This is a genomic window from Pseudomonas floridensis (genome assembly GCF_002087235.1).
GTDB classification, from domain to species: domain Bacteria; phylum Pseudomonadota; class Gammaproteobacteria; order Pseudomonadales; family Pseudomonadaceae; genus Aquipseudomonas; species Aquipseudomonas floridensis.
Map to the genome: position 1 here is coordinate 1 of NZ_MUIO01000110.1, position 51,757 is coordinate 51,757.

General features: G+C 60.1%; 47 protein-coding genes, 1 pseudogene and 2 riboswitches. Of the genes and pseudogenes, 22 read left to right on the forward strand and 26 right to left on the reverse strand.

The features are described 5' to 3' along the window. Positions 1–89: 89 nt before the first annotated feature. Positions 90–290: a glycoside hydrolase family 15 protein gene (locus BZK31_RS24020; RefSeq protein WP_425273303.1), complete on the forward strand. Its 201-nt coding sequence runs from the start codon at positions 90–92 to the stop codon at positions 288–290. Here the strand turns inward: BZK31_RS24020 and BZK31_RS24025 are convergent. The 4 genes and pseudogenes from BZK31_RS24025 to gnd form a co-directional block, all read right to left on the reverse strand. Continuing rightward, positions 206–1,876 (reverse strand): annotated as a pseudogene (locus BZK31_RS24025) (glycoside hydrolase family 15 protein); the annotation flags it as partial. The gene BZK31_RS24020 and the pseudogene BZK31_RS24025 sit on opposite strands and share 85 nt — an antisense overlap. A 108-nt stretch (positions 1,877–1,984) precedes the next feature. Continuing rightward, on the reverse strand, positions 1,985–2,818 hold the full coding sequence (locus BZK31_RS24030; RefSeq protein WP_083185775.1) for a Cof-type HAD-IIB family hydrolase: 834 nt from the start codon (positions 2,816–2,818) through the stop codon (positions 1,985–1,987). Then, positions 2,811–4,343, reverse strand: coding sequence for a glucose-6-phosphate dehydrogenase (zwf, locus tag BZK31_RS24035; RefSeq protein WP_083185776.1), 1,533 nt, complete (start codon positions 4,341–4,343; stop codon positions 2,811–2,813). The genes BZK31_RS24030 and zwf overlap by 8 nt, the downstream gene beginning before the upstream one ends. Further along, positions 4,343–5,317, reverse strand: coding sequence for a phosphogluconate dehydrogenase (NAD(+)-dependent, decarboxylating) (gnd, locus tag BZK31_RS24040; protein WP_083185777.1), 975 nt, complete (start codon positions 5,315–5,317; stop codon positions 4,343–4,345). Before gnd ends, zwf begins: the two co-directional genes overlap by 1 nt. 313 nt (positions 5,318–5,630) lie before the next feature. Between gnd and BZK31_RS24045 the strand changes: the two genes are divergently transcribed. After that, positions 5,631–5,804: a DUF6026 family protein gene (locus tag BZK31_RS24045; RefSeq protein ID WP_083185778.1), complete on the forward strand. Its 174-nt coding sequence runs from the start codon at positions 5,631–5,633 to the stop codon at positions 5,802–5,804. Positions 5,805–5,988: 184 nt separating this feature from the next. On the opposite strand, the gene BZK31_RS24050 is transcribed toward BZK31_RS24045, so the two are convergent. Beyond that, positions 5,989–6,480, reverse strand: coding sequence for a GNAT family N-acetyltransferase (locus BZK31_RS24050; protein WP_083185779.1), 492 nt, complete (start codon positions 6,478–6,480; stop codon positions 5,989–5,991). Between the two features lie 600 nt (positions 6,481–7,080). Here BZK31_RS24050 and glgA point away from each other — a divergent pair. The 10 genes from glgA to BZK31_RS24100 all read left to right on the forward strand — a co-directional run bounded on the left by glgA (position 7,081) and on the right by BZK31_RS24100 (position 21,124). Next, entirely contained in the window at positions 7,081–8,673 is a 1,593-nt protein-coding gene (glgA, locus tag BZK31_RS24055) for a glycogen synthase GlgA (protein WP_083185780.1), read from the forward strand. Between the two features lie 18 nt (positions 8,674–8,691). Further along, complete coding sequence (gene treZ / locus BZK31_RS24060; RefSeq protein ID WP_083185781.1) at positions 8,692–10,506, forward strand: malto-oligosyltrehalose trehalohydrolase; 1,815 nt, start codon at positions 8,692–8,694, stop codon at positions 10,504–10,506. After that, positions 10,496–12,574 (forward strand): 4-alpha-glucanotransferase, encoded by a 2,079-nt coding sequence (malQ, locus tag BZK31_RS24065; protein WP_083185782.1) that lies wholly within the window; start codon positions 10,496–10,498, stop codon positions 12,572–12,574. Before treZ ends, malQ begins: the two co-directional genes overlap by 11 nt. After that, on the forward strand, positions 12,571–15,354 hold the full coding sequence (locus tag BZK31_RS24070; RefSeq protein ID WP_083185783.1) for a malto-oligosyltrehalose synthase: 2,784 nt from the start codon (positions 12,571–12,573) through the stop codon (positions 15,352–15,354). Before malQ ends, BZK31_RS24070 begins: the two co-directional genes overlap by 4 nt. Positions 15,355–15,371: 17 nt before the next feature. Beyond that, the gene (locus tag BZK31_RS24075; RefSeq protein ID WP_083185784.1) at positions 15,372–15,761 is read left to right on the forward strand and encodes a DUF2934 domain-containing protein; all 390 of its coding nucleotides are present in this window, start codon (positions 15,372–15,374) and stop codon (positions 15,759–15,761) included. A 157-nt stretch (positions 15,762–15,918) separates the two neighbouring features. Next, positions 15,919–18,102, forward strand: coding sequence for a glycogen debranching protein GlgX (gene glgX / locus BZK31_RS24080; protein WP_083185785.1), 2,184 nt, complete (start codon positions 15,919–15,921; stop codon positions 18,100–18,102). Further along, a complete protein-coding gene (locus BZK31_RS24085) occupies positions 18,099–19,109 on the forward strand; it encodes an acyl-CoA dehydrogenase family protein (protein WP_083185786.1) in 1,011 nt (336 codons plus the stop codon). Before glgX ends, BZK31_RS24085 begins: the two co-directional genes overlap by 4 nt. Next, a complete protein-coding gene (locus BZK31_RS24090) occupies positions 19,106–19,879 on the forward strand; it encodes a PIG-L deacetylase family protein (RefSeq protein WP_083185787.1) in 774 nt (257 codons plus the stop codon). Before BZK31_RS24085 ends, BZK31_RS24090 begins: the two co-directional genes overlap by 4 nt. After that, on the forward strand, positions 19,876–20,499 hold the full coding sequence (locus tag BZK31_RS24095; RefSeq protein WP_083185788.1) for an SAM-dependent methyltransferase: 624 nt from the start codon (positions 19,876–19,878) through the stop codon (positions 20,497–20,499). The genes BZK31_RS24090 and BZK31_RS24095 overlap by 4 nt, the downstream gene beginning before the upstream one ends. Continuing rightward, positions 20,471–21,124, forward strand: coding sequence for a glycosyltransferase family 2 protein (locus BZK31_RS24100; protein WP_083185789.1), 654 nt, complete (start codon positions 20,471–20,473; stop codon positions 21,122–21,124). The genes BZK31_RS24095 and BZK31_RS24100 overlap by 29 nt, the downstream gene beginning before the upstream one ends. A 52-nt stretch (positions 21,125–21,176) precedes the next feature. On the opposite strand, the gene BZK31_RS24105 is transcribed toward BZK31_RS24100, so the two are convergent. From BZK31_RS24105 to pcaD, 4 genes are all read right to left on the reverse strand, one after another. After that, a complete protein-coding gene (locus BZK31_RS24105; protein WP_083185790.1) occupies positions 21,177–22,247 on the reverse strand; it encodes an alpha/beta hydrolase family protein in 1,071 nt (356 codons plus the stop codon). Positions 22,248–22,594: 347 nt separating this feature from the next. Continuing rightward, entirely contained in the window at positions 22,595–23,203 is a 609-nt protein-coding gene (locus tag BZK31_RS24110) for an FMN-dependent NADH-azoreductase (protein WP_083185791.1), read from the reverse strand. A 73-nt stretch (positions 23,204–23,276) separates the two neighbouring features. Further along, positions 23,277–24,236 carry a LysR substrate-binding domain-containing protein gene (locus tag BZK31_RS24115; protein WP_083185792.1) on the reverse strand — a complete coding sequence of 320 codons (960 nt, stop codon included), beginning with the start codon at positions 24,234–24,236 and terminating at the stop codon, positions 23,277–23,279. A gap of 142 nt (positions 24,237–24,378) precedes the next feature. Then, positions 24,379–25,173, reverse strand: a complete 795-nt coding sequence (gene pcaD, locus BZK31_RS24120) for a 3-oxoadipate enol-lactonase (protein ID WP_083185793.1) — start codon at positions 25,171–25,173, stop codon at positions 24,379–24,381. 128 nt (positions 25,174–25,301) lie between these two features. On the opposite strand from pcaD, the gene BZK31_RS24125 reads away from it, so the two are divergent. Further along, positions 25,302–25,646, forward strand: a complete 345-nt coding sequence (locus BZK31_RS24125; protein WP_083185794.1) for an MmcQ/YjbR family DNA-binding protein — start codon at positions 25,302–25,304, stop codon at positions 25,644–25,646. Here the strand turns inward: BZK31_RS24125 and BZK31_RS24130 are convergent. Both BZK31_RS24130 and BZK31_RS24135 read right to left on the reverse strand, forming a co-directional pair. Continuing rightward, positions 25,641–26,081: a DUF1294 domain-containing protein gene (locus tag BZK31_RS24130; protein WP_083185795.1), complete on the reverse strand. Its 441-nt coding sequence runs from the start codon at positions 26,079–26,081 to the stop codon at positions 25,641–25,643. The genes BZK31_RS24125 and BZK31_RS24130 overlap by 6 nt on opposite strands. Beyond that, complete coding sequence (locus BZK31_RS24135; RefSeq protein WP_083185816.1) at positions 26,078–26,908, reverse strand: undecaprenyl-diphosphate phosphatase; 831 nt, start codon at positions 26,906–26,908, stop codon at positions 26,078–26,080. The genes BZK31_RS24130 and BZK31_RS24135 overlap by 4 nt, the downstream gene beginning before the upstream one ends. A gap of 242 nt (positions 26,909–27,150) precedes the next feature. Here BZK31_RS24135 and pnuC point away from each other — a divergent pair, with 242 nt between their 5' ends. Next, positions 27,151–27,714 carry a nicotinamide riboside transporter PnuC gene (gene pnuC / locus BZK31_RS24140; protein WP_083185796.1) on the forward strand — a complete coding sequence of 188 codons (564 nt, stop codon included), beginning with the start codon at positions 27,151–27,153 and terminating at the stop codon, positions 27,712–27,714. After that, positions 27,711–28,289: an AAA family ATPase gene (locus BZK31_RS24145; RefSeq protein ID WP_083185797.1), complete on the forward strand. Its 579-nt coding sequence runs from the start codon at positions 27,711–27,713 to the stop codon at positions 28,287–28,289. Before pnuC ends, BZK31_RS24145 begins: the two co-directional genes overlap by 4 nt. Here BZK31_RS24145 and BZK31_RS24150 read toward each other — a convergent pair. Then, positions 28,233–29,558, reverse strand: a complete 1,326-nt coding sequence (locus BZK31_RS24150; protein WP_083185798.1) for a sigma-54 dependent transcriptional regulator — start codon at positions 29,556–29,558, stop codon at positions 28,233–28,235. The genes BZK31_RS24145 and BZK31_RS24150 overlap by 57 nt on opposite strands. 309 nt (positions 29,559–29,867) lie before the next feature. Between BZK31_RS24150 and BZK31_RS24155 the strand changes: the two genes are divergently transcribed. Beyond that, on the forward strand, positions 29,868–30,134 hold the full coding sequence (locus tag BZK31_RS24155) for a hypothetical protein (protein WP_004879734.1): 267 nt from the start codon (positions 29,868–29,870) through the stop codon (positions 30,132–30,134). A gap of 90 nt (positions 30,135–30,224) precedes the next feature. Here BZK31_RS24155 and BZK31_RS24160 read toward each other — a convergent pair whose 3' ends face one another. Genes BZK31_RS24160 through cobW form a run of 4 tightly spaced genes read right to left on the reverse strand, consistent with a single transcriptional unit; the run spans position 30,225 to position 36,756 of the window. Beyond that, on the reverse strand, positions 30,225–30,845 hold the full coding sequence (locus BZK31_RS24160; protein WP_083185799.1) for a vWA domain-containing protein: 621 nt from the start codon (positions 30,843–30,845) through the stop codon (positions 30,225–30,227). A gap of 53 nt (positions 30,846–30,898) precedes the next feature. After that, positions 30,899–31,927, reverse strand: a complete 1,029-nt coding sequence (locus tag BZK31_RS24165; protein WP_083185800.1) for a magnesium chelatase ATPase subunit I — start codon at positions 31,925–31,927, stop codon at positions 30,899–30,901. Continuing rightward, positions 31,927–35,691 carry a cobaltochelatase subunit CobN gene (gene cobN / locus BZK31_RS24170; protein ID WP_083185801.1) on the reverse strand — a complete coding sequence of 1,255 codons (3,765 nt, stop codon included), beginning with the start codon at positions 35,689–35,691 and terminating at the stop codon, positions 31,927–31,929. Before cobN ends, BZK31_RS24165 begins: the two co-directional genes overlap by 1 nt. A gap of 3 nt (positions 35,692–35,694) precedes the next feature. Further along, on the reverse strand, positions 35,695–36,756 hold the full coding sequence (gene cobW, locus BZK31_RS24175) for a cobalamin biosynthesis protein CobW (protein ID WP_083185817.1): 1,062 nt from the start codon (positions 36,754–36,756) through the stop codon (positions 35,695–35,697). A gap of 109 nt (positions 36,757–36,865) precedes the next feature. Then, positions 36,866–37,090, reverse strand: a riboswitch (cobalamin riboswitch). 58 nt (positions 37,091–37,148) lie between these two features. Next, positions 37,149–37,360: riboswitch (cobalamin riboswitch) on the forward strand. Between the two features lie 101 nt (positions 37,361–37,461). Here cobW and BZK31_RS24180 point away from each other — a divergent pair. From BZK31_RS24180 to cobM, 4 genes are read left to right on the forward strand one after another with little or no spacing between them, the layout of a single operon-like run. Further along, entirely contained in the window at positions 37,462–37,647 is a 186-nt protein-coding gene (locus tag BZK31_RS24180) for a CbtB domain-containing protein (protein ID WP_083185802.1), read from the forward strand. 10 nt (positions 37,648–37,657) lie between these two features. Then, entirely contained in the window at positions 37,658–38,380 is a 723-nt protein-coding gene (locus tag BZK31_RS24185; RefSeq protein WP_083185803.1) for a CbtA family protein, read from the forward strand. Then, a complete protein-coding gene (locus BZK31_RS24190; RefSeq protein ID WP_083185804.1) occupies positions 38,358–38,804 on the forward strand; it encodes a cobalamin biosynthesis protein in 447 nt (148 codons plus the stop codon). Before BZK31_RS24185 ends, BZK31_RS24190 begins: the two co-directional genes overlap by 23 nt. 30 nt (positions 38,805–38,834) lie before the next feature. Further along, positions 38,835–39,581, forward strand: coding sequence for a precorrin-4 C(11)-methyltransferase (gene cobM, locus BZK31_RS24195; RefSeq protein ID WP_083185805.1), 747 nt, complete (start codon positions 38,835–38,837; stop codon positions 39,579–39,581). Here the strand turns inward: cobM and BZK31_RS24200 are convergent. Both BZK31_RS24200 and BZK31_RS24205 read right to left on the reverse strand, forming a co-directional pair. Then, positions 39,571–39,828: a hypothetical protein gene (locus BZK31_RS24200; RefSeq protein WP_083185806.1), complete on the reverse strand. Its 258-nt coding sequence runs from the start codon at positions 39,826–39,828 to the stop codon at positions 39,571–39,573. The genes cobM and BZK31_RS24200 overlap by 11 nt on opposite strands. A gap of 129 nt (positions 39,829–39,957) precedes the next feature. Then, positions 39,958–40,797, reverse strand: coding sequence for a TauD/TfdA dioxygenase family protein (locus BZK31_RS24205; protein WP_083185818.1), 840 nt, complete (start codon positions 40,795–40,797; stop codon positions 39,958–39,960). Between the two features lie 356 nt (positions 40,798–41,153). On the opposite strand from BZK31_RS24205, the gene BZK31_RS24210 reads away from it, so the two are divergent. After that, positions 41,154–41,705 (forward strand): ATP phosphoribosyltransferase regulatory subunit, encoded by a 552-nt coding sequence (locus BZK31_RS24210; RefSeq protein ID WP_244182726.1) that lies wholly within the window; start codon positions 41,154–41,156, stop codon positions 41,703–41,705. Between the two features lie 103 nt (positions 41,706–41,808). Beyond that, positions 41,809–42,267: a metallophosphoesterase family protein gene (locus BZK31_RS24215; protein WP_083185808.1), complete on the forward strand. Its 459-nt coding sequence runs from the start codon at positions 41,809–41,811 to the stop codon at positions 42,265–42,267. Positions 42,268–42,303: 36 nt separating this feature from the next. Here the strand turns inward: BZK31_RS24215 and BZK31_RS24220 are convergent, their stop codons facing one another. The 8 genes from BZK31_RS24220 to BZK31_RS24255 form a co-directional block, all read right to left on the reverse strand. After that, on the reverse strand, positions 42,304–42,762 hold the full coding sequence (locus BZK31_RS24220; protein ID WP_083185809.1) for a GNAT family N-acetyltransferase: 459 nt from the start codon (positions 42,760–42,762) through the stop codon (positions 42,304–42,306). A 78-nt stretch (positions 42,763–42,840) separates the two neighbouring features. Beyond that, positions 42,841–43,701 (reverse strand): serine/threonine-protein kinase, encoded by an 861-nt coding sequence (locus BZK31_RS24225; protein ID WP_244182725.1) that lies wholly within the window; start codon positions 43,699–43,701, stop codon positions 42,841–42,843. Positions 43,702–43,742: 41 nt separating this feature from the next. Continuing rightward, entirely contained in the window at positions 43,743–47,258 is a 3,516-nt protein-coding gene (gene tssM / locus BZK31_RS24230) for a type VI secretion system membrane subunit TssM (protein WP_083185811.1), read from the reverse strand. Continuing rightward, positions 47,255–48,130, reverse strand: a complete 876-nt coding sequence (gene icmH, locus BZK31_RS24235) for a type IVB secretion system protein IcmH/DotU (RefSeq protein ID WP_083185812.1) — start codon at positions 48,128–48,130, stop codon at positions 47,255–47,257. Before icmH ends, tssM begins: the two co-directional genes overlap by 4 nt. A gap of 17 nt (positions 48,131–48,147) precedes the next feature. Beyond that, a complete protein-coding gene (gene tssK / locus BZK31_RS24240; protein ID WP_083185813.1) occupies positions 48,148–49,479 on the reverse strand; it encodes a type VI secretion system baseplate subunit TssK in 1,332 nt (443 codons plus the stop codon). Positions 49,480–49,481: 2 nt separating this feature from the next. Further along, a complete protein-coding gene (gene tssJ / locus BZK31_RS24245) occupies positions 49,482–49,970 on the reverse strand; it encodes a type VI secretion system lipoprotein TssJ (RefSeq protein ID WP_083185814.1) in 489 nt (162 codons plus the stop codon). A gap of 25 nt (positions 49,971–49,995) precedes the next feature. Beyond that, a complete protein-coding gene (tagH, locus tag BZK31_RS24250) occupies positions 49,996–51,147 on the reverse strand; it encodes a type VI secretion system-associated FHA domain protein TagH (protein WP_157900785.1) in 1,152 nt (383 codons plus the stop codon). Between the two features lie 210 nt (positions 51,148–51,357). Continuing rightward, a partial coding sequence (locus BZK31_RS24255) for an AAA-type ATPase lid domain-containing protein (RefSeq protein ID WP_279628818.1) occupies positions 51,358–51,757 on the reverse strand: 400 nt, incomplete at its 5' end.

The following is a 51,757-nucleotide window of genomic DNA, read 5'->3' on the forward strand; positions in this document are numbered from 1 at the left end:
GGCTGGCCGATGCCGACGTCCTGCTGGGCAGGGCGGATGAAGCGGCGGCGTTGTTCGGCCGATTGTGCGATCTGTGCAATGACGTCGGCTTGCTGGCCGAGCAGTACGACCCGCAGGCTGGCCGCATGCTGGGCAATTTTCCGCAGGCGTTCAGCCACATCGGCATTATCAATACCGCGCTGAATCTTCATCGCACCGTATGCCCGGCCAGCAAGCCGACGTCATTGCACAGATCGCACAATCGGCCGAACAACGCCGCCGCTTCATCCGCCCTGCCCAGCAGGACGTAGGCATCGGCCAGCCAGAAGGAACAGACCAGAAAGGTGCCTTCACTGCCTGAAACACCATCGATACTTCGCTCGCCGTCATAGCGCAACAACAGACCGTCCTGCATGAGCGTGCGCTCGATCTGCGCAACCGTACCGATCACCCGAGGATCATCGGGCGGAAGAAAACCGGTCAAAACGATCTGCAGCAGGCTGGCATCGACTTCCTTCGCGCCGTAGGTCTGCACGAAGCTGTTCAGTTGCGCGTCAAAACCGTTCTGACAGACATCAGCATGGATCTCATCCGCCACCTGCCGGTAATGCCTGGCCAGCGCACGATCATCGTCACCCTCCGCCGCCTGGGCGATTTGCGTGGCATTGCGGTCGAAGGCGACCCATGCCATGACTTTGGAGTGCGTGAAGTGACGTGGCTCGGAACGTATCTCCCAAATTCCAGCGTCCGGCAGATGCCAGACTTTTTCCAGAAACGGCATAACCACTTTCGAGATCGCCACACTGCGTGGATGTCGGGGCATGCCGCCTTTGAGCGCCTGAATCATCGCATCGGCCACTTCGCCGTACACGTCCAGCTGCACCTGTGTCGCCGCGCCATTGCCGACCCGTACGGGCAGCGAACCTTCATAGCCGCTCAACCACGGCAACTCGAACTCCGCCAGCCGACGTTCGCCGCCTACGCCGTACATGATCTGGATCTGTTCCGGATTTCCCGCGACGGAACGCAGCAGCCAGTCACGCCACGCCGTTGCTTCTTCGAAATAGCCCAGGTTCATGAACGCCAGCAGCGTCATGGTCGCATCGCGCAGCCAGCAATAGCGATAATCCCAGTTGCGCTCGCCACCCAACTGCTCGGGCAACGAGGTGGTCACCGCCGCGACGATGCCGCCGGTGGGCGCATAGGTCATGGCCTTGAGCGTGATCAACGAACGTTTTACCTGGTCGGTCCAAGGACCTACATCAGGGCAGCGATCCGAAAACTCGCGCCAGTAGCGCTCGGTCTGTTCGAGCGCCTGATCGGCATCGATATCCGCCTGCAATGGCTGATAGGACGCTTGGTAGGCGAGCGTAAACACGTTGCGCTCGCCTTCACTGACACTGAAATGGCTGGCCGTGTGGTGATCCTGAGGCAGCAGTGGAACAGGACTGCGCAGCACCAGCATTTCCGGGCCTGCGACGGCGGTCAGGGTGTGAGGATTCTTCTTTTCAACCCAGGGCACTGTGCTTCCGTAGTCGAAACGTATGGCCAGATCCATGTCGAAGGCGACCTCGCCAGACAGCCCGACCACCATCCGCACCACATGCCCGGCGGTGTTCATCGGCATGAAGTCGATCAGCATTGCGCGCCCGCTGGCGGTCTCGAACAGGGTTTCCAGAATCAGCGTGCCCGAACGATAGCGCCTCTGCACGGCGACAATGTCGGCCTGCGGCGCGATTTTCCAGCAGCCATGGTCTCTGTCACCCAACAACGCTGAAAAGCAGGAGGGCGAATCGAACCGCGGGAAACACAGCCAGTCCAGAGACCCATCACGTGCAACCAATGCAGCGGTCTGGCAGTTGCCCAGCAACGCGTAGTCTTCAATCAATGCGGCCATTCGTAATGCTCAGGTGGGTGAACAATTGCCTTCATGAATACCTGCGTTCAGACCCCCGTGCCGGCAAGTGGCGGTGGGGCCGCCCTTTCAAAACAGCCCCGCTCGTTCTCAGCCAGGCAGGATGTAACGCCTGATCGCTGTCGCGACCCCATCCTCGAGGTTGCTGCCAGTGACATGATCAGCCTGACTCAACACGCTGGCCTCGCCCTGCCCCATGGCGATCGAAAGACCAGCCTTGTGAAACATCGCGACGTCGTTGCCGCCATCACCGATGGCCGCAGTCTGTGCAAGATCGACGCGCAGATATTCCGCCAACGCGACGAGTGCCGAGCCCTTGTTGGCCTCCAGCGCGGTGACGTCCAGATAATAGCGCTGCGAACGGGCGGCGAACGCGAGCCCCTCGATGAGCGGATTGACCTGCGCCTCCAGCGTCTTGAGCAGCTCGAAATCCTTGCTCGCAGCGACAATCTTGTCGACCCGATCCAGATACGGCTCAAAGCTGTCGACTTGAACCGGCTCATAGCCCAAGGCGTGATGCTCGTGGTCGACATAGTCGCCATTCGGATCGATCAGCAGCCAGTCATCGTCGGCAAACACCCAGATCGCAACCTTTTGCGTGGCGAACAACTCAAGGCACGTACGTACGGCCTTAGGGTCGATGCGATGCGCGACCAGAAGACGGCCATCGGCATGCGTGATAGTGCCGCCGTTGAATGCAACGGTGGGCAACTCGATATTCAGTGCTTCGATGACCTGACGCATCGCACGCGGCGGCCGGCTACTGGCCAGGGTGAAATGAACCCCGGCGTGTTGCAGATCGCGAATCGCGTCAATATTAGCCTGGCTCAGGCTATGATCAGGACGCAGCAACGTACCATCGATATCGGAAAGCAGAAAACGCACAGATTGCTCGGACGCAGACACTCCGGATTGCTCAGACATTGAGTTCCCGCCATTCACGACCATCACGACTCAACAGGTCATCAGCAACCCCTGGACCATCCTTGCCCGCCTCGTACATCGTCACCTCGGGTTGCCTGGCCCAGGCATCGAGAAACGGCTGCACGGCACGCCAGCCATTTTCGATGTTGTCAGCACGCTGAAACAGCGTCTGGTCACCGGTCAGGCAGTCATAAATCAAGGTCTCGTAGCCAGTGGACGGCTGCATTTCGAAGAAATCCTTGTAGGCAAAGCCCAGCTCGATGTCTTCCATCTCCAGCGTCGGGCCAGGGCGCTTGGCGAACAGATCGAACCACATGCCTTCGTTTGGTTGAATCTGGATTCTCAGGTAGTTTGGCTTGAGCCGGTCAACTTCTGTGTCGCGAAACTGAGCATAGGGCGCAGGCTTGAAGCAGATGGCGATCTCGGTGCTGCGCGCGCTCATGCGCTTGCCGGTACGCAGATAGAACGGCACACCCACCCAGCGCCAGTTGTCGACCATGACTTTGAGCGCCACATAGGTTTCCGTGGTGCTGTCCGCTGCCACACGCTCTTCCTGACGGTAACCGGCCAGCTTGCGACCGGATACCTCGCCCTCCGAGTACTGGCCACGCACGGAGTTGGCCAAGGCCTCTTCCTCGCTCCATGGCCGAATCGCCCCAACTACCTTGGCTTTTTCGCCGCGCACCGCATCAGCACCGAACGCCGCCGGCGGCTCCATCGCGACCATCGCCAGCAACTGGAACAAGTGATTGGGCACCATGTCGCGCAACGCCCCGGTGTTCTCGTAGAAACTGCCGCGAGTCTCGACACCGACCGTCTCGGCGGCAGTGATCTGCACGTGGTCGATGTAATGATTGTTCCAGAACGATTCGAACAGGCCGTTGGAGAAACGGCTGACCAGAATGTTCTGTACTGTCTCTTTGCCCAGATAATGGTCGATGCGGTAAATCTGCTTTTCGCTCATCGCTTTGAGCAGGCATTCGTTCAACTCGACCGCACTGGCCAGATCCGAGCCGAAAGGCTTTTCGATCACAACCCTGCGAAACGCACCATCCGCTTCGTTCAACAACCCCGAAGCGCCCAGTCGGGTCGCGACTTCCTTGAAGAAACGCGGCGCGGTGGCGAGGTAGAACACTGCATTGGCCGAGCCGGTGCTCTTGATCTTGCGTTCGATGTCCTGATAAGTGGAATCGTCGAGAAAATCGCCCTGTACGTAGCTGATGCGTTCGGCCAGCTTCCCCCAGAGCGCAGGATCCAGCGGCTCCTTTCCCGACTCCGCGACTTTCGAGGCGGACTCTTCGCGAATAAAGTTTTCAAGCTTGCTGGCAAAGTCGGCGTCACTGATCGCATTGTGATCGACGCCAACGATGTGCAGCCCTTCATCCACCAGACCGTCACGCGCCAGATTGTAGAGCGCCGGCATCAGCAGGCGTTTGACAAGATCCCCGTGTGCACCAAACAGAAACAGCGTCGTGGGTGGTGCAACCTCGGCTTTTTGCTCGGAAGTGCCGCGTGACAGGCCCATTACTTGGGTTCCTTGTGACCACCGAAGCCAAAGCGCATGGCAGACAGCATCTTGTCAGCGTACGAGCTGGTCTGGCGTGAGCGGAAGCGTGCAAACAGCGCACTGGACAAGACCGGAACAGGAACCGCCTGTTCGATAGCCGCCTCGATCGTCCAGCGCCCTTCCCCACTGTCCGCCACCGAGCCGGAGAAGGCATCCAGTTGCGGGTCGCTGGCCAGTGCGTCGGCAGTCAGGTCCAGCAACCAGGAGGACACCACGCTGCCGCGACGCCACACTTCGGCAATGTCAGCCATGTTCAGGTCGAAACGCTGTTCGGCTGGCAGATGCTCGGCATTCTTTTGCTTGAGCAGATCGAAGCCCTCGGCAAACGCCTGCATCATGCCGTACTCGATGCCGTTGTGAATCATCTTCACGAAGTGGCCCGAGCCAGCCGGACCTGCATGGATATAGCCTTGCTCTGCACGGGCGTCGTCAGACTTGCGGTCTCTGGTGCGCGGAATGTCGCCCATGCCCGGTGCCAGCGTGGCGAACAGCGGGTCCAGACGTTCGACGATGGCGCTCTCGCCACCGATCATCATGCAATAGCCACGCTCCAGTCCCCAGACGCCACCGGAGGTACCGACGTCCACATAATGCAAACCCTTGACGGTCAGCTCCTGTGCACGACGGATATCGTCTTTATAGAAAGTGTTGCCGCCGTCGATGATCACGTCATCGGGCTCAAGCAACTCACTCAGGATCTGAATGGTGTCTTCAGTCGGCGCGCCCGCGGGCAGCATCACCCAGATGGCACGCGGTGCCTGCAGGGCACTCACCAGCCCGGCCAGATCGGCGGCCGGTGTCGAGCCTTCATTGGCCAGGGCGCTGCGTGATGCTTCGTCGCGGTCATACACCACCGTTGTGTGACCGTCGAGCATCAAACGCCGTGCGATATTGCCGCCCATTCGGCCCAGTCCAATAATCCCAAGTTGCATGAAGTTGCTCCTAAACTCGTAAAAGGGGCCTCACCTGTCATCCAGCGCTTCAACAGTGCGTGAGCATGCTGGTTAGTCAAGCGAGGCAGAACGTCGGTTCCCCAGAGGGTAGATGACCGCAGCCATGCCACCCGATGGTGCATTTTGTCGCGATCAAGAAACGTTCGCGACAATTAAAAATAAAAAAGTTCCAATTTGAGGCAAAAGAAATCAGAATCTGTGCCGATAGAGAGGTTAGCAGCGGCCACTCAGGGATTGATAGTCATTGCCACGGGCCTTTCTGAGGTTGAATCCGCCATTTGCGAGGTGAGCAATGGGCACTGTACTACCAGCACTTGCACCACAAACCCTGTATGTCACGATCCGCCGCGACGAACTGCGTGCGTTGAAAGAAGAACGTGAGCAGCTGCAAAAACGAGTCGCTCATCTGAGCCTCATGCTTCAGCAAAGCCAGTTGTCGTCTTCCGGCACAGCCTTACAGCTCTGAAGCTTTAACCCTGCGTCCTGTCATGACCGCCCCGTGGCAAGCCCGATCCGCTGGCTTGCCCACCTGATGCCCCCTTCCCCGCCATCCTTTTGAACAGTTCGGCCCCAGACACTCTGCGCGCATTTTGCGCCAGATATGTTTTGCGGACCAGACACAATTCGCAATGCCCGGCCACGACGCTACGTCATAGAGCCTTCTGCCAGAACATCGCACGCCCCATTTCGGGATTCAATTGATAATTGTCGAAGCCGATTTTGCGATACGCCCCCTGCGCCACTTCATTGCCTTCGAGCACTTCCAGCGTCAGCTTGCAACACCCGCGCTGACGGGCAATCTCTTCGACCTTGGCGAGCATCTTCTGACTGATGCCCTTGCCTCGGTGCGCAGCGATGACCGCCACGTCATGAATGTTGACTAACGGACGGCAGGCAAACGTCGAAAACCCCTCGAAGCAATTGACCAGGCCAACGGGTTCACCAGCGATGAAAGCCAGGACGCTGAATGCATGCGGTCGTTTAGCCAGTTCGATTGCCACCTGCTCGCGGGTGTCGCTCGACAGCGGCTTGCCGGTCCCCATTACATCCAGAGCGTATTCGTTCAAGACGAACCCAATCGCGCTCGCATGAACCGGATTGGTGTAACTCGCTTGCAGTACCAACACCTCTGGGCCTTCCATTTCCGTCCTCGTCAACCAATAAGTCGTCATAAGCGTGCTTTACGATGGGGCCTGCCCGGTTAAAGGCAGGCCAAAGGAGCGCGATTCTATCCCGTCACGCGCCAAAATGTTTCGGTATAGAAGTGGGAAATTTCAACAGGTGCCCGTAAATAGACATACCACGCACCCGGAAAAGGCAGCGCACTTGAATACGCACACTAAAACCGCGAAACCGGCAGCCGTCTTTTCATCCAGCCGGGGCTAAAACCGATAATTGTCCAACAATCCGACGGCCGGTCAGGCGATCTGAAAGTCGTTAACGCATTGCCCTGAAAAAGCGCAGACACTGCACGCCCATTTGCCCGTAATCAGGCCATCAACGCCTGCGCCAGACGACCGCCGGTAAAAAAGTCGAAACTTCTCCAGACCGGTCGGGTCATGTGAATAGAGCGCCTATGCTGATGGCTGACTGCAGGGAATGGCTGCATCGCGCTGCATCGCTGCTATGTATAGTGAAAGTAGGTACTGTTCTTGCGTAGTGCATGTGCAGATACCCCGGCCATAGGAAATGGCCAATAAAAATCAAGTGATGCACCAACACTGTTTGAACGGGAGAAAACGATGATTAGCGCCGCTGTCAAAACCCAGAAGGGAGAGAGTTTTAACCAGCCGGCCAGCGAGCTGACTCATCTGCCGGTTTTCGCTACGACGAGCGTTCCACTGCTGCAACTGCCGACTTCGACTTCACAGCCCACACTTTCCCAGATCAACAGACGCAAAGTTCTGTTCGTCACATCGGAACTGGCTGACCTGGTGAAAACCGGGGGTTTGGGCGATGTGTCTGCTGCCTTGCCGCGAGCCATGCGTCACCTGCACGATGTCCGCGTGCTGATACCCGGCTACCCGCAAGTGATCAATAGCGGCAACCCTATCCATATCATCAGCCAGTTGGGTGGTTATGCAGGCCTGCCCGCCTGCAAGATCGGCCGGATGGACATGAAGGACGGGCTGGTGATTTATGTTCTGATCTGCCCTGAATTATACGAACGCGAAGGCACACCCTACGCTGACCGCCATGGCCGCGACTGGTCGGATAACCACATCCGTTTTGCTCGCCTTGGCCTTGCCGCAGCGGATTTCGCCGCAGGTGCAGTGAAGACCCAGTGGTGCCCGGAACTGGTTCACGCCCATGACTGGCCTGCAGGTCTGGCACCTGCCTATATGAAGTGGCGCGGTCAATCGACACCGAGCATTTTCACCATTCACAACCTGGCGTATCAAGGCACTGTGAGCACCGGTTCCAGCCGTGAACTCGGTATCCCCGACGAAGCACTGCACGCTGAAGGCATGGAATTCTACGGCAAATTGTCGTTTATCAAGGCAGGCATGGCGTATGCCAGCCACATCACTACTGTCAGCGCAACCTATGCCCGGGAAATCACCACACCGGAATTTGGCTGCGGCCTGGAAGGCTTCCTGCAGAGCAAGGCTGAAAAAGGCCAGCTCAGTGGCATTCCAAACGGCATTGACGCCAGCTGGGACGCTTCCACCGACGAACACCTGATCTGCCACTTTGCGCCCAACGAATGGCTGCGCAAGGAAATCAACGCCGACTACGTTCGTGAACTGTTCAATCTCGACGAGTCGACAGGTCCGCTGTTTGCCGTGGTGTCGCGTCTGGTCTATCAGAAAGGTCTTGACCTGACCATTGGCGTGGCCGAGCACATCGTCAATAACGGTGGCCAGATCGCGATCATCGGTCGTGGCGAACCCGAGGAAGAAGACGCCATGCGCGCCCTCGCCGCGCGCTTCCCGGGCCGTATCGGCGTGCGTATCGGCTTCAATGAAACCGACGCCCGACGCATGTTCGCCGGAAGTGACTTCCTGCTGATGCCTTCGCGCTACGAACCCTGTGGCCTGAGCCAGATGTATGCGCAGCGCTTCGGCTCTTTGCCGGTTGCCCGTAACACAGGCGGTCTGGCCGACACGATCGAAGACGGTGTCACCGGTTTTCTGTTCGATGAATCGACTGTGGAGAGCTACGCCGAAGCCCTTAATCGTGCTTTCCAGGTGTTTGCCCACCCAGAGCTGCTCAATGCCATGCGCTGCCGCGCCATGGCCGCCCCGTTCAACTGGCATCAAGCGGTAGAGCCCTACGCAGAACTGTATCGCGACCTGTTGAAGAAAAATGCGGGTGTTTCAATTCACTACTGAGGAAAAAGGGGTCAATGGATGCCTCTGCGCACAGAAGATAGCTGGCGCCACGGCGCCGTTTTGATAGATCCCGAACACACCCGGTTTGCCCTCTGGGCACCGGACGCCTACACCGTCAACGTTGAACTGGAGGATGGCCAGTCACTGGCCATGCTCCCGCAGCCAGATGGCTGGTTCGTGCTGGAGGCCCGCTGCAAGGCGGGTGCTCGGTATCAGTTCAACATCAATGGGGAAATCAAGGTTCCCGACCCCGCTTCCCGATTCCAGGCTGGCGATGTTCACTCACCCAGCATCGTGGTTGACCCTCTCGCGTATCAATGGCAAAACACTGGCTGGAAAGGTCGTCCCTGGCACGAAGCCGTGATCTACGAGCTGCATGTCGGGACACTTGGTGGCTATGCAGGGGTTGAGAAACACCTTAAGCACCTGGCTGATCTGGGCGTGACCGCTATCGAACTGATGCCGCTGGCGCAGTTCCCCGGTGATCGCAACTGGGGCTATGACGGCGTACTGCCTTACGCCCCGCAGTCTTCGTACGGCACTCCCGAACAACTCAAGCACCTGATCGACACGGCGCATGGTCACGGTCTGGCAGTGATTCTCGACGTGGTCTACAACCACTTCGGTCCGGACGGCAACTACCTGGGCAGCTACGCCAAGGAGTTCTTTCGCAGCGATCTGCACACGCCATGGGGCGATGCCATCGATTTCCGTCGTCCGCAAGTGCGTGACTACTTTGTAGACAACGCCCTGATGTGGCTGCTCGAGTACCGTTTCGACGGTCTGCGCATGGACGCCGTGCATGCGATCCGCGACGAAACCTTTCTGCCTGAATTCGCCGAGCGCGTGCGTGATCGCCTCGATCCCGAGCGGCATGTGTGGCTGAATCTGGAGAATGAATTCAATCAGGCCAGTCTGCTCGATAAAGGCTTCGACGCGCAGTGGGACGATGATGGGCACAACACACTGCATGTGCTGCTGACCGGCGAAACGGATGCCTATTACTCGGACTTTGCGCAGCAGCCGACTCATAAGCTGGCACGCCTGCTGAGCGAAGGCTTCGTTTATCAGGGCGAGCAGACCCGGCATGGGCACACACGCGGCGAGCCGAGCGGCCATCTGTCGCCCAGCGCGTTTGTGTTGTTCTTGCAGAACCATGACCAGATTGGCAATCGGGCGCTGGGCGAGCGCCTCCCGCAACTGTGCCCGGCTCCGGCGCTGAAAGCGGCGACTGCTCTGCTGCTGCTTTCGCCGATGATTCCGTTGATGTTCATGGGTGATGAATGGGCGGCCAGCGAGCCGTTCCTGTTCTTTACCAGCCATCACGGCGAACTGGCCGACGCGGTGCGCGAAGGCCGACGCAACGAATTCGCCGACTTTGCCGCGTTTGCCGATCCAGAGCGTCGCGAGCATATTCCTGACCCCAACGATCCGAGCACCTTCGAGGCGTCTCGACCCGCTTTCAGTGCCATGGCTCTGGAAACCGACAAGGGGCTGGATCATCGCAACTGGCTGGAGCTTTACAAGCAGTTGCTGGCCTTGCGCAAGCAGGAAATCATTCCGCGTCTGCAAGGTGCGCGTTCGCTCGGCGCTGACGTCCTCGCCGATCATGCGGTCAGTGCCCGCTGGCGCATGAGCGATGGCAGCGTGCTGCGCATTGACCTCAACCTGGGTGAAAAGCCTGTCACCCTGACGCAACAGGATGATGCGCGAGTGATTTTCTCCACCCAGCCAAAATCGGCCGAACTTTCACATCGGCACATCCTCAATCCATACACGGCCATTGTCAGCCTGACAGCAAGCGATGTTATGGAGAAACGGGATGAACAATGAGCAACTGGAGAGGCTTGCGACTGAAGCCGGACTGTCGGTGCACTGGGTGGACGCCAACGCGCGCCCCCAGACCGTCAGCCCTGATGTGTTGCGCAAGGTACTGGAGGCGCTAGGCTATGCAGCAGACGGCAGCGAAGCGATAGACGCCAGTCTGCAACGCCTGCAGGCCGAGCGCGAAGGCGCAGGCGCACCGCCACTGCTTACGGTGGATCAGGACGCCAATCTGGACCTGTCCGCCTGGTTCGAACCGCATACGCCTTTTATCCTGCACCTGGAAGAGGGTTCCTCGCTGGATGCGCGGCTGACGGCCGATGCCCACCTGCCCGCTCTGGCACCGCCTGGGTATCAGCAATTGGAGATTGCCGGTCAGCACCTGACAATCGCTGTCGCGCCCAAGACCTGCTTCAGCATGGCGATGGCCACCGACACGTCCACGCCCCGCGCATGGGGCCTGACGGTGCAGTTGTATGGATTGCGCCGCGAAGGCGATGGCGGGTTTGGCGATACCCAAGCGCTGGAAAATCTGGTTCGTGCCGCTGGCGAACGAGGTGCCGACGCACTGGCAATCAGCCCTATACACGCGATGTTCGCCAGCGACCCGCATCGATACAGCCCGTATTCGCCTTCAAGCCGACTCTTTTTGAACAGTCTGTACGCTTCGCCTGGCGCGATTCTGGGTGAGCGTGCGTGGCGTCAGGCCATCGAGGACGCGGGTGTCGGTGATGAACTTAAGCGTCTCGAGACACTGCCCCTGATTGACTGGCCAGCCGCCGCAGCCGCCAAGTGGAAGGCCTTGCATGCCTTGTACGAGGCTTTCAGTGCCGGTTCGCATCCGTTGCACGAAGACTTCAACAGTTTTCGTCACACAGGCGGTGAAGCGCTGGAAAACCATTGTCGGTTCGAAGCTCTGCGCGCTGAATGTCCGGCGATGGGCATCAGTGACAACTGGCACGAATGGCCGGACGACCTGAAAGATCCGCGCAGTGAAGCGGTGTCGGCCTTCGCTGCCGATCACGGCCCGCAGGTCAGCTTCCATGCGTTTACCCAATGGCTGATCGCACGCGGCCTGGAGCGAGCACAGGTTGCAGCGCGCAGCAGCGGCATGCGCGTAGGCCTCATCGCTGACCTGGCAGTGGGCGCCGATGGCGGCGGCAGTCAGGCATGGAGTCGTCAGGATGAGCTGCTATCAGCCCTGACGGTAGGTGCCCCGCCCGACATTTTGAACCGTGCGGGTCAAAGCTGGGGCATTTCCGCTTTCTCTCCCGAAGGCCTGAAACGCAACGGTTTCAGGGCTTTCATCGAAATGTTGCGCGCCAACTTCGCCCATGCCGGCGGCCTGCGCATTGACCATGTCATGGGCTTGCAGCGGCTCTGGGTCGTGCCGCTGGGTTCACCGCCCAGCGAAGGCGCCTATCTGAACTATCCGCTCGACGACATGCTGCGTCTGCTCAGTCTGGAGTCGCTGCGTCACAAGGCGATCGTGCTCGGCGAGGATCTGGGCACTGTGCCCGAAGGCCTTAGCGAGAAACTGAGTGTCCGCGCCATGCTCGGTATGCGTGTGCTGCTGTTCGAACAGAACAACGGTTCCTTCAAGCCGATTCTGGACTGGTCCGCCGAGGCACTGGCCACCACCAGCACGCACGACTTGCCGACCCTTGCGGGATGGCTGAGCGAGCTGGACATCGAGTGGAACGCGCGGCTGGGCCATGTCGACGCACAGAGCGAACGGCACTGGCGCGATGAGCGCGCCCGTGAATACGATGCGTTGCGCCGTGCGCTGGGCCAGAGCAACGACGGCTTCGACGAAAATACCGAAGATGCCGCACAGATCATCGACGCAAGCATTCGCTACCTGGGCCATACCCGAGCGCCCTTGGTGCTGCTGCCTGTTGAAGATGCAATCGGCGTCCTGGAGCAGGCCAACCTGCCTGGCACTATCGACAGCCACCCTAACTGGTGCAGACGCCTTCCCGGCGATGCAGCCTCACTCCTTGATAACCAAGATGCTGCTCGACGACTGGAATTGCTGTCCCAATCCCGGCTGCAAGCTGCGGAGCGCGACCGATGAATCAGCCATTACAACCGTTACGAGCCACTCAACGCCTGCAGTTTCACAAAGACTTCACGCTGGATGATGCCGTTCCTTTGGTGCCGTACTTCGCCAGCCTCGGCATCAGCCATTTGTACGCCTCACCCATTCTTAAAGCCCGTTCTGGCTCCATGCACGGCTATGACGTTGTAGACCCTACCGTCATCAACCCGGAACTGGGCGGCGAGCCCGCCCTGCTGCGGCTGGTGGCGGAGCTGCGCAAGCACGGCATGGGCATGATCCTCGACATCGTGTCCAACCACATGGCCGTCGGCGGTGCGGACAATCCATGGTGGCTGGACCTGCTGGAGTGGGGACGTCGCAGCCCTTACGCCGACTTCTTCGACATCCAGTGGAATTCACCGGACCCACTGTTGGCCGGTCAATTGCTTCTGCCATTCCTGAGCAGCGACTACGGCACGGTATTGCAGGCCGGCGAAATTCCGTTGCGTTTCAACGCGCAACACGGCTCGTTCCATATCGAGCACTACCAGCATCACTTTCCGGTCTGCCCGACCACCTACGACGCGCTGTTGCAAGATACCGGACATGCGCAACTGGACGAACTGGGCCAGCGCTTCGCGGCGCTCAATCAATACCCGCAAGCCTACGAACGTGCGCGCCAGGCCAAGGCCGATCTGGCCGAGCTGGCGAGCGATCCGCAGGTGCTCAAGGCCATCGAGCAAATCACCGCACGCTTCGATTCAAGCAAGCCTGAAGGGTTTGACCGCCTGCACCAGCTGCTGGAGCGTCAGTACTATCGTCTGGCGAGCTGGCGTACGGCCGGGGATGACATCAACTGGCGGCGCTTTTTCGACATCAACGAACTGGGCGGTCTGCGCGTCGAACGTCCGAACGTGTTCGAGGCCACGCACGGCAAGATTTTCCAGTTGATCGCTGACGGCCTCATTGACGGCCTGCGCATTGACCATATCGACGGGCTCGCCAATCCACGCGGTTACGGCCGCAAGCTGCACCGTCGCGTGCAGGGGTTGCTGAGCCAGCGTCCGGCCGATGCGCAATTGAGCCATCTGCCGGTCTTCGTCGAGAAGATCCTTGGTCCCGACGAGCCGTTGCGTCAGGACTGGAGCGTGGACGGCACGACCGGCTACGAATTCATGAACCAGGTGTCGCTGCTGCAACACGATCCCAAGGGTGAAGCGCCACTGGGCGAGCTGTGGAGTCGGCTCACGGAACGTACTGCCAACTTCGACGAAGAAGTGTTAGTGGCACGCGATCTGGTGCTGCACGGCACGCTGGCGGGCGACTTCGAAAACGTTGCGCAGTCGCTGTTGCAGGTTGCCCGCAGCGACCTGATGAGCCGGGACCTGACGCTGGGTGCCATCCGCCGTGCGCTGCTGGCCCTGATCGTGAACTTCCCGGTCTACCGCACTTACATCACCGTCTGCGGGCGTTCCGCGCAAGACGAGCGATTCTTCCAGCACGCCATGGACGGTGCGCGTTCGACCTTGAACGAGGGCGACTGGCCGGTACTCGACTATCTCGCCCGCTGGCTGGGCGGTGAGTCCTGGAGAAAGCTGCCACGCGGGCACGTGCGCAAGCTGTACAAAAACGCTTGCGTGCGCTTCCAGCAACTGACGTCACCCGTAGCCGCCAAATCGGTGGAAGACACCTCGTTCTACCGCTCCGCCGTGCTGCTGTCGCGCAACGATGTGGGCTTCCATCCGCAACATTTCAGTGCACCGGCGAAAGACTTCCACCAAGCCTGCCTGCAACGTATCGAGACCTTTCCGGACAACCTGCTGGCGACCGCGACACATGACCACAAACGCGGCGAAGACACCCGTACGCGTCTTGCCGTGCTGAGCGAATGTGCCGACTGGTATGCCGAGCAGGTAGAACGCTGGCGCCAGCTGGCTGCGCCGCTCAAAGGTGAAGACCCGGCGATCAGCGCTGGCGATGAGCTGATGCTTTATCAAGCATTGCTGGGCAGTTGGCCGCTTGACCTGGAGGGCGAACAGGCCCACGAGGAATACGCCAAACGCATGGTGCAGTGGCAGGAAAAGGCGCTGCGTGAAGCCAAGCTGCAAAGCAGCTGGAGCGCGCCGAACCAGCCGTACGAAACCGCCTGCCGAGAGTTTCTGCAACGTTTGCTGCTGGCGCCTGAAGCCCTCGCTCTGCGCCAGTCTATAAGCGCGACGGCCAGCCGTATTGCGACCGCAGGTGCGCTCAATAGCCTGGCGCAAACCTTGCTACGCTTGACGGTGCCCGGTGTGCCCGATCTGTATCAGGGGACAGAGTTCTGGGATTTCAGTCTGGTCGATCCGGATAACCGCCGCCCCGTGGACTATGCTGCTCGGCAACAGGCGCTGACCGCCAACGTCAGCGCCCCGCAGTTGCTGACTCACTGGCACGACGGCCGGATCAAACAGGCACTGATTGCAGCGACGCTCAAGGTGCGCGCCACGCACCCGACGCTGTTCAGTGAAGGGCAATATGTCCCGCTGGAAGTGAAAGGCAGTCATGCCGAAAAAGTGCTGGCATTCGCGCGAGTAACGGCGAACGAGCGGGCGATCGTGGTGGTGCCGCGCATATCCAGTGAACTATTGGGCACCGCGCAGGCTCCATTCATTAATGCTGCTCATTGGGGCGACACGCGTATCAGCGTGCCGTTTTCCGATTCAGAGACACCGTGGAAAGGCCTCTTTTCTGACGTCGTCGTGATGAGTGATGGGGAAATACCGCTCAGCGCAGCGCTTGAAGAATTTTCCGTCAATATGCTTATTCAAACTATGTAATACCTGGGAGTGTCGAGATGAGTGCCGACGAAAAAAGAATCCGTGAATTTGCCTATCAGATCTGGGAGTCCGAAGGTAAACCCTCCGGTCACGACGCCCGTCACTGGGAGATGGCGCGAAAGCTGGCGGAAGCCGAAGCTCTGGCGCCGGACAAGACCACTGCACGCAAGGCCAACAAGCCGAAGTTGCCAGAGGTAGACAGCGCCAAGGCGCCTGCCAAAGGTCCGGCCAAGCCGGCAGCCAAGGCAGCGCCTGAGGCCAAGCCTGCCAAACCTGCGGCATCCAAGCCTGCGGCGGCCCCGAAAGCCAAGGCGCCTGCCAAGCCGAAACCGGCCCCTGCGGCGGCCCAAGGCGACGCACCAGCCAAGCCTGCGCCGAAGAAACCACGCAAGCCATCGAATACTTGAAACTCTTCTGTCTCCACGCAAGTCCATTGTCGCAGGTCCCATCCGGTTCCCGGTGAGACCTGCGGTAACCCCAATCTTTAACTTCAGTGTTGAAGCCCGCTCGGCTTCGATAACGGTTTCGGCCGCTTAGAAAATCATTCGACGTCAGGAAGGCACCATGAATACGAAGTCCAAAACATCGGCAGACGACAGTTCGGCCACACTAGAAAACCCTGCCAGTACCCCCTCACGGATCCGTGAAGGACTTCCCTTTCCACTCGGTGCCAGTTGGGATGGCCTGGGCGTCAACTTCGCAATCTTTTCGGCCAACGCTACCAAGGTCGAGCTGTGTGTGTTCGACTCCACTGGCGAAGTCGAACTGGAACGCATCGAGCTTCCGGAATACACCGACGAGATCTACCACGGCTACCTGCCCGATGCGCACCCGGGCCTGATCTACGGCTACCGTGTATACGGACCTTATGACCCGAAGAACGGCCACCGCTTCAACCACAACAAACTGCTGATCGACCCCTATGCCAAACAGCTGGTCGGGGAACTGAAATGGTCCGAAGCGCTGTTCGGCTACACCATCGGCCACCCCGATGGCGATCTGAGCTTCGATGAGCGTGACAGTGCGCCATTCGTGCCCAAGAGCAAGGTCATCGACGAAGCCTACACCTGGGGCCGTGATCAGCGCGTTGGTACGCCTTGGGACAAGACCATCGTCTACGAGACCCATGTTCGCGGCTATACCATGCGCCACCCTTCTGTCCCGGAAGAACTGCGCGGCACATTCGCCGGCCTGGGTTCGGCCGACGTCGTCGATCACATCCGCAAACTGGGTGTGACCTCTGTCGAGTTGCTGCCGATCCACGCGTTCGTCAACGACCAGCACTTGCTGCAAAAAGGCATGACCAACTACTGGGGCTACAACAGCATCGCGTTCTTCGCCCCGGACCCGCGTTACCTTGCACACGGCAAAATCGCCGAATTCAAGGAAATGGTCGCGCATATGCACCACGCCGGCCTTGAAGTGATTCTGGACGTGGTTTACAACCACACCGCCGAAGGCAACGAGCTGGGCCCTACCCTGTCGATGCGCGGTATCGACAACGCCTCGTACTATCGCCTGATGCCGGACGACAAGCGCTATTACATCAACGATTCCGGGACTGGCAACACCCTTGATCTGAGTCACCCGTGCGTGCTGCAGATGGTCACGGACTCCCTGCGTTACTGGGCGTCGGAAATGCATGTCGATGGCTTCCGCTTCGACCTGGCGACCATTCTGGGCCGTTACCACGATGGCTTCGACGAGCGCCACAGTTTCCTGGTCGCCTGCCGTCAAGACCCGGTACTGCGTCAGGTCAAGCTGATCGCCGAGCCTTGGGACTGTGGCCCCGGTGGCTATCAGGTCGGTGGCTTCCCGCCGGGCTGGATGGAGTGGAACGACAAATACCGCGATACCGTGCGTGCCTTCTGGAAAGGTGATGACGGGCAACTGGCCGATTTCGCAGCACGCCTGACTGCTTCGGGCAACATGTTCAACCAGCGCGGTCGACGCCCTCAAGCGTCAGTCAACTTCATCACCGCGCACGATGGTTTCACGCTGCACGACCTTGTGTCGTACAACGACAAGCACAACGAAGCCAACGATGAAAACAACCAGGACGGCAGCAACAACAACCTGTCCTGGAACCACGGTGTCGAAGGGCCGACTGACGACGCTGAAATCAATACCTTGCGTCTGCGCCAGATGCGTAACTTCTTCGCCACCCTGCTGCTGTCTCAAGGCACGCCAATGATCGTGGCCGGTGACGAGTTCGCCCGCACCCAGCACGGCAATAACAACGCCTACTGCCAGGACAGCGAGATTGGCTGGGTCAACTGGGATCTGGACGGTGACGGCGAAGCACTGCTGAAGTTCGTCACCCGCGTGATCAAGCTGCGTCAGAGTTACCCGATCCTGCGCCGTAGCCGCTTCCTGGTGGGCGATTACAACGAAGAAATCGGTGTCAAGGACGTAACCTGGCTCGCGCCGGATGGCAACGAAATGACGGTCGAGCAATGGCACGACAGCAACGGTCGCTGCCTGGGCATGTTGATGGACGGTCGCGCGCAGGAAACCGGTATCCGTCGCCCAGGTGCCGATGCCACGTTGCTGCTGGTGGTGAACGCGCATCACGAAGGCGTCAACTTCACCCTGCCTGAGGTGCCGGAAGGCACTCACTACACCTGCCTGATCGACACCAATCAGGACGATGCACGCAGCAAGGAGCAATTTGGTTTCGGTACTGAATACACCGTCACCCCACGCTCGCTGCTGCTGTTCGAACTGAAGCGCGAAGACCAGCAATGACCGAGGCCTTGAGCGAGTTTCTCGACTGGCGCAAACACGGCTACGCCGATACGCGTGCGCTGGGCGAGTGCTTGCAGGCCGTGGTCAACGAAGGGTTCGACCAGATCCCTCTGCCTGCCAGCGGCCAGACGCTTGAGCGCTGGCAGGCACTGGCCTGCGTTGCAGGCCATGATCTGGGGTTATGCAAGCTGTACGAGGGGCACACAGACGCCTTGGCGATCATGGCGGAACTGAGTGCCCCGCCCCCCGAACAATTCAGTACCTGGGGCATGTGGGCGGCAGAGCCACCACAGGCCCGGGTCAATCTCAGCGGTGACGGCGACACGCTTCGGCTCAACGGCCGCAAGGCCTGGTGCTCGGGCGCGTCTGCGCTCAGTCATGCGCTGATCACCGTATGGGACGAAGAACAACGCCAGCAACTGGTGGCGGTGCCATTAAACCAGCCGGGCGTGCAGATCAGCACCGACGGCTGGCGTGCGGTTGGCATGGGCGCGACCGGCAGTGTCGACGTGCTGTTCGATCAGGCGGTCGGACAGCGCATTGGCGCGCCCGGCGATTACCTGGGCCGGCCTGGCTTCTGGCAAGGCGGTATCGGTATCGCGGCGTGCTGGTATGGTGCGTCCCGAGCCCTTGCCCAGCGGTTGCTGCAACAGGCCGGCAAGCGTGAAGAGCCGCATGCATTGGCTCATCTGGGCGGCGTCGACACCGCACTGTATGGTGCAGCCTGTGTGTTGCGTGATGCAGCGGGTCAACTGGACGCTGCTCCCTTCGACAACGCCGAGCTGTTGGCCAGACGCTGCCGGGCATTGATCGAAGCCTGCTCCGAGCAAGTGATCCAGCATGTCGGCCGCGCACTCGGCGCAGGGCCGTATTGCAAGGACGCCCATTTCGCCCGTCTGATCGCGGATCTGCCGGTGTTTCTGCGCCAAAGCCACGCCGAGCAGGATCTGGCAGCATTGGGTCTTCATGTCAGCAGCCAGTCGCTCAGCGGGGCGTGGTCATTATGAGTGAAGGCTTTGTCGTCAACGAAGACGAATCCGGCCGTGGCACACCGCTACAGGCCTGGAACGCCTCGAAAAAGCTCGGCGCCGTGGCAGCGATTACCGCTGACCTGCTGGTGCCGCCCAATTGCAGAGCCGTGATCATTGCGCCGCACCCGGATGACGAAGTCTTGGGCTGTGGCGGACTGATGCGTCAACTGGCGCAACTGGAGCGCGAAATTCTACTTATCTCGGTTACTGACGGCACGGCCAGCCATCCGGGCTCGACCCTGTGGCCGGTCCAGCGCTTGAGCGTAATTCGCCCGCAGGAAAGCGCCGATGCACTGAACCGGCTGGACATCCCGCTGGAGCGTCTCGAATGGCTCCGCGCAGGCCTGCAGGATGGCGGCGTTGCCGCTGACGAAGAGGCGCTGGTTGTGTTGCTGGAGCAGCACCTGTGCGCCACTGATGTGGTGTTCGCCACCTGGTCGCGCGACGGGCATGGTGATCACGAGGCCGTGGGCCGTGCCGCTGCAAAAGCCTGTCAACACACCTCGGCTCAACTTCACGAAGTACCGGTCTGGGCCTGGCACTGGGCTGATCCTGAAGACGAGCGCCTGCCTTGGGACCGTGCGCGCAAAGTGCTGCTCGACCCGGAAACCATCGCCCGCAAGCGTGACGCTGCCCATGCCTTCGCCAGCCAGTTACAGGGCGATCCCGGAATCGGACTGTCGCCAGTGCTGCCCGCCGGCGTGCTCGAACGTCTGTTGCAACCTTTTGAAGTGGTGTTCATATGAGCGTGGCCGACAGCTATTTCGACGCGCTTTTCCGCCACGACAGCGACCCGTGGGCATTCAAGCAGCGCTGGTATGAACGACGCAAGCGGGCGCTGTGCATGGCCGCTTTGCCCCGTGAGCGCTACTCATCGATCTTCGAACCGGGCTGTGCCAACGGAGAACTGAGTGCCGAACTGGCCAGCCGTTGCGAGCACCTGCTGTGCTGCGACACCTCACAACGCGCCGTTGAACTGGCACGCGAACGCTTGGGCGAGTTTAGCCACGTCAGCGTGGTGCAGGCACGCCTGCCACAGCAATGGCCTGCCGGTCAGTTCGACCTGATTGTGCTCAGCGAACTGGGTTATTACCTGGACCTGGAAGATCTGCACCGCTGGATCGACTGCGCCCTCAAGGCGCTATCTCCGGACGGGCAACTGCTCGCCTGCCATTGGCGACCCGATATAGAGGAGTGCCCACTGACCGCTCAACGTGTTCACGACGTCCTCACTGAGCGGCTTTCGATGCACCGGCTTTTTAGTCATCACGAACAGGATTTCCTGCTGGACCTGTGGAGCCGTGATGGAAGATCTGTGGCTGAACAGGAGTTCTGGGATGATCGGCATTCTGATACCGGTTCATAACGAAGAGCGGTTGCTGGACCTGTGTCTGGAAACGGTGCTACTGGCGGCTGCGCACCCTGCGCTGAACGGCGAGCCGGTCGAGGTATTGGTGGTGCTCGACAGTTGCACGGACCGATCCGCGGACATCGCCCGCTTCTATGGCGTCACGACTCTGGACGTGGAGGCACGCAATGTCGGCCAGGCCCGCGCCCTGGGCGCTGCCTGGCTGCTCGACCGAGGGGCACGCTGGCTGGCCTGCACCGACGGTGACAGCAGCGTGGCCTGCGACTGGCTCGCCGAACAACTGGCACTGGACGCCGATGCGGTCTGCGGGACGGTGACTCCCGGCGCCTGGAGTCAGGAGATCTCCATTGCGGCGCAGACCGCCTACAACAAGCATTACCAACATCGCGACGGGCATCGGCACATCCATGGCGCCAACCTGGGCATAAGCTCGATCGCGTACCTGCGCGCCGGGGGGTTTCCCGCACTGGCCTGCCATGAGGATGTGCATCTGGTTCGTCAGCTGGAATTGAGCGGTGCGCGCATTGCCTGGAGCTGCCGTCCGCGAGTCACTACCAGCACCCGTCTGGACTCCAAGGCCCGTGGCGGGTTTGGCGACTACCTGCGCTCGCTCACCCCCTGATCGCCGCCCTACTGCTCAGACGCTGAAGCCGCGCAGGTAATGCAGCACCTGGTTAGCGATGATCGGCGGTCTGCATACCGGAATTATCCGAACCGAACGAGCCAAGCGTGCTGGTAAAGAAACGTACCGCTTCGGCGCTCAGCGTGCGATGGATGTCTTCCCGATCCACCCCGTCTCGGTCATTGCAGACCAGAGGCATGGCCGAACGCTGTTCATCGCTGCAAGGCGCCATGAACACGAAGTGCCCTGCCCCCGCCAGCAGTCTGTAATCCGGCGCATTGGGCAGCTTGCGCGCCAACGCCTCGGCATTTTTGTCCAGCGCCAGCAACTGGTCGTCATCGCCGGCATACATCAACACCGGTACATGCACGTCACCCAACGTATGTCGGCCGAACATCAGGCTCAGTGGCGCCATCAACATCAGTGCGCCGACGCGTGGATCGGCCTTGGCATGCAGGTCTTCACGGTCCGCGACCAGTTCGCCCTGCGTCTTGCAAGCGTCGCGGTCGGACGGCCGCTCCACGCAATACTGCCGCAGGCGTTTGAGTTCCGGCTGGGCGCCCGCCAGAATCAGCGCGGTTTCGCCCCCGGCCGAGTAACCGATGACGCCGACCTGACGCGCGCTGAGATAAGGCGCAAGCATGGGATCGGTCAGCGCGGCGCTGATAGCTTCGGAAATCTGCAGCGGTCGGCCGTAGAGGTTGCTCAAGCTGCCCAGTCGACTGTGGTCACGGTAATTGTCGCCGGGATGAACCACGGCAACGACCACAAAGCCCTGCCGGGCCAGCGAGGTCGCCAGGTCATGCAGCGCCAATGGCGTGCCGGTGTTGCCGTGAGAGAGCATCAATAACGGGAAACGTCCCAATGCAACAGGTACATCCTCACCGGCTTCGACACGGTAGCCTTGGACGGTGCTCACCTGTTCGGATGCGGTGGAGGGATAAAAGGCGATCGCCTGCATCGGCTGGGAGTCCAGCGGATCGAGAAAACTCAGCTCATGAAAGCCTGCGCTCCATTCACTGCCAAGATGGGTGTCACCGGGCTGCAATTCATCTGCCTGGACGTGCACCGAAATCAGGCTATCCAGCAGAAAAACCAGCATCACTGCACAAAGACGTACCATGGCAAGGCCCAACCTTTGCTAGTCCGGATATCTGCCGGACAGTCCATTCATGCGCTTGTGTCGAGCTTCATGCTCCAGCGCCCCGCTCTCACCAAGAATGAGAGTCTCTGCCTGGCAAATAGTGCATAAGCCGGGCCAGATATCGGTCCGAAATATCCCGAGTGCCAACCGCTGCACAAAAAACCCGGCATGGCACAACCGGCAGACCTGCAGTGTACTGCCGCCGGAGCCGGTCTACCTGTAAGGAAGCTGTCAATTATTCATGGAATCGCGGACGCAAAAAAAACTTCAGGGCCATGCGCAAGACTATGCGCAGGCCGTGAAGTCGGTAGTCGAACAAGACGCCGTCAGGCAGCGAACAGGTTCTGCGCGATGTGCTGCTGAGCGGCAGCCATGGCGTTTGCGCGAGGCTCTTCACCGTAGGCAAGACCTTCGGCGCGCACGAACTGCAGATCGGTAACGCCAATGAAGCCGAACATCAGCTTGAGGTACTCTTCGTGACCCACGCCGCTCGGTTGACCGGCGTGCAGGCCACCAGCCGTGGACGCAACGATGATCTTCTTGTCGCCGCACAGGCCTTGCGGGCCGGCTTCTGTGTAGCGGAACGTACGACCGGCAATGGCAATGCGGTCGATCCAGGCCTTCAACTGAGTAGGAATGGTGAAGTTGTACATCGGCGCGCCGATCACAACGACATCGGCGTCCAGAAACTGCTGCAGGGTCGCTTCGTTGGCAGCGACTTCCTGCTGCTGAGCCGCGTCACGGCCTTCGACCGGGGTGCCGGCAGCGGCCAGGCTTGCAGGCGAGAAATGATCGAGCGCTTCGCTGGCCAGGTCGCGATAGGTCACCTGGCTGTCGCCGTGAGCAGCCTGATAGGCTTCGACAATGCTGCGGCTGAGCTGACGCGACGCGGAGTGGTCACCAAGAATGCTGGAATCGATGTGCAGAATATTCATAACGGGCCTCCCAAGTGAAATCGCCCTTGGGCGATCGAGTGGGGTGCATCCTACCGGTGTTCATGCGCGCTGATTAGTCGCCCTGAATGTGATAGTTCGTTCTATCCAGGGAACAATAGATCGATTCGGGATTGTGATTCAGCTCCCTGAAGGAGGTTTCTAAGGCATCCAGCATTGCCCTGATCGCCGGAAGCAGCCCGCGACGCGAGGCGAAGGCCGCGTGAATCACCCCGCATTTGGGCCGGTGAGCGTCGAACAACTCCACCAGGCGTCCCTGCTGCAAGGCGCTGCGCACCAGAATTTCCGGCAACTGAGCAATGCCGACACCTTGCAGCGCACCTTGCAGAATGGCATCCAGATCGGCACAGACCAGTCGCGGGACATGGCGCACTTCCACGTAGCGGCCCGGCCCGTTTTCCAGCAGCCAGCGATGGTTGGGCGTGGCCGACGTCAAGTCCAGACTGGGCAGACTCGCCAGATCGTCGAAAGAAGCACGGGTGGAAATCTGCGCGGCGAGGTCGGGATGCGCCACCAGGCGCTGTGCGCTGTAACCCAGATTCTTGATCACCAGCCCTTCGTCTTCCAACGGCGGAAAACGCACGCGCAGCGCGATGTCGATGTTTTCGGAAAGGGGATCGACACGCCGGTTGGTGCTTTCGATATAGACCTGCACCTTGGGGTGCGCGGCCATGAACCTGGCGACGGTCTCGTTGACGCCCATCGCGCCCATGGCCGGCGGGCAACTGAGTGTGATGCGTCCCTGGGGTTCGGATCTGGAACGCTGAATGGCTTCCTCGGCCGCTTCGGCCTCGACCAGCATCGCCACACAGTGCCCGTAGTAATCACGCCCGCTTTCCGTCACCGCGAATTTGCGGGTGGAACGCTGAATGAGCCTGACGCCCAGACGCTCCTCGAGCCCGGCAATGCGACGGCTGAGTTTTGACTTGGGAACGCCCAGTTTGCGACCGGCAGGCGCGAAGCCTCGGCATTCGACCACTTGGACGAAATAAAACAGATCATTGAGATCGAACACCGGCCACCTCGCACACTCAGAGCGCGCGATTATGGCAGTGCGGCGGCACGCATCTCAACACAGGCATGCGCAACGCAAGGCGGCGACGGTGCCTTGCGCTCATCCAGTTCAGAGTCCGGCGTTGACAGTCGGTGATCAGTCGTCAATGTGCAGCGGTGAGAAATGCCAGTACTGGCGCTGTGAATGCATCACTCGCCTCGACACTGGACAGGTGTGCTGCGTGAAGCTCAACCATCTGTGCGCCAGCGATGCGTTCGAGCATGAAACGTCCGTCCGCTGGCGTAGTCACCGCATCCTCGCTGCCGCACACCACCAGAACCGGCAGCGTGATGGAGCTGATCTGTTCACGGAAATCCGCATCACGCACCGCTGCGCAATTGGCGGCGTAGCCTTGCGGCGAAGTCTGCGCCAGCATGCTGACAACCGTGTCCACCGTCGCAGGCGCGGCAACCGCAAACGATGGCGTGAACCAGCGAGCAATCGAGGCATCACGCAGCGCGACCATCGCGGCCTTACCGTCACGCTGCACGGTTTCGATGCGCGGATTCCAGACATCGGGATTGCCGATCTTAGCGGCGGTGTTGCACAGCACCACACGTTGCAGACGCTGCGGCGCATGGATCGCCAGCCACTGGCCAATCAGACCGCCCATGGACAGCCCGCAGAAAGACACTCTGTCCAGCCCTAGCGCGGCCAGCAACGCCAACACGTCCCGGCCATTCTGCTCGATGCTGTATGGGCCTTCGCTGATCAGCGACTGGCCATGCCCGCGAGTGTCGTAGCGCAGCACCCTGAAATGCCGGATCAGCGCCGGAACCTGGTTATCCCACATGTGCAGGTCGGTGCCCAGCGAGTTGGACAGCACCAACACCGGCGCGTCCTGCGGGCCTTCGAGCTGGTAATTCAAGTGACCATCGGCAAGTTGCACGGCAGGCATCGCAAGCTCCAGAGAAAGCAAAAGCTGAACACTAATCAGTGTCGAGGCGTCATACAATCCGCTGATCGATTATCCGTGCGGCTATCGAACACCTTACCCGTCGGCCACCCCGCTGCGAGGAGCGCACCATGCGAACCGAAGACATCGCCACCTTCTGCCTGGACCTGCCAGGCGCCCGCGAAGACTACAAATGGGGCGGGATACGCGTGTTTTCCATCGCCGGCAACAAGATGTTCGCAGTCATGGATCTGGTCGGCCAGGGCCTGTCTTTCAAGGTTCACCCCGACCTGTTCCTGGGCTACGTGGACCGCCCCGGCATCCGTCCCGCGCCTTATCTGGCACGCGCACACTGGATCAGCGTGCCCGAACCCCACGCCCTGAGCGACGACGAGATCCGTGATTTGCTGACCCGCTCGCATCAACTGGTGGTCGCCAAATTGCCCAAGCGGCAACAGATCGCGTTGAAGCTATAACGGCAGGGGCAGCAGTTGCCACAGACGGCGGCCGAGAAACAGCCAGTCGATCCACAACGCCTGATGAACCAGCACGATCAGCCAGAAAACGATCTGAAACGATACTTTGCGGGTCTTGTGACGAAACACCTGTTGCGCCAACAACGCCCCCGGCCATCCGCCCAGCAACTCGGTGGCATGCAGTACGTTTTCCGGCGTGCGCTGGCCGCCCTTTCCAGCCTGCAGCTTGTCGTGTCTATAGAGCAGGAACGCCACCAGGCTCATCATCAGCATCGCCAGCGCCGGAATCAGCACGCCTTGCCTGACCCACAATCCTGCCAATCCGTACACCGGCAGCGCGCACAACAGCAACAGGATGAACAACTTGAGGCGCAACGCCTGAACGGGTGCCTTGCGCTGCCGGGCAGGTGGCCGTGCTTCTCGTGTCGAGGTCATGCCTTGGCCGACGCCCAGTCGATCCAGCCGAACTGCCAGGTCGCCAGAATCAGCAGGCCGAAGGCGATCCGATACCAGGCGAAGACCGCATAACTGTGGGTGGCGATGAACTTGAGCAGGCCACGTACCGCAATCATCGCGAAGATGAACGAGGTGACGAAGCCGATCGCGAACACCGCGAAGTCATCCGGACGGAACAGGTCGCGGTATTTGTAACCGGAGTAGACCGCTGCACCGACCATGGTCGGCATGGCCAGGAAAAACGAAAACTCGGTGGCGGCCTTGCGCGACAGGCCGAACAGCAAACCGCCGATGATCGTCGAACCTGACCGCGACGTACCGGGAATCATCGCCAGGCACTGCACCAGACCGACTTTGAGTGCATCGCTCCACGTCATGTCATCGACCGTTTCGGCACGCACCACATGCTGGCGGCGTTCGGCCCACAGCATGATCACGCCGCCGATGACCAGCGCGGTGGCCACCGTGATGGGGTTGAACAGGTAGTGATGAATCAGATCGGCAAAAATCACCCCGAGCACCACCGCCGGAAGAAACGCGATCAGCAGGTTGATCGTGAAACGCTGCGCCTGCTGCTCCTTCGGCAAGCCCACGACCACGTCCAGAATCTTGCGGCGGAATTCCCAGACCACCGCGAGGATGGCGCCGAGCTGAATGATGATGTTGAACGCCATGGCCCGCTCGCCCCCGAAGTCGATCAGGTCGGCGACAATGATCTGGTGACCCGTGCTCGAAATCGGCAAAAACTCCGTCAGTCCCTCTACAACACCCAATATCAACGCCTGAGCCGCGGTCCAAAGATCCATCATTCCCCCAATGCAGCGATGCCCATGGCTCGCTTGTTAGTGTTATCGGTAAAAAATGCCTGCCACTATGCCGCCGTGCGCCTGAACGAAGCTTGAAGAAGCGCTGCAAAAACGCCAAATGCTAGCAGACCTTTCAACGCAAAGCCTCTGGCCTGTATCACGTTGCTATCAGATGCTCCACGTTGCGCCCATAAACGCTTACAATCGCCGCCCCTGAACACCTCACACCCCAAGGAGCCGCCATGTCCGGGCTTGAACTTTTCGCTGCCGCCATCGGCGTGCTCGCGGTCTGGCTGACGGTCAAACAGAACCCCTGGTGCTGGCCGATCGGGCTGGTCATGGTGGTGATCTACATCTGGATTTTCTACGACGTAAAGCTCTATTCGGACATGCTCTTGCAGGCGATCTACGCCGGGCTGCAAGTCTACGGCTGGGTGCAGTGGACCCGCCGCGGCAACGGCTTGCCGGTTCGCGCCGTCACAGTGCTGCAGGGCGGCTCGGTGGTGACCGGGCTGGCCATCGGGGCAATTATCAGCCTGGCGCTGGGCGCTGCCATGGCGCACTTCACCGATGCCGCGCAAGCCTGGCTGGATGCTGCACTGACCGGTTTCAGCCTCGTGGCGCAAGTCTGGATGGCACAGAAACGAGTGCAGTGCTGGCCGCTGTGGATTGCGCTCGACATCATCTTCGTCGGCCTGTTCGTCTATAAGGAGCTGTACCTGACGGCCGCGCTCTACGGGCTCTTCACCCTGCTGGCGGTTCAGGGCTGGCGTGAATGGCGCAACGATCTGGCGCTGGCGCGATGAAGGTCCTGGTCCTGACCGGCCCCGAGTCCAGCGGCAAAAGCTGGCTGTCGGCAGCGATACAGCAGCGTTTCGGTGGCGTGCTGGTCGACGAATATGTGCGCCATTTCATCGACGAACAGGGTCGCGATACGGTGTATGCCGATATCACTCCGATCGCTCAGGGCCAGCTCGATCGTGAAGACGCGGCACGCGCAACAAAGCCCGAACTGCTGATACTCGACACGCACCTGCTGAGTAACCTGCTATGGAGCTGGTCGCTGTTCGCAGATTGCCCACAGTGGATCGAGCAGCAACTGCTGGCCAGGCACTACGACCTGCACCTGCTGCTGTCTGCGCAAGGAGTCGAATGGATCAGTGACGGACAGCGTTGCCAGCCTCAACTGGCCGAACGCCAGGCGTTCTTCGACGCCAGCAAGCAATGGCTCGATCGGCACGCGCAACGCTATCAGGTGCTTGACGGCGACTGGCAACACCGCCATGAACAGGCCATGACCGCTGTCAGCGAATTGCTCGGCACCTCAGCGGATCTGATGCTTGTGCAGCAGCCGGTAGAAAGTCGGTCGAGAAATACCTAATACCTTGGCCGCCACACTGAGGTTGTCGCTGTGGCGGGTCAGCACATCACACAACGCCTGTCGTTCGGCGCGGGACTTATAATCGTCCAGCGTGCCCATGCTGCTGGCGATGTCTTCCTCGCCCAGTAATCCCAGATCCGCTGCCTCGATCTGTCGCCCTTCCGCCAGCACCAGTCCACGCCGAACGCGATTGGCCAATTCACGCACATTGCCGGGCCAGTCGTGCTTGCCCATGGCGATCAGCGCATCCTGACTGAAGTTGCGCGCCCGTCTGCCGGTTTCCTGGCTGTAGAAGTGCGCGAAATGATTGGCCAGCATTGCCAGATCGCCATGGCGCTCGCGCAACGGTGCCGTGCCGACCTGCAGCACATTGAGGCGGTAATACAGATCTTCGCGGAAGCGCTTCTTGCGAATCGCCGCCTCGAGGTCCACATGGGTGGCCGCCAGCACCCGGACATCCACGGGAATCGGCTCACTGCCGCCGATGCGCTCGATTTGCCGGTCCTGCAGGAAACGCAGCAGATGCGCTTGGGTTTCCAGTGGCAGATCGCCGATTTCATCCAGAAACAGGGTGCCGCCATCTGCCGCTTCAATGCGTCCGATCTTGCGTTCCTGTGCGCCGTTGAACGCACCTTTTTCATAACCGAACAGTTCGGCATGAATCAGGTGTTCGGCGATGGCACCACAGTTCACCGCTACGAATGGCTTGTTGCGTCGCTGAGACTGGGCATGCAACGTGCGTGCGACCAGCTCCTTGCCAGTGCCGCGCTCACCGCGAATCAACACCGGCGACTCGGTCGGCGCCAGCTTGCCGAGCAACCTTCGCAGTTCGCGGATCGGTCGGCTCTCGCCCAGCATCTCGTGCTCACTGCTGGACGTCTGCGCGCTGCCTTGCGCACGCAAACGCGCCATCCCGTAGGCACGACCCAACGTGACCTGCATGCGGGCCACGTCGAACGGCAGAGTGTGAAAATCGAAAAACCACTCGCAGACGAAGTCCCCGATCTTCTCCCGACGCAGGTCATCCGGCGCCAGCACAGCGATCCACTGGGTATTGGTGCGAGTAATGAGCTCCTTGACCACCTCCGGGTGCTCGAAGTGATCAGGCATCAGGCGAATCAAACCGACATCACAGCTGAGATTGAGCGCCGACTCGAGCGTGCTGCTGTCCACCGCCCATCCGGCAGCATGCAGGACAGGGATTAATTGATGACAATCATCACAGGGGTCAACAATTAACAGACGTCGCGTTGGGGCCGATTCATGCATAGAGGTTCCTTGGCGCCCGGCGTCGAATTTAAGTTATGAAAAACGTTTTATAAACAGTATGTTGGCGAGCCCGACCCTTACATTAGCAAATATTTGACACAGCCTTGTACCGTTTGCATCTAATGGCAATAACCAAACGTCATTAGCGCTGTAACGCCCGGTTTACGGATGTCAACGGTGTACGAATCTGAAAATTTTCAACAATGTGTGTGACTCATGTGCCCCTGTCGCTCATCAACACAAGTAACCAGCCGGACGGTAAGCCCGCCGACGTGACTGAATTGATATGGGCACTTTGAGGAATTGACCATGAACGCCCCACTGCGCTTCAACGATGCACTTCTGATCGCTGGACACGCTTTTGAACCCTTCCAGTGTGTTGCCTGGGCACCACAGGACGGGAACGGCGAACTGAGCCTGACTGTAATCGACCGCACCAGCACCCGCATCGGTCGCAAGCAGATCCCGAGCAGCACCTATTCGGACAAGCAGCAGTTGGCAAGTGCCCTGGAACAGGCCCGTGCAGAAATCAGCAACGAAGGCTATGACCTCAAGCCCTGGACCATGCCAGCCTGAGGTGACTAGGGAGCGAGCCTGCTTCGGGCGGCGACCCGACCTTCCGGTCGGCGTCCTCCGCCCGCAGGCATCGCGTCCGGACTCCAGCCATCAATCCGGTTGAACGGGATTCAGCTCATCGATATGCCGGTAGTCCGCTCCCAGACCGCGCGCCAGTTCACGCGCCCTGCCCAGCCGAATCGGCCCTTTCTCCATATCGATCAACAGACTGGCACAGTCGAAGACTGACAGTGCGGGCATCTGTTTAAGTCGGCCATCGGTCAATACCAGAACCCGCTGCTGTTCGGACGGATAGCGCTTTTGACGTATGGTAAGCCACAGTCGGGCTTGCTCAAGGGCTTGCGGCAACGGCGTCCCGCCTCCGGCGCCCAGGGCATCCAGCCACGGCGTCAGTGCCGCAGACGCTTTCAGCCCCTGATGCTGCCAACGAGGAGACTGCCCGCTGGCGGTCAGCAGTGCCAGACGGGCGCGACTGCGATAGGCCTCGTCAAATACCTGAGACAGCAGCCCTTTCGCCTGGCTGAGAGCCTGATGCCGTCGGGTCGAGGCCGACGCGTCAACAATCACCAGCAGCAATTCCCCTGGCCGACTGCTGCGCTGTTGGCGAACCAGATCCTGTGATTTTTTCGGGCGGCCTTTCAACAACGTAGGCAGCCACTGCACTGTGCCGTCCAGCCCTGAACGCGTTGCGCCACGCTTGCCTGACGCCAGGCGACCCGGTCGGGGAACGGCATCCGCGCCCTGAGCGCGGTGGGGACGGATGCCTAAGGCTTTTTTGGCCAGCTCGGCACTTCGCGGCGCACGCCGGTCGGCATCGCCTGCGCAGGCAGCTCACCCCAACTGCCCTGCGCGCCTCGGGTGTGCGGTGCTTGCGAAGTGCCAGGCGGTGGCGGCCCGGAAGACGCTGGAGGCGGCGGCGACTGATCACGACGCCGATGGCGTAAGGCAAATTCGGCCACAGCCTCAATATCCTGCTCCTCGATTTGCCCGACGCCACGCCACGCGGCATGAGCCCGCGCAGCGCGCAACCAGACCAGATCGGCGCGCATGCCATCGACGCCCGCGGCAAAACAGCGTTCAGTAATGAGTGCCAGCGAACGGTCATCCAGCTCGATACCGGTCAGCAATGAGCGCGCCCGCTCGCAACGTTGTTTCAGCGCATCCTGCTCTGGCTGCCATTGCATGCAGAACGCCTGCGGATCGGTGTCGAAATCCAGACGGCGACGAATGATCTGACTGCGCTCGGCAGGCTGAGTCTGCCCGCTCAGGGCCACGTTAAAGCCGAAGCGGTCGAGCAATTGCGGGCGCAACTCACCCTCTTCCGGGTTCATGGTGCCGATCAACACGAATCGGGCCGGGTGACGATGGGAGATACCGTCACGCTCTACGAGATTGACGCCGCTGGCCGCCACGTCCAACAACAGATCCACCAGATGATCGGCCAGCAGATTGACCTCATCGACGTACAGCACGCCGCCGTCAGCCTTGGCCAGCACGCCGGGCGAGAAGCGTGCGCGGCTTTCGGACAACGCGGCGTCCAGGTCCAGCGTGCCGACCAGTCGCTCCTCGGTGGCCCCCAACGGTAGCGTCACAAACTGCCCGCTGGCGAGCAGATCCGCCAGGCCGCGAGCCAGCGTCGATTTGGCCATGCCACGCGGACCTTCGATCAGCACGCCGCCGATGCGCGGATCAATGGCGGTCAGGCACAGCGCCAGCTTCAGGTCATCGGCACCGACCACGGCGGCCAGAGGAAAATGCGGAGTGTCGGTCAGACTTGGGTCGGGCAGCATCATCAGTTCTCTTCTATATCCAGCAGCAGGTTTTCCAGGGCTTGCTGATAATCGCCCGGCTCCTGCCAGAGGCCGCGCTGCTGCGCTTCGAGCATGCGCTCGGTCATGTCGCGCAAGGCGTCGGGGTTGTGTTGTTCAATGAACTCGCGAGTCGACGGGTCAAGCAAATAGGCGTCGGCCAGCAGCGCGTACTGGTGATCGTCGATCAGTTCGGTCGTGGCATCGAACGCGAACAGAAAGTCCACGGTGGCAGCCATTTCGAACGCGCCCTTGTAGCCGTGTCGCTTGACCCCGTCGATCCACTTCGGATTCGCCGCACGCGAGCGGATCACGCGGTTCAGCTCTTCCTTCAAGGTACGGATTTTTGGCAGGTCCGGCTGGCTGTGGTCGCCGTGATAGCTCGCCGTTTTTTCGCCGCTGAGGGTTTCGGCTGCGGCAAGCATGCCGCCCTGAAACTGATAGTAGTCGTTGGAATCGAGCAGGTCGTGCTCGCGGTTGTCCTGGTTCTGTACCACTGCCTGCACCTGAGAGAGCCGTTGGGCAAAACGCTGCCTGGCCGGCGTACCTTCGTCGGACGCGCCATAGGCATAACCGCCCCAGTTCAGGTACACCTCGGCCAGGTCTTCACGACTCTGCCACAAGCGGCCATCAATGGCCGACTGCACACCCGCTCCGTAGGCGCCAGGCTTGGCACCGAAAATCCGCCATCCGGCCTGACGGGCTGCTTCGTCGTCGCTCAGCCCATCGGCCACCAGCTTGCGCCGCTCGTCACGCACTCTGGCAGCCAGCGGGTTCAAGTCATCCGGCTCGTCCAGCGCCGCCACGGCCTGTACGGCCGCGTCGAACAGGCGAATCAGGTTGGCAAAGGCGTCGCGAAAGAAGCCGGAAACCCGCAGCGTCACGTCCACGCGCGGCCGGTCCAGCAGGCTGACCGGCAGAATCTCGAAATCATCGACACGCTGGCTGCCGGTTGCCCAGACCGGACGCACCCCCATCAACGCCATAGCCTGCGCGATATCGTCACCACCCGTGCGCATGGTCGCCGTGCCCCAGACTGAAAGGCCCAACTGGCGCAGATGATCGCCGTGATCCTGAAGATGGCGCTCCAGCAGCAGGTTGGCAGATTGAAAGCCGATCCGCCAAGCGGTGGTGGTCGGCAGATTGCGCACGTCCACGCTGAAGAAATTGCGCCCGGTCGGCAATACGTCCAGCCGCCCGCGACTCGGTGCTCCGCTGGGTCCGGCGGGCACGAAGCGGCCACTCAGAGCATCGAGCATGCCCTGCATTTCACCCGGGCCGCAGGCATCGAGCCGCGGCGCGACCACTGTGCGCAGACTGTCGAGAATCAGGATAAGGTCTTCGTGCCCGTGCAGACCTGGCAAATCCCGACCTTCGCACACCTGCTCGATCAATGCGGCGGCGTAAAGCTCAAGACGTTCCCGCGCATCGCCAGCCGTGCGCCAGGGGTCGGCGCTCAACGCCAGCAGTTCCGGCGGTCGTGGCCCCTGCCACGGGTCTGCGAGCTGGCAGTCCAGCGGGTCGAAATCCAGTTCGAACGCCTTGCTCAATGCACGCAGCAGACTCGATTGAGCGCCACGCCCATCCCCACGCGGAATACGCAACAGGGCCAGCAGTGTGTCGGTACGCAAGCGCCCTTCGGGCGATTCGCCGAACACATGCAAGCCATCGCGAATCTGCGATTCCTTGAGATCACACAAATAGGTGTCCAGACGCGGCAACCAGATGGCCGCATCGGCGTCGCTATTGGTCGATTCGCCCAGCGCCAGTTCGACATCGATGCGGGTTTCGCGCACCAGGTTCAAGATGTCGCGCTGCAGTTCACGGGCGCGGCGCGGATCGAGCAACTGCGCTTCGTAATATTCGTCGGCCAGCAATTCCAGATTGCGCAACGGGCCGTAAGTTTCGGCGCGGGTCAGTGGCGGCATCAGGTGGTCGATGATCACGGCCTGCGTGCGCCGCTTGGCCTGCGCACCCTCTCCCGGATCGTTGACGATAAAAGGATAGATATTCGGCATCGCACCCAAAACGGCGTCCGGCCAACAGTTCTCGGACAGGCCGACACCTTTGCCAGGTAGCCATTCCAGATTGCCGTGTTTGCCGACATGCACCACCGCATGCGCGCCATAGGCCTTGCGCAGCCAGAAATAGAACGCGAGGTAGCCGTGCGGCGGCACCAGATCCGGGTCGTGATAGACCGCGCTGTGGTCGACCTGATAACCGCGTGCAGGCTGAATGCCGACGAACGTCAGGCCGAACCGGATACCGGCCACCATCATGCGTCCGCTGCGAAACATCGGATCGGCATGCGGAGCGCCCCAACGTGCGTTCACCGCCTCGCGGTTGGCCTCGGGCAACGCGTCGAAGGCTTCCAGGTATTCATCGAGCGCCATGCTCTGCTGACACGGACGCAGATCGATGCTGTCCAGATCATTGGTAACGCCGCCAAGCAATTGCCTGATCAATTCAGTACCGCTGTCGGGCAGTTCGGCCAGCGGATAACCCTCAGCCCGCATGGCGCGCAAAATGTTCAACGCGGCAGCTGGTGTGTCCAGCCCGACGCCATTGCCGATGCGGCCATCACGGGTCGGGTAATTGGCGAGAATCAGCGCCACACGCTTGTCGGCATTCGGCAGACGCGCCAGTTGAATCCAGCGTCGTGCCAGTTGTGCGACGAAATCCATGCGCTCGGGATGAGCGCGATAGCACACGACATCGGACTGGCTGCGCTCACTGCGCCAAGCCAGGTCTTTGAAGCTGACCGGCCGGCTGATGATCCGCCCGTCCAGTTCCGGCAAGGCAATGTGCATCGCCAGATCGCGCGCGCCCAACCCCTGCTCGCTGGCTTGCCAGGCGGGCTGATTGTCTTGCGCGCAGATCGCCTGGATCACCGGCACATCGCGCCTGAAAGGCCGCAGATGCGGCGCTTCCGGGCTGGACTGAGCGAAGCCCGTAGTGTTGAGGATCAGCTCGACGCCAGCCTCATCCAGCCAGTCCTCGACCTGAACGAAGCAGCCTGGCTCCTTGAGACTGGCAACCGCAATGGGAAGCGGATTGAGCCCCTGCGCTTGCAGCCGTAAGCAGAATTCGTCGATGAACCCGGTATTGGCCGCCTGCAGGTGCGAGCGATAAAACAGCAGCGCCGCCACAGGCTGATCGCTGCACCAGTCAGCCTGCCAGTCGGCCAGCGCAGCGGTTGCCCGCTGTGGATGGTAAACGGCGGTTCTTGGCAGCGGCTTGGGGTCCGACCACGGATAATCGCGCCCCAGCCAGGTGCTGGCCATGCAGTTATACAGATCCAGCGCGTTCTGCAGACCGCCCTGACGCAAAAACTGCCAGAGCCGCTCGCAGTCCGTGGCCGCAACGGTGCTCAAGTCAATCAGCTCAGGATCGGGCCGGTCACAGCCCGGCACCAGAATCACCTGAACGCCTTGTCTGGCCAGCTCCATCAGCCGCTCGACGCCATAGCGCCAGTAGCCCACGCCGCCGTGCAGGGAAATCAGGATGACCTTGGCGTGGCGCAGCACTTCATCGACGTACAGGTCGACGGAGGCATGGTTCTGCACCTGCATCGGGTTGGCCAGACGCAGGCTGGGATAATCATCGGGCAATTGCCGGGCGGCCTCGGCCAGCAACGCCAGGCTTGAATCGCCACTGCAGAGAATCACCAGCTCGGCCGGGGTCTGCCCCAGGTCAGCGATGCTGTCGTCGGGGACGAATCCGCCGGGCTGGGTTCTCAGCAGATGCATGGGTCAGCCTGCGATCGCGGCGTTGAGTCGGGCTTCCAGTGCTGCAGCGTCCAGCTCCTGACCGATCAATACCAGGTGGGTGGCGCGTTCTTCATCGGCACGCCAGGCACGGTCGAAGTGCTTGTCGAACCGCGTGCCGACACCCTGAATCAGCAGCCGCATCGGTTTGCCGGGAATGGCCGCAAAGCCTTTGACGCGCAGGATTCCGTATTGCACGACCAATTCGTTCAGCGCGTTGAGCAGCACGGATTCTTCCGCCTGCGGCAGCGTGATGGAGATCGAATCGAAGGCTTCGTGATCATGGTCGTCGTCTTCGCCATCATGATGATCGTGGTGAGTCTTGCGAGCGTCGATGTGCACTTCGGACTCGGCGCCGACGCCCAGCAGCACACTGATTGGCAAACGACCATTGCTGGCCTCAATCACCTTGACCGCTGGCGGCAGCTCTTCGGCCACTTCGGCGCGCACGGCAGCCAGGCCTTCGGCGTCGATCATGTCGGCCTTGTTGAGAATCACCAGATCGGCGCTGGCCAGTTGGTCGGCGAACAGTTCGTGCAATGGCGATTCATGATCCAGATTGGGGTCCAGCTTGCGCTGTGCATCGACCTGATCCGGGAACGCTGCGAAGGTGCCCGCCAGAACAGCCGGGCTATCGACCACTGTGATGACCGCGTCGACCGTGCAGGCGTTGCGGATTTCAGGCCACTGGAACGCCTGAACCAAGGGCTTGGGCAGCGCCAGACCGCTGGTTTCGATCAGAATGTGGTCCAGATCGCCACGACGGGCCACCAGCTCACGCATCACCGGGAAGAACTCTTCCTGCACCGTGCAGCACAGGCAGCCATTGGCCAGCTCATAGACACGGCCATTGGCTTCCTCTTCGGTGCAGCCGATGGTGCACTGCTTGAGAATTTCGCCGTCGATGCCCAGCTCGCCGAACTCGTTGACGATCACCGCGATGCGTCGGCCTTCGGCGTTATCGAGCATATGCCGCAACAGGGTGGTTTTGCCCGAGCCCAGAAAGCCGGTGACGATGGTGACGGGAAGCTTGGCCAGTGTTTTCATCAGATGCCCTTTGGCAATGCGGCGGGCAGACAGGACGAGAACCGCGTGCAGCGCACAGGGTTCGGATCGCCACCGGATCACCCCGCCCGGTTGTAGTGAGAATTCGCAGGCGTTGGCCCGGTTCAAGGCAGGTCTCCTGGCTTACGGCGGCGTATCGCGGGCGTTGAAAGCCGCGTCGATACACACTCATCGCGCCTTCCCGCCTGAGCAGTGGCTGTGCGATGAACATGACCGTTTACAGTTGCGGGGGCAGCTGCGGCATTGACCGCATTCCCGTCTTAGCTTGGCCTGAGCGCTGGGCTGCAAGCGAAGAACCTCGAACCGGCAAGGCTACGCAGTGACCGCAGGCAGGTCAATCGTTGAGATTGACGTTGCCCTGTCACGCGTGATCTCCTGTGCGCCTTGTTACGGGTGCCCCTCACGGGGTGAAACGGGAAACCGGTGCGCTTGGTTCATAGAGCAAGTCCGGTGCTGCCCCCGCAACGGTAAGCGAGAGGAAGTCAGATCCACTGTGCGCAGGCATGGGAAGGTGACTTCGAAGGACGGCGCTCCATTGCCAGGTCCCCTCGCGAGCCCGGAGACCGGCCCGCTACGTTTTCAAATGACACACCCGCGGTGGGCGGGCGCCGTTGAAACCTCTGACGTTCGTCAGTGGGTATCTGTGCGCATGGCCCACTGTCACCCAACGACTCCAGAGGGAACGCCATGACGACCATCAGCTCCAGCCAGTCGGCAGCCGCCAGCTCCACCCGCACCCAACGCCTCACCGCCGCGATCAGCGCAGCCCTGCTGGGCGCATGCCTGGTGTACTTCGCCGGGTTTTCGCACATCGCCGCCGTGCACAACGCGGCGCACGACACCCGTCACAGCGCCGCCTTCCCTTGCCATTGAGGACACCGCAATGTTCAAGCGAATCGTGCACACCGCAGGCTTCACCGGCCTGCTCGCCGCGCTGCTGCTGACCCTGTTGCAAAGCTTCTGGGTCGTGCCGTTGATCCAGCAGGCCGAAACCTACGAAAACGCCCCTGCCGAACAGGCTCACGAACACCCGGGCGGCGCTGTAGCCGAGCACAGTCACGTACACGAAGAAGCGGCCTGGGAGCCGGAAAACGGCTGGCAGCGCGTGCTGTCCACCACTGGCGGCAATCTGGTTGTCGCAGTGGGTTTTGCACTGATGCTCGCCGGACTCTACACGCTGCGCGCGCCGGGCAACACGGTTCAGGGCGCATGGTGGGGACTGGCCGGTTTTGCCGTGTTCGTGCTGGCACCGACCCTCGGACTGCCGCCAGAATTGCCGGGAACGGCCGCCGCCGAATTGAGCCAGCGCCAGTTCTGGTGGATCGGCGCAGCAGCGTCGACCGCCGCCGGTCTGGCCTTGCTGGTGTTTGGCCAGAACCTGCTGCTCAAGGCACTGGGCGTGGCCATTCTGATCGTGCCGCATGTCATCGGCGCGCCGCAGCCGCTGGTTCATGAGAGTCTGGCACCTGAAGCGCTGGAGTCGCAGTTCATCATCGCTTCATTGCTGACCAATGCCCTGTTCTGGGTAGCACTGGGATTGATCAGCGCCTGGCTGTTCCGCCGCAACAACGTCGAGCTGCAGCATGCCGGACTGCATCAGGCCTGAATCCTCGGCCCAGACCGCACCCGTGATGGTGGCGGGCCTGGGCTGTCGGCGCGGCTGCACGGCACAACGGTTGCGCGAGCTGCTGGAGCAGCACTTGAGCGCACGCGGGCTGGATGTCCGTGCTGTCACAGCCCTGGCTTCCATCGACCTTAAAAGTCAGGAGCCTGGCCTGCTCGAGCTCGCCGGGCAACTGGCCGTGCCACTGGTGTTTTTCAACGCCGCGCAACTGGTGTATTGGGATCTGCACCTCACGCATCGGTCTGCGCAGGTGCTGCAGACGACCGGCTGCCACGGCGTGGCCGAAGGCTCGGCGCTGGCTCTGGCGGCGCAGCTTGGCGATGGCAGCGCCACGCTGTTGATCGAGCGCCAGAAAAGCTCAGACGCGACATTTGCCTTGGCATCCAGCCACGTCCCCGGCGGATAATCCCCGCATAGCCCTTTTCTGGAGACTCCATTGACTGTCTTTTTCATCGGCGCAGGCCCCGGCGACCCGGAGCTGATCACCGTCAAGGGCCAGCGTCTGATACGCAGTTGCCCGGTCATCATCTATGCCGGCTCGCTGGTGCCGGTCGCGGTGCTGGAAGGCAATCAGGCGGTGCAGATTGCCAACAGCGCCGAACTGCACCTGGAGCAGATCATCGAACTGATCAAGACCGCACATGCGCAGGGCCAGGACGTTGCCCGCGTGCACTCGGGCGACCCAAGCCTGTATGGCGCCATCGGCGAACAGATCCGCCATTTGCGCGAGCTGGGCATTCCTTTCGAAATCATCCCCGGCGTGACTGCGACAGCGGCGTGCGCGGCGTTGCTGGGAACCGAGCTGACGCTGCCGGACATCTCGCAAAGCGTGATCCTGACCCGCTACGCCGACAAGACCTCGATGCCGCCAGGCGAAGAACTGGCAAGCCTGGCGCAACATCGGGCGACGATGGCGATTCATCTGGGGGTCAACAACCTGCCGCGGATCATCGAAGACCTGACCCCGCATTACGGCGCGGATTGCCCGATTGCCGTCGTTCATCGCGCCAGCTGGCCGGATCAGGACTGGGTGCAGGGCACTTTGGCCGATATCGAAGAAAAGGTTAGGGCCAAAGGTTTTCGGCGCACGGCATTGATACTGGTCGGTCGAGTGCTGGCGGACGATACGTTCAGCGAGTCATCGCTGTACCGGGCAGGTCACGCACATTTATTCAGGCCTTGACCAGCAGCCACTGTGTTTTGCCGCGCGCGTACGCGTCATCGGGTTTGAACACGATTTCGCTGAACCGGGTCTGGGACTGTGTCGTTGACTGATGAACCGGAGCAGATCGCGCAGGTGCCCCGCTCGTCTGCGGCTCTGGCGTGATGTCGCTGCCAAAGTGTGGAAACGGCTCCTGCGCCGCCCAACTGCCAGCCGCCAACAGCAACAACACAAACACGCCCGCGATAGGTTCCTTGGGTCCACACATTGTCATTTCCTCCAGTCGAATTACGACGGTTCAACACACCAGGACTGACCGAGCGTAAACACTCGAATGTCGCAAGCGTGTGATGACGTCAGCCTGCCAGCACGCTACGGGACGTTCAAACTTCAGCGTTCACTCGAACGGTTCTTCGCCTTCCAGCTTGGTGCGGTGCATCATGCGTCCGCACGCCGGGTCGTACGCTTCGGCGCGGTGCATGGTGCCAGTGTTGTCCCAGATCACCAGATCACCCACCTGCCATCGATGGCTGTAGCTGAACGCCTCGCTCGTCGCCCACTCACGAAGCCCGACCAGAATCCGTGCGCTTTCGCCACGGCTGGTGCCCACCACCTGCTGGGCCGTGCAGCCCAGAATCAACGACTTGCGTCCCGAACGATGCTTCCACACCAAGGGCAGCTCTTTCTCACCGATGGATTGCATCGCCTCGAGCGTGGCGAGGCCGGGTTCCGGATTGTAATAAAAAAGCGACTCCCAGGGCGCATGCACAACGCGCATGTCGGCATATCTCAACTTGTCGGCCGCCGACAATGCCTCGTACGCCGCATACGTATTGCAGAACCCGGTATTGCCGCCCCAGGTCGCTGCGACTTTGCAAGACAACAACGACGCCAGAATCGGCGCGTCATTGCGCGTGCCGTCGATGTGCCAATAGAGCGAGCCTTTCAGAAACTCGGCGCCGGCCGGGTTCTCTCTGGCATCCAGCGTAATCCGCGTGACATTCTGGCCATCGCTGGCCTCCGGCGAAAACGTGCCCAGCGTGCGTGTGAACGCGATCTGCTCGGCATCGCTGAAATCGATACGCGGAAAAACCAGAACGCCGCGCTGCTCCAGCAACTCCCGAATCCCACCCGCCAACTCACCGCCCAGCAGCTCATCCTTGCGATTGAAAATACGATCGCCGATGACCGGCTTGATCGGTTGGTGATGCAGGTACTCTTTCGAAGTGGCTAACATGACGCGACCCTCTTCATAAGTGAACTTAACGGTACGCTTATGGAGAAAACCCTGCAAGCTGTTCTTCGCGGCGAATCTTGAACGGGCTTCGATAACCGTGCAAAGATCACGCATGAATCAAATTCCACCGAACAATTGCCATCACCACCACGGACCTGACTCAAGGTGCCGCGGTTGCTCGCACGCATTGATTGCTCTTGAAACCTGAGCATCAATGCATCCAACCAAGGCGCCCAGGGCGCCTTTTTTATTGTCTGTAAATCAGGAGACACTCATGACCATGCTACGTGGAACCCGTATCGTCACCGGCCAGGAAGCCGCAACCTTTCGTCAGACCGAGAACCTGTTTCGGAGCTATCTTCATCGAAGCAGGTGCTGAGGAGGCAATACTTCCTGCGCTGTGGGGTCAGGACACGTTTATCGAAAAAGCTGGCGGCAGCGAGATCATTGGCCAGATGTGGGCCTTCAATGACAAAGCGGGACGACCCTGCTGCGTCATTCCCGAAGCCACTGCACTGTTTCAGGAACAAAACCGCACCCTCCTCGGCCCTCGTTCATCCGCCCTGTTCTTTTACGTTGCGCGCTGCTATCGGTACGAGCGCCCCCAAGCCGGACGCTACCGTGAATTCACGCAGCTGGGGTTGGAGATTCTGGGGCCGGACCCGCAGCAGGCGCTACAGCGCAGTCAGCAAATATGCATCGGCTTCCTCAACTCAATCAGACTCGAGTACGAACTCAATGTCTCAGTCAAACGAGGTTTGAGCTATTACCTCGAAGGCAACGGCTTCGAGGTGCTCTGCCCTTGGCTGGGGGCGCAACAGCAGGTAGTTGGCGGCGGCGCATACCGCGAAGGTGCTGGGTTCGGGATCGGCCTTGAGCGTCTGGTGCTGGCGTTGCAACGTACGTGATACACGAAGGGGCAAGAGGCCTGGACGCGCACCAAGGGTCGCGGCCGGGCACGCTTGCCCGTTCTGATTGTCCTAACCGTTCAGTTCTAGCCAGGAGACATCCATGAAAGTCGGCATCATCTCCGATACTCACGGTCTGCTGCGTCCCGAGGCCATTGCCGCGCTACAGGGCTGCGAGCAGATCATTCATGCCGGTGACATCGGCAGCGCCGAGATCGTCAAGCAACTGGCGTCCATCGCCCCGCTGCATATCGTGCGGGGTAATAACGATGTGGACTCGCCCTGGGCCAACGACATTGCCGATCACCTGTATTTCGAACTTGGCGGCTGGCCAACAGTGCTGGTGCATGACATCGCCGACGTTACAGCACTGCTCCAGACCAACACCCGGCTGGTGATCACCGGGCATTCCCACAAACCGGTGGTAGCGTGGCGCGGGGAACAGTTGTACATCAATCCGGGCAGCGCGGGACGGCGTCGTTTCAAACTGCCGGTGACAGTGGTTTTGCTGGACGTCCAGCCCTCCTCGCTTGAGCCGCGTCTGGTGCAGTTGCTGGATTGAGGGAGAGAGTCTGATGACGTTGCATACGGGTCTGACCTACATATCACGCCCCATCAACCACTGCTCCATACCCCATGCATCGAAACGTTCCAGCGGTTGCCAGCCTCGTTTGGCGTAATACCTCTGTTGATCATGGGTATGCAGGTACAACCGGGTCACACAGCATGACCTGGCATGGTTGCAGATACCCTCGATCAACCCGGCCGCTAGTCCCCTGCCCCTCGCTTCTGGCCTGACGAACACGCACGCCAGCCACGGGCCCAGATCGGGGCGATCAGACAGGTCGTTATCAGCGAACGCTGCACCGCCCAGCAATTGACCGTTCTCAAGAGCGATCAGGCATTTCCACTCGTCGTTGTACTGGCCTTCGGCAAACTCATGCTGCCACTCAGCCAGCGATTGCTGCGCGAACTCGTAAGTGAATTGTCGATGCAGCCACTGCGCCATGGTGTCGCTGAGGTGCATGTGGTTGATGAGCCAGTCCAGGCGTTGCATGCAAAGTCCCTTGGTGACAATGAGATTGAGTTTAGAGTTGAAGATAGCCGCTGTGGGACGCATGGGGAGAAATGGCGTTTACGTCCATGGCCAGACACGGTTGTTCGATGTGTACTGAAAGGCAGTCAGCAGTTGTCGGGCGCTGACCCGCCTCTTATGGGTGTCGTCCATGAGCGCAAGACGCAGAACGGACCAGCAGCCAGCGGGAAGACTGCTTGGTTTTTTTAAAGTTGAGGTATCGGCGCTGCTGTTTGACTCGATGTCGCTCAATTCGATAAATGCCTTCCTTCCGATGGCCATTTCAAAAAGCACCCTTGCAATGGCGTAGATGTCCGCCTGCGTGGTCAGCGGAGCGCCCTGACGCACTTCCGGCGCTGTGTAGCGATCGGTCCAGGCGTTCAGTCGTTGCCGATTCAGCCGGGGCAGTCCGGGCAATATGCCGTCGCCGGGCTGCCCAAGGCCGAAGTCGAAAAGCTGCGGGCCTTTTTCCGTAAGCATGACGTTGCCCGGTTTTAGATCACCGTGCAGTACGCCTTGCTCATGGATGTGCGTCAGGGCACTTAACAACGCAATCGAGATCTTCTGGAGTTCGTCCCATGGCAAGCCGCTTTCGTAACGGTTCAGCAGTCGATCCAGACTCGGCCCTTTCATCAGTTCAAGCGTCATGAAGGCTCGGTTCGAATCAGGATCGATATCGAACGCGTAAGGACGAACCACGTTGGGGTGATGCAGGTGACGCATCAAGGCAAACTCGCGATAAAGCACCGCGCCTGCATCCGGAGCTTGCGCAAGTGCTTCGTTGAGCATCTTGATGGCCACGCGTGCATCGGGTTCACCTACCGTTTCATGCAACAGATCGCGTGCTTGATAGACGGCACCCATGCCCCCCGCCCCGAGCAGTCGCTCGATTCTGTAACGACCAGAGAGCAGATCGGGCATTTTGTGATGCCCGATCGCACGCGAGTTAAAAGCAGTCGTCATCAGAGCTGTGCGGGCATGCGTAATTCACGCAGCACCGACATGTCGAAAGGATTTGCCGAACGCTGGCTGAGCAGCAGGTAGTTAGCCCGCATTCCGCCGACGTCAGCCTTGAGCACCAGAACGTCACGGCCTTTGAGTGGCTCGGTCTGCATTAGATCCAGCAGACGGAACAGCGACCATGGCCCCGTGTTTTTCTCGATGCCCACCGGGCGTCCCGCCATTCGGTCCAGCACCAGGCTGGCTCGACCGTCTTCGACCTCGGTCGGCCAGGTAAACGCGACAGGCACGATGGGACCGTGGCGATACTCTACGGACTGATTACCGAGGCGGAATTCAGCGCGACTGACATTCGAGTCCAGGGTATATGGCTCAAGCTTGAATTTCACCAGCGGCTCCTGGGTGCTACCAACAAGAAAACGCTCGCGAATGGCGTGCACTCCGGCCATCTGATCCAGATAGGCGCGGCTCATCGGCAGACTGAAACCGTCGATGCTGCGCAGACGATAGTGTCCTGGCTCGCCACTGACGAAGGACTTCAAGTAGTTGTCAAAAAAGCGCTCGGCAACACCCTGATGCCTGAAGAACTCACGAAAGTCATTGAGCGCAACGTCGCTGCTGCTGTGCGCATAAAACGGATATCGTTTGTCGAGGGACTGTCCATAGAAACTGTAGAGTTCCTCTTTGTAACGCTGATTGACGTACTGGTACGACTGGTGCAACACAAAGCTCCAGACATCTTCCGCCAACTTGCTGAACCCGTTACCGACAGGCTGCGGTAATTGCGCAGCCGTATTGCGCAAACTGCTCAGCGCATCGCGCTGTCCGCTCATGCGATTGCGCGCCATCTCGAACGCAGCCACTTCGGGTTGGCCCGAACGGGCCAGGGCCGCCATCTGCATCTGCAGGTCATCCAGTGCCTTGAACATTGATGTCAGTCCGGCACCCGGCGCATTGTCCTCAACCAGCAACTTGTGCAACGGTTCGAAGCGGCGTTGCAGCGCCCGTTTGGCAGCATCGGGCAAGCTTTCAGCCAACCCCTGCCGGACCTGTCCGCCTACCGTCGAGGCGATCTTGGCCAACCCGCCGGGCGGCGCTTCTGTCTGCCCTGCGTCGGCTGGTGCATCGACACGCTCGGCCGGCGCTGGAAAACGGGTATTTTCCCGAACCTCGACCAGCAACTGCAACAAGGGCGAATGGGCTGTCGTCAGGCCAGCCATCAGCACTGCGGCCTGTCTTGAACCCTCAAAAGGTTGCAGCGACACCCGACCGAGAGCCTCTGACCAATGGTTGGCGTAATCGCGGAAATAAAACTGCTCAAGCTCAATCATCAACCTGCGCATGTCAGCGATACTGAGCGCCTCACTTTCACCTAATACCCAGTTGTCCTGCAGAATCTCACTGACCACATCGAAGCCTCGCGTCAGGAAATACTGCTGATAACCGTGGCGGGTGTAAAAGCCCGGAATCCGGTAGTCAACGCCCTCCAGCAACTGGCTCTGCGGACCGAGTTTCTGGGCCAGGCTGTACTCGGGCAGGCTGCGCGCCTTGTCGCGCAAAACCCGATACACCACACCCGCCAAGGATTCGTCGCGCAGAACCTGTTGCGTGTGGGCCACAAGACGTTCATTGCCAGGGTAATCGAAAGGCAGTTCAAGCAGCCGCTGCAAGTGCTCGTTCAACTGACGCTGCGCCAACGCATGGCCGGCATAACGTACGGACCAGTCGGCAGTGATCCAGTCTTTCAACCAGACGCGGTCGCGCCGATCCGGCCGGGTGAGCATCAGATAGGCGCGCAGACTGCCCATCATCTGCTCACGATCCGTCGTATCAGCCTGCATCTGCGTTTCGAGCAACTGCGCTACCCGAGGTAACAGCCAGCGCTTTAGTTGCGCGTGGTAGCTGGCAAGCAGTGACTCGTTGACCGCCTTGCCCTGATAGAGACCGTTGCGCTCGTACACGGCGAGACCAGAGGTATCAGGGAACACGCGGGTGGCCTGATAATGCGTATTGAGCATTTCCAGCAGCATCAGCGCGTCGTCCTGAGATTTTACCGTCGAATGCTGTCTGACCACCTGCTGAGCGGTGATGCGCAGTGCTTCCAGCCGATCGTGGTTGGCACTGAATCCGGTGGTCCATAGCAGGCCCGAAGCAACGACCGCCAACGCTGCGGTGCCGTAGATCAATCGCTGTCGCCAATCGAGTCTGCGGCGCACCTCCTCGTCCAGCATTGCCAGATCGGACTCCGCAAAGATAACCCTGGTCAGCAAGTCATGAATGAATCTCGGACGCCCGGCATGCCGCAAGGGCAGATCATTAGCGTACTCATGGTCTGCGCTTTGCTGTGGCGCGGCTTGATGTTCGATCCGGTGCGGTGCGCGTGTCAGGTAAAACCCGCGCAGATGAGTGGCACGCTGGTAGCGGTTTCCCGAGAAAGACATCTCGATGAAGATGTTCAGGGCGTGACCGATACGTCCCAACTGCTCGGGAAACTCCAGCATTCGTCCGCGTCGCTTGATATCTCGCTCTCGATGAAGCCGGGTGATGACCTGACTGCTCAGTCTTTTCAACAGCGCCCCGAAGGCCTTTTCAACGACGCTGACATCACTGCCCCGCTCGTCCTTGCGGAAGGTCGATCCCAGCACCTGCCGGCTCTCTTCCTGAGACAACTGGTCGAAAAACTCATCAAAGCCCTCTAAGGCGTCGGCCTTGGTCAGCACCAGATACACAGGCACGTCGACGCGTAACTGCCGGTGCACCTCGTCCAGACGGCAACGAACCGTTTCAGCCAGAGACTCCAGTCGAGCCGGATTATTGTCGGTCAGCACATCGACCGGCAGTGTAACCAGCACGCCGTTGAGCGGTCTGGCCCGTCGTCTCTCCCGCAGCAGCGATAAGAGGGTTCGCCATGCACTGTTGTCGATTTCAGGCCGGGGCTGGGTCAGATAGCGACCTGTGGTATCCATGATCACGGCCTGATCGGTCAGATACCAGTCACAGCAGGCGGTGCCTTTCATGTCGCGTGTAAGCTTGCGCTCCGCTTTGTTGAGCGGGAAATCGAGACCGGAAAAATCCAGCAGACTGGTCTTGCCGCTGCCCTCCGGGCCAACCACCAGGTACCAGGGCAGTTCGTGACGCCAGGCCTCGTCATGGCTGTCATAGAGACTCGATCGGTTGATAAGACGCACGGCATCTTTGAACCGACGACCTAGTTCCTGGCGCTCCTCATCGATCAGAAGGTCATGCCGCAGACGCTCCCTTCCCGCCTCGCTCTCTTGCTGTTGGCGCTGACGCTTGCCCGCACGTGCGTTGACAAACACCATTGCCAACCCCCAGATCAGCAAAAGCGAACTGGTAGCGAGCAGGCGCGATGTGGCACTTTCCCAGAACCTGTAATCCGCCACGGCGAGCAGTGGCCCGAAAAACCAGACCAGCAAAATAACCCCTAGTACCAGCAACAAAGACCAGACCCAGGTTTTGCGCAGAACGGACAACAACTGTTTAAAAATAATCTTCATGGTGCTTTCCGGTTTTTCGGCTGCGGCTCAAGCGTCGCTGAACCCACTGACTGATAGGGCTTGAGGACGGTCTCGCGCTGCTTGCCCAAGACCCACGCAAAGCCCGAATACATCACCGTCAACGTCATCAGCGTAAACATCGCCACCAGCCATAACGGAACGAGCCGCGGCTGTTGCACGCCTGTTTCCGAAGAGCCATGCCAATGAGGTGACAAGGTAAGCGGCACATCGCCCCGCAGTTGGCGTATCTGTCGATGAAGGCCATCCCGGATGCCCTCCAATTCGTCACCGCCCCGGTGATCGACCCGATATTTGCCTTCGAACCCCAGCGCCAGACACAAGTACATCAATTCGAGCATGTGTAGGTGCCTGAGCGGATTGCTGCCGAGTCTGTCCAGCAGTTGGAAAAACTTTTCGCCGCCGAAGGTTTCTTTGTGAAAATGACTCAGCAGGCTCATGGTCGACCAGTCGCTGGTGTTGCCCCAGGGAGTGGTGAGCACCGCTTCGTCCAGCACGGTGCACAGCACATAGCGAGCCGCCAGCATCTGGTCGTGCTCGATGGCCTGATGCATCGCGTGGACCTCAAACTGTTTTACCTGCTCGATCAACTGCCTGTTCAACGGACGCACATCCCCGACAGCGGGCGCAGTATTCAATCTTGAAAGTTGCCCGATCAGTTCACTGGCTGCGGCCACCAGCGGATTGATGTGAATGTCGGGGCGTGTCTCCGGGGCCAGACTGGCGCTATAGGCCAGCCGTTCCTGAAGACGCTCGAAGGGGTGCGGGTCGGCTGTGCGAGTCAGCCGCTCGTAAAAACGATCACCTGAGCGCTTACCGTGCAGCACGGTCAGGTCATCACGGTCGGTTTGCATATTCGGTAACCTGTCCATTAGTGTCTGATTGCCCAGAATTGCAACTCAAGCCCGGAAAAATCCCCCGATACGTGAAAGGCAAAACCACCGGATGTATCGACCTGCGACTGTTCATGGTCGCTGAGTTCCAGGATGAAATAGGTCTTGTTCGAGTGAAAGGGGATCTGTCGCGGCGCCACTGCCAGCGGTCGCAGACGGATGCCCGGCAGGTGCAGGCTGACCAGTTCGCGAATGCTTTCCACCGAGCCGACCTTCAGGTGCGACGGCAACTGATTGCGCAGTTCTTCAGCGTCACACTGCGCCCGAGCGGCGAGCACAAACGAGGCCGAGCCAAGCAACTGTCGATCTACGCGCGGGGAAACCAGCACACCGTACTGACGGGTCTGCAGTTCCAGCTCAATCGCATGTTGCTCCAGCACCATCGAAAGCGCCTGTCGAATGGCGTGCATCACTTTCCCGAACGTTGCACCCTGGTCGTTGTGTTGATACTGGCTGTCCAGTTGCGGTCGTTTGCTCTGCGTCCCGAAAGTCGCCAGCTCGCCCAGCAACGCCAATAGCGTGCGATAAAGGATTTCCGGGTGAACATCGCGGGTCGCCAGGTAGTGCTCAAGAACCGGCTGCACGCGATTGATTAACTGCAGCATCATGAAGTCACCGACTTCGACACCGCCAGCCTGACCACTGGGGCGCATTCGTCCGGCGATTGCATTGCCACGGTGCTCAAGCAGTCCCACGACTTCCTTGAGACACGACATCAGGTAGCCTGATCCACCTGCATTGATGAACGAAGGAACAAAATCGGCGTCGAGCCTGATGGCCATGTCAGGCGTGCTGACAAGCACGTGACACAACTTGAGTTTCACATAGGCATGCCCGCTCTGCGGCTCTTCCATTAGCAACCGGAACTCAGGTCGGGCGCAGAGTATTTCCGTTCTGGCATCCTCACCCGCATTCGAGTCGGCGACCGTGGTGGTGTAAGAGGTAAAGCGCGCCAGCACATCCGGCTGCTCGGCATTACGCACTTCGATGCAATTACCCGTAACCATCGGCAATGCCAGATAAACCGCCTTATTGGCCGTATTGGCCGGAATCTCGAGGGCCAGCGGTCTGTCCCGGTCACCCAGGTCGAAGACCGTTCCATCCGGCAGAATGCCTGATGCCTGGTTCAGCACGATCTGGCCCGAAGCGAGGAATTGCTGATCGATCTCGACCTTCGTAAAGCCCCAGACATAGCTGCCGGTCAGTTGCGAGCGCAGTCTCATCTGCTGGTCGTAGTATCGATCATTGTGCTGAAAGTGCTGCGGGCGCAGCAGCATGCCTTCCTGCCAGATAACCTTGTGCGAATTCATACTCAATTCCCTGTACTGATAGCGGCTTCGTCACTGCGGTGCAGACCTGCTTCATCAAGCGTGAACTCGGCACGTGTGAGTTGTCTGGGAGTCAGTTGGATCAGGTAACGCCAACGTGTCTCCGGCAGATTGCGATACGCGGCCAGTACACCGACATAAAGACTGCCCGGCGTCAGCCTCAGCTTCAGATCAACCCGCTCGCCCGGGCGTAGCTCAAGCTCCTCAGTGGCCACCAGATCCTGAGCGAGGGCATCTTTGCCTCGCTCATACAGAGAGAAAAAGTCTGCGGTCTGAAACGCTGCCGGATGTTTCAGTTCCATCAGGCGCAGGACGGTCGGTGACGGCCGACCATTGAGATCGGGGTTGAGCCGGTCACTGCCGGTAATGCTGATGTCCAGCCGGGTTTGCGCGGAGTAAGGCGACAGTGCGGAACAGCCACCAGACAGCATGAGCGAAGCCAACAAGAGAGGCCGCGCGAAATTCAAAGACATTGTTACGTTATCCCTGTCAGTGTGTTCAAAGAGCGTTGATCAAACGGATCTGCTGGTCGTAGGCATCTGCGAAGTCCCGGCCCCATAGCCCTGCGCTCCAGGTATCGTCCTGACTCAAAGTGCGATGGTGTTGTACGTAGGCACGCCAGCGACTGCCGGAGGTGCGAAAGCAAAACCTGCTCTCATGCTCGAACTGCCAGTGCAGCCGCTGTGGAGAGAAATGCTCCAGCGTCGAGCGTGCCATGGCCCGGCATCCGGCCATCAATGCGACTTGATGAGCCTGCGAATCGCGAAAGGATCGGGCGATCGTCTGGGCAGCCTGCGTCGGTTGACGCAGCAGAAGTTGCTTGATGACCGACTCGATTGCAGACGTTTCAAACGGACTTTCACCGTCAGATACCAGTGCACGCGAGGCTGACTGCAACTCCGACTTGAGTTCGTTGCGTGTGGATGAACTGTGTTCAAGACCTTCCAGGCACTGTTTGAACAGACGCGCTACATCGACCGCCAACGCCTCACGGCCGGATGACCCGACGCCACTCAGATCGACGTTCAGCGCATTGCCGAACTGTTGCCAGAACAGCCCGGCTCTTCCATCCGGCTGCTGAGGATAATGTCCGGAGACGTCAGGCTGCGGTGCCGTAATCAGTTCTGGCACAAGCAGGTGCTCACGCTCTACGTGCGCATGGACATCGGAACCACGGGATCTCACACGGCCTTCATCCGATGTGGAAAGATCATCGATCAAACAATGCATTTCCCCTCGTGCCTGCAAAGCAGCCAGCGGATCGAGTTCATCGACTGACTGATTTTCCGCAGAGAATGTCTGATGCTGTCTGTGGTTCTGACTGCGCTGGAGTTCAACTAACCGTGCGCGCACTTCGAGACGTCCGAACAGGTAGTTATCCCCGTGTCTGACGCGCCTTTTCTCTCCCGACTTGATTCTCTCCACGCCATTGACCAGCGTTCCATTACTGCTGATATCCGTCAGGTAGAAGGCGTCGCTTTCATAGCTGACACGTACATGCTGTCTGGATACATGACGGGCCTGATCCTCGATACACCATTCGCAATCATGGCTGCGACCTGCGACACCACCGCTCGGTCCGAATGTCCAGGACCGCGCGCAACCCTCTCTAAGTTCCAGAGGATTGGATACTTCAAACACCAGTTCCATTGACATGTCTCTTCCGATCAGTGTTCGTGATGGGTATAAATCGAATCACCCAAGGCCCGATAGTCTTTATCACTGAACTTCAATGGGCTGCTGCACCCCACCATCAGCGTCGATAGAACACATAAAAAAAGCACAGCAATCCGGTGACTGGATGTCATCAGAATTCTCCATAGCAACTAATATCCGAACGATGAGGTACACCTGAACGCGCTATTTTCTAGCGCTGTTAATACCCAGATGAGCCATTCGATAAAGTAAAGTGCGTCTCGATAAACCCAGCTTCCGCGCAGTCACACTTCGATTTCCATCGTTCCTGTGCAGCTGTTCGAGTAGAACGCCGCGCTCGAACTGCTCCATTCTTTCGCGCAACGTGACGGCCGGGTGAGCAGTCTGAATGCCGATGGCCAGTGGAAAGTGTTCTGGCAGTAGTTCTCCGCTCTCACTCAGCAGAACGGCACGCTCTACAAAACCTTTCAGTTGCCGGACATTTCCTGGAAAGGAATAGTCAGCCAGTACAGTGAGTGCAGATTCCGACCATCGAACCGGTTCTCGTTTTAGCGACTTGCAGGCACTTTCCGCAAAATGCCTGGCCAGCGGTTCGATGTCCTCG

Coding starts and splice junctions, on each gene's coding strand:
- BZK31_RS24105 (WP_083185790.1), bottom strand. CDS start 22,247: ATGGTACGTCTTTGTGCAGTGATGCTGGTTTTTCTGCTGGATAGCCTG.
- BZK31_RS24185 (WP_083185803.1), top strand. CDS start 37,658: ATGTTCAAGCGAATCGTGCACACCGCAGGCTTCACCGGCCTGCTCGCC.
- BZK31_RS24085 (WP_083185786.1), top strand. CDS start 18,099: ATGACCGAGGCCTTGAGCGAGTTTCTCGACTGGCGCAAACACGGCTAC.
- BZK31_RS24145 (WP_083185797.1), top strand. CDS start 27,711: ATGAAGGTCCTGGTCCTGACCGGCCCCGAGTCCAGCGGCAAAAGCTGG.
- BZK31_RS24220 (WP_083185809.1), bottom strand. CDS start 42,762: ATGCAACGCCTGGACTGGCTCATCAACCACATGCACCTCAGCGACACC.
- BZK31_RS24135 (WP_083185816.1), bottom strand. CDS start 26,908: ATGGATCTTTGGACCGCGGCTCAGGCGTTGATATTGGGTGTTGTAGAG.
- tssM (WP_083185811.1), bottom strand. CDS start 47,258: ATGAAGATTATTTTTAAACAGTTGTTGTCCGTTCTGCGCAAAACCTGG.
- BZK31_RS24125 (WP_083185794.1), top strand. CDS start 25,302: ATGCGAACCGAAGACATCGCCACCTTCTGCCTGGACCTGCCAGGCGCC.
- BZK31_RS24050 (WP_083185779.1), bottom strand. CDS start 6,480: ATGGAAGGCCCAGAGGTGTTGGTACTGCAAGCGAGTTACACCAATCCG.
- BZK31_RS24075 (WP_083185784.1), top strand. CDS start 15,372: ATGAGTGCCGACGAAAAAAGAATCCGTGAATTTGCCTATCAGATCTGG.
- glgA (WP_083185780.1), top strand. CDS start 7,081: ATGATTAGCGCCGCTGTCAAAACCCAGAAGGGAGAGAGTTTTAACCAG.
- zwf (WP_083185776.1), bottom strand. CDS start 4,343: ATGGGCCTGTCACGCGGCACTTCCGAGCAAAAAGCCGAGGTTGCACCA.
- BZK31_RS24070 (WP_083185783.1), top strand. CDS start 12,571: ATGAATCAGCCATTACAACCGTTACGAGCCACTCAACGCCTGCAGTTT.
- BZK31_RS24190 (WP_083185804.1), top strand. CDS start 38,358: ATGCCGGACTGCATCAGGCCTGAATCCTCGGCCCAGACCGCACCCGTG.
- BZK31_RS24150 (WP_083185798.1), bottom strand. CDS start 29,558: ATGCATGAATCGGCCCCAACGCGACGTCTGTTAATTGTTGACCCCTGT.
- malQ (WP_083185782.1), top strand. CDS start 10,496: ATGAACAATGAGCAACTGGAGAGGCTTGCGACTGAAGCCGGACTGTCG.
- BZK31_RS24045 (WP_083185778.1), top strand. CDS start 5,631: ATGGGCACTGTACTACCAGCACTTGCACCACAAACCCTGTATGTCACG.
- BZK31_RS24180 (WP_083185802.1), top strand. CDS start 37,462: ATGACGACCATCAGCTCCAGCCAGTCGGCAGCCGCCAGCTCCACCCGC.
- pnuC (WP_083185796.1), top strand. CDS start 27,151: ATGTCCGGGCTTGAACTTTTCGCTGCCGCCATCGGCGTGCTCGCGGTC.
- treZ (WP_083185781.1), top strand. CDS start 8,692: ATGCCTCTGCGCACAGAAGATAGCTGGCGCCACGGCGCCGTTTTGATA.
- cobW (WP_083185817.1), bottom strand. CDS start 36,756: ATGAAAACACTGGCCAAGCTTCCCGTCACCATCGTCACCGGCTTTCTG.
- BZK31_RS24225 (WP_244182725.1), bottom strand. CDS start 43,701: ATGCCCGATCTGCTCTCTGGTCGTTACAGAATCGAGCGACTGCTCGGG.
- cobN (WP_083185801.1), bottom strand. CDS start 35,691: ATGCATCTGCTGAGAACCCAGCCCGGCGGATTCGTCCCCGACGACAGC.
- BZK31_RS24095 (WP_083185788.1), top strand. CDS start 19,876: ATGAGCGTGGCCGACAGCTATTTCGACGCGCTTTTCCGCCACGACAGC.
- gnd (WP_083185777.1), bottom strand. CDS start 5,317: ATGCAACTTGGGATTATTGGACTGGGCCGAATGGGCGGCAATATCGCA.
- BZK31_RS24110 (WP_083185791.1), bottom strand. CDS start 23,203: ATGAATATTCTGCACATCGATTCCAGCATTCTTGGTGACCACTCCGCG.
- BZK31_RS24165 (WP_083185800.1), bottom strand. CDS start 31,927: ATGATGCTGCCCGACCCAAGTCTGACCGACACTCCGCATTTTCCTCTG.
- BZK31_RS24090 (WP_083185787.1), top strand. CDS start 19,106: ATGAGTGAAGGCTTTGTCGTCAACGAAGACGAATCCGGCCGTGGCACA.
- BZK31_RS24030 (WP_083185775.1), bottom strand. CDS start 2,818: ATGTCTGAGCAATCCGGAGTGTCTGCGTCCGAGCAATCTGTGCGTTTT.
- tagH (WP_157900785.1), bottom strand. CDS start 51,147: ATGGAACTGGTGTTTGAAGTATCCAATCCTCTGGAACTTAGAGAGGGT.
- BZK31_RS24130 (WP_083185795.1), bottom strand. CDS start 26,081: ATGACCTCGACACGAGAAGCACGGCCACCTGCCCGGCAGCGCAAGGCA.
- glgX (WP_083185785.1), top strand. CDS start 15,919: ATGAATACGAAGTCCAAAACATCGGCAGACGACAGTTCGGCCACACTA.
- tssJ (WP_083185814.1), bottom strand. CDS start 49,970: ATGTCTTTGAATTTCGCGCGGCCTCTCTTGTTGGCTTCGCTCATGCTG.
- BZK31_RS24205 (WP_083185818.1), bottom strand. CDS start 40,797: ATGTTAGCCACTTCGAAAGAGTACCTGCATCACCAACCGATCAAGCCG.
- tssK (WP_083185813.1), bottom strand. CDS start 49,479: ATGAATTCGCACAAGGTTATCTGGCAGGAAGGCATGCTGCTGCGCCCG.
- pcaD (WP_083185793.1), bottom strand. CDS start 25,173: ATGCCTGCCGTGCAACTTGCCGATGGTCACTTGAATTACCAGCTCGAA.
- BZK31_RS24155 (WP_004879734.1), top strand. CDS start 29,868: ATGAACGCCCCACTGCGCTTCAACGATGCACTTCTGATCGCTGGACAC.
- BZK31_RS24100 (WP_083185789.1), top strand. CDS start 20,471: ATGATCGGCATTCTGATACCGGTTCATAACGAAGAGCGGTTGCTGGAC.
- BZK31_RS24200 (WP_083185806.1), bottom strand. CDS start 39,828: ATGTGTGGACCCAAGGAACCTATCGCGGGCGTGTTTGTGTTGTTGCTG.
- BZK31_RS24215 (WP_083185808.1), top strand. CDS start 41,809: ATGAAAGTCGGCATCATCTCCGATACTCACGGTCTGCTGCGTCCCGAG.
- icmH (WP_083185812.1), bottom strand. CDS start 48,130: ATGCAAACCGACCGTGATGACCTGACCGTGCTGCACGGTAAGCGCTCA.